53 protein-coding genes (1 of these 53 running past the window's edge) are annotated in these 56543 nt (G+C 70.9%); 32 read left to right on the top strand and 21 right to left on the bottom strand.

All coding sequences use genetic code 11. The annotated features are described in order from the left end of the window. The 3 genes in view from mshA to FHR82_RS39655 are tightly spaced (at most 51 nt apart) and all read right to left on the bottom strand, a layout consistent with a single transcriptional unit that may run on beyond the window. Window positions 1–1257 carry the 5' portion of a D-inositol-3-phosphate glycosyltransferase gene (mshA, locus tag FHR82_RS39665; protein ID WP_184816118.1) on the bottom strand. The gene continues 24 nt to the left of window position 1, outside the view, so only the first 1257 of its 1281 coding nucleotides appear in the window; the start codon lies at window positions 1255–1257; the stop codon falls past the left edge of the window. A gap of 51 nt (window positions 1258–1308) precedes the next feature. Beyond that, on the bottom strand, window positions 1309–2127 hold the full coding sequence (locus tag FHR82_RS39660; protein WP_184815807.1) for an alpha/beta fold hydrolase: 819 nt from the start codon (window positions 2125–2127) through the stop codon (window positions 1309–1311). Continuing rightward, a complete protein-coding gene (locus tag FHR82_RS39655; protein ID WP_311771496.1) occupies window positions 2128–3300 on the bottom strand; it encodes a L,D-transpeptidase in 1173 nt (390 codons plus the stop codon). Between the two features lie 136 nt (window positions 3301–3436). On the opposite strand from FHR82_RS39655, the gene FHR82_RS39650 reads away from it, so the two are divergent. After that, the gene (locus tag FHR82_RS39650) at window positions 3437–4171 is read left to right on the top strand and encodes an SDR family oxidoreductase (protein ID WP_311771495.1); all 735 of its coding nucleotides are present in this window, start codon (window positions 3437–3439) and stop codon (window positions 4169–4171) included. Window positions 4172–4177: 6 nt separating this feature from the next. Here the strand turns inward: FHR82_RS39650 and FHR82_RS39645 are convergent, their stop codons facing one another. After that, window positions 4178–5245: a UDP-N-acetylmuramate dehydrogenase gene (locus tag FHR82_RS39645; protein ID WP_184815805.1), complete on the bottom strand. Its 1068-nt coding sequence runs from the start codon at window positions 5243–5245 to the stop codon at window positions 4178–4180. On the opposite strand from FHR82_RS39645, the gene FHR82_RS39640 reads away from it, so the two are divergent. Further along, on the top strand, window positions 5244–5759 hold the full coding sequence (locus FHR82_RS39640; protein ID WP_225944000.1) for a DUF2505 domain-containing protein: 516 nt from the start codon (window positions 5244–5246) through the stop codon (window positions 5757–5759). The genes FHR82_RS39645 and FHR82_RS39640 overlap by 2 nt on opposite strands. A gap of 68 nt (window positions 5760–5827) precedes the next feature. Next, window positions 5828–6625, top strand: coding sequence for a class I SAM-dependent methyltransferase (locus FHR82_RS39635; protein ID WP_184815804.1), 798 nt, complete (start codon window positions 5828–5830; stop codon window positions 6623–6625). 135 nt (window positions 6626–6760) lie between these two features. Here FHR82_RS39635 and FHR82_RS39630 read toward each other — a convergent pair whose 3' ends face one another. Then, a complete protein-coding gene (locus FHR82_RS39630; RefSeq protein WP_184815803.1) occupies window positions 6761–7591 on the bottom strand; it encodes an ADP-ribosylglycohydrolase family protein in 831 nt (276 codons plus the stop codon). A 62-nt stretch (window positions 7592–7653) separates the two neighbouring features. Between FHR82_RS39630 and FHR82_RS39625 the strand changes: the two genes are divergently transcribed. Then, complete coding sequence (locus FHR82_RS39625; RefSeq protein ID WP_184815802.1) at window positions 7654–8409, top strand: MerR family transcriptional regulator; 756 nt, start codon at window positions 7654–7656, stop codon at window positions 8407–8409. A gap of 137 nt (window positions 8410–8546) precedes the next feature. Here FHR82_RS39625 and FHR82_RS39620 read toward each other — a convergent pair whose 3' ends face one another. After that, a complete protein-coding gene (locus FHR82_RS39620) occupies window positions 8547–9119 on the bottom strand; it encodes a dihydrofolate reductase family protein (RefSeq protein ID WP_184815801.1) in 573 nt (190 codons plus the stop codon). A 34-nt stretch (window positions 9120–9153) separates the two neighbouring features. Here FHR82_RS39620 and FHR82_RS39615 point away from each other — a divergent pair, with 34 nt between their 5' ends. The 3 genes from FHR82_RS39615 to FHR82_RS39605 are packed head-to-tail and all read left to right on the top strand — an operon-like array spanning window position 9154 to window position 11692. Next, window positions 9154–9870, top strand: coding sequence for a maleylpyruvate isomerase N-terminal domain-containing protein (locus tag FHR82_RS39615; RefSeq protein WP_184815800.1), 717 nt, complete (start codon window positions 9154–9156; stop codon window positions 9868–9870). Between the two features lie 22 nt (window positions 9871–9892). Then, window positions 9893–10744 (top strand): formyltetrahydrofolate deformylase, encoded by an 852-nt coding sequence (gene purU / locus FHR82_RS39610; RefSeq protein ID WP_184815799.1) that lies wholly within the window; start codon window positions 9893–9895, stop codon window positions 10742–10744. Further along, complete coding sequence (locus FHR82_RS39605) at window positions 10745–11692, top strand: isopenicillin N synthase family dioxygenase (protein ID WP_184815798.1); 948 nt, start codon at window positions 10745–10747, stop codon at window positions 11690–11692. It begins immediately after the preceding gene. A 79-nt stretch (window positions 11693–11771) separates the two neighbouring features. Here the strand turns inward: FHR82_RS39605 and FHR82_RS39600 are convergent, their stop codons facing one another. From FHR82_RS39600 to FHR82_RS39580, 5 genes are all read right to left on the bottom strand, one after another. Then, window positions 11772–12626 carry an SCO6745 family protein gene (locus FHR82_RS39600; protein ID WP_184815797.1) on the bottom strand — a complete coding sequence of 285 codons (855 nt, stop codon included), beginning with the start codon at window positions 12624–12626 and terminating at the stop codon, window positions 11772–11774. Window positions 12627–12756: 130 nt separating this feature from the next. Beyond that, window positions 12757–13302 (bottom strand): YbaK/EbsC family protein, encoded by a 546-nt coding sequence (locus tag FHR82_RS39595; protein WP_184815796.1) that lies wholly within the window; start codon window positions 13300–13302, stop codon window positions 12757–12759. Beyond that, a complete protein-coding gene (locus FHR82_RS39590; protein ID WP_184815795.1) occupies window positions 13296–13589 on the bottom strand; it encodes a DUF2516 family protein in 294 nt (97 codons plus the stop codon). The genes FHR82_RS39595 and FHR82_RS39590 overlap by 7 nt, the downstream gene beginning before the upstream one ends. Window positions 13590–13694: 105 nt before the next feature. Next, a complete protein-coding gene (locus tag FHR82_RS39585) occupies window positions 13695–14411 on the bottom strand; it encodes a hypothetical protein (protein ID WP_225944001.1) in 717 nt (238 codons plus the stop codon). A gap of 5 nt (window positions 14412–14416) precedes the next feature. Continuing rightward, window positions 14417–14821 carry a helix-turn-helix domain-containing protein gene (locus FHR82_RS39580; protein ID WP_184815794.1) on the bottom strand — a complete coding sequence of 135 codons (405 nt, stop codon included), beginning with the start codon at window positions 14819–14821 and terminating at the stop codon, window positions 14417–14419. A gap of 134 nt (window positions 14822–14955) precedes the next feature. On the opposite strand from FHR82_RS39580, the gene FHR82_RS39575 reads away from it, so the two are divergent. Then, window positions 14956–15675, top strand: coding sequence for a VOC family protein (locus tag FHR82_RS39575; protein WP_184815793.1), 720 nt, complete (start codon window positions 14956–14958; stop codon window positions 15673–15675). Here FHR82_RS39575 and FHR82_RS39570 read toward each other — a convergent pair. After that, on the bottom strand, window positions 15619–16284 hold the full coding sequence (locus FHR82_RS39570; RefSeq protein WP_221464873.1) for a P-loop nucleotide/nucleoside kinase family protein: 666 nt from the start codon (window positions 16282–16284) through the stop codon (window positions 15619–15621). The genes FHR82_RS39575 and FHR82_RS39570 overlap by 57 nt on opposite strands. A 22-nt stretch (window positions 16285–16306) precedes the next feature. Beyond that, entirely contained in the window at window positions 16307–16672 is a 366-nt protein-coding gene (locus FHR82_RS39565; protein ID WP_225944894.1) for a TFIIB-type zinc ribbon-containing protein, read from the bottom strand. Window positions 16673–16781: 109 nt separating this feature from the next. On the opposite strand from FHR82_RS39565, the gene FHR82_RS39560 reads away from it, so the two are divergent. The 4 genes from FHR82_RS39560 (at window position 16782) to FHR82_RS39545 (ending at window position 21860) form a co-directional block, all read left to right on the top strand. Next, window positions 16782–18161: an MFS transporter gene (locus tag FHR82_RS39560; protein ID WP_184815790.1), complete on the top strand. Its 1380-nt coding sequence runs from the start codon at window positions 16782–16784 to the stop codon at window positions 18159–18161. Next, window positions 18158–20089 (top strand): helix-turn-helix domain-containing protein, encoded by a 1932-nt coding sequence (locus tag FHR82_RS39555; protein ID WP_184815789.1) that lies wholly within the window; start codon window positions 18158–18160, stop codon window positions 20087–20089. Before FHR82_RS39560 ends, FHR82_RS39555 begins: the two co-directional genes overlap by 4 nt. A 42-nt stretch (window positions 20090–20131) precedes the next feature. Further along, window positions 20132–20476, top strand: a complete 345-nt coding sequence (locus FHR82_RS39550; protein ID WP_184815788.1) for a YdeI/OmpD-associated family protein — start codon at window positions 20132–20134, stop codon at window positions 20474–20476. A 220-nt stretch (window positions 20477–20696) separates the two neighbouring features. Continuing rightward, window positions 20697–21860, top strand: a complete 1164-nt coding sequence (locus tag FHR82_RS39545; protein WP_311771493.1) for an MFS transporter — start codon at window positions 20697–20699, stop codon at window positions 21858–21860. On the opposite strand, the gene FHR82_RS39540 is transcribed toward FHR82_RS39545, so the two are convergent. Next, the gene (locus FHR82_RS39540) at window positions 21832–23124 is read right to left on the bottom strand and encodes a 3-hydroxybutyrate oligomer hydrolase family protein (protein WP_184815786.1); all 1293 of its coding nucleotides are present in this window, start codon (window positions 23122–23124) and stop codon (window positions 21832–21834) included. The genes FHR82_RS39545 and FHR82_RS39540 overlap by 29 nt on opposite strands. A 150-nt stretch (window positions 23125–23274) precedes the next feature. Between FHR82_RS39540 and FHR82_RS39535 the strand changes: the two genes are divergently transcribed. Further along, a complete protein-coding gene (locus FHR82_RS39535) occupies window positions 23275–24228 on the top strand; it encodes an extracellular catalytic domain type 1 short-chain-length polyhydroxyalkanoate depolymerase (RefSeq protein ID WP_184815785.1) in 954 nt (317 codons plus the stop codon). Between the two features lie 44 nt (window positions 24229–24272). Here FHR82_RS39535 and FHR82_RS39530 read toward each other — a convergent pair whose 3' ends face one another. The 3 genes from FHR82_RS39530 to FHR82_RS39520 are packed head-to-tail and all read right to left on the bottom strand — an operon-like array spanning window position 24273 to window position 27833. Further along, window positions 24273–26579: an ABC transporter permease gene (locus tag FHR82_RS39530; protein ID WP_184815784.1), complete on the bottom strand. Its 2307-nt coding sequence runs from the start codon at window positions 26577–26579 to the stop codon at window positions 24273–24275. 55 nt (window positions 26580–26634) lie between these two features. Beyond that, entirely contained in the window at window positions 26635–27312 is a 678-nt protein-coding gene (locus FHR82_RS39525) for an ABC transporter ATP-binding protein (protein ID WP_184815783.1), read from the bottom strand. Beyond that, the gene (locus FHR82_RS39520; RefSeq protein WP_184815782.1) at window positions 27309–27833 is read right to left on the bottom strand and encodes a PadR family transcriptional regulator; all 525 of its coding nucleotides are present in this window, start codon (window positions 27831–27833) and stop codon (window positions 27309–27311) included. The genes FHR82_RS39525 and FHR82_RS39520 overlap by 4 nt, the downstream gene beginning before the upstream one ends. 108 nt (window positions 27834–27941) lie before the next feature. Here FHR82_RS39520 and FHR82_RS39515 point away from each other — a divergent pair, with 108 nt between their 5' ends. Then, a complete protein-coding gene (locus FHR82_RS39515) occupies window positions 27942–28403 on the top strand; it encodes a CGNR zinc finger domain-containing protein (RefSeq protein ID WP_376706484.1) in 462 nt (153 codons plus the stop codon). A 152-nt stretch (window positions 28404–28555) separates the two neighbouring features. Next, window positions 28556–29065 (top strand): protein kinase family protein, encoded by a 510-nt coding sequence (locus tag FHR82_RS39510; protein ID WP_184815781.1) that lies wholly within the window; start codon window positions 28556–28558, stop codon window positions 29063–29065. Here FHR82_RS39510 and FHR82_RS39505 read toward each other — a convergent pair. Continuing rightward, entirely contained in the window at window positions 29050–30252 is a 1203-nt protein-coding gene (locus FHR82_RS39505; RefSeq protein WP_184816113.1) for a DUF445 domain-containing protein, read from the bottom strand. The genes FHR82_RS39510 and FHR82_RS39505 overlap by 16 nt on opposite strands. Before the next feature lie 152 nt (window positions 30253–30404). Here FHR82_RS39505 and FHR82_RS39500 point away from each other — a divergent pair, with 152 nt between their 5' ends. After that, the gene (locus FHR82_RS39500; protein ID WP_184815780.1) at window positions 30405–31577 is read left to right on the top strand and encodes a pyridoxal phosphate-dependent aminotransferase; all 1173 of its coding nucleotides are present in this window, start codon (window positions 30405–30407) and stop codon (window positions 31575–31577) included. 257 nt (window positions 31578–31834) lie between these two features. After that, window positions 31835–32602 (top strand): hypothetical protein, encoded by a 768-nt coding sequence (locus FHR82_RS39495; RefSeq protein ID WP_184815779.1) that lies wholly within the window; start codon window positions 31835–31837, stop codon window positions 32600–32602. A 375-nt stretch (window positions 32603–32977) separates the two neighbouring features. Here the strand turns inward: FHR82_RS39495 and yczR are convergent, their stop codons facing one another. Then, the gene (gene yczR, locus FHR82_RS39490; protein ID WP_311771491.1) at window positions 32978–34393 is read right to left on the bottom strand and encodes a MocR-like transcription factor YczR; all 1416 of its coding nucleotides are present in this window, start codon (window positions 34391–34393) and stop codon (window positions 32978–32980) included. 61 nt (window positions 34394–34454) lie between these two features. On the opposite strand from yczR, the gene yczE reads away from it, so the two are divergent. After that, a complete protein-coding gene (yczE, locus tag FHR82_RS39485; RefSeq protein WP_184815778.1) occupies window positions 34455–35087 on the top strand; it encodes a membrane protein YczE in 633 nt (210 codons plus the stop codon). Window positions 35088–35107: 20 nt separating this feature from the next. On the opposite strand, the gene FHR82_RS39480 is transcribed toward yczE, so the two are convergent. After that, window positions 35108–35929: a hypothetical protein gene (locus FHR82_RS39480; protein WP_184816111.1), complete on the bottom strand. Its 822-nt coding sequence runs from the start codon at window positions 35927–35929 to the stop codon at window positions 35108–35110. A gap of 65 nt (window positions 35930–35994) precedes the next feature. Between FHR82_RS39480 and FHR82_RS39475 the strand changes: the two genes are divergently transcribed. Together FHR82_RS39475 and FHR82_RS39470 are read left to right on the top strand one after the other, a co-directional pair. Further along, window positions 35995–36204, top strand: coding sequence for a sigma factor-like helix-turn-helix DNA-binding protein (locus tag FHR82_RS39475; RefSeq protein ID WP_184815777.1), 210 nt, complete (start codon window positions 35995–35997; stop codon window positions 36202–36204). A gap of 1 nt (window position 36205) precedes the next feature. After that, entirely contained in the window at window positions 36206–36718 is a 513-nt protein-coding gene (locus tag FHR82_RS39470) for a Clp protease N-terminal domain-containing protein (RefSeq protein WP_184815776.1), read from the top strand. A gap of 3 nt (window positions 36719–36721) precedes the next feature. Here FHR82_RS39470 and FHR82_RS39465 read toward each other — a convergent pair whose 3' ends face one another. Beyond that, a complete protein-coding gene (locus FHR82_RS39465; protein ID WP_184815775.1) occupies window positions 36722–38026 on the bottom strand; it encodes a UDP-glucose dehydrogenase family protein in 1305 nt (434 codons plus the stop codon). Window positions 38027–38225: 199 nt separating this feature from the next. Between FHR82_RS39465 and FHR82_RS39460 the strand changes: the two genes are divergently transcribed. From FHR82_RS39460 to FHR82_RS39400, 12 genes are all read left to right on the top strand, one after another. Further along, window positions 38226–39545: a nucleotide sugar dehydrogenase gene (locus FHR82_RS39460; protein ID WP_184815774.1), complete on the top strand. Its 1320-nt coding sequence runs from the start codon at window positions 38226–38228 to the stop codon at window positions 39543–39545. Continuing rightward, window positions 39535–40722 carry a glycosyltransferase family 4 protein gene (locus FHR82_RS39455; protein ID WP_184815773.1) on the top strand — a complete coding sequence of 396 codons (1188 nt, stop codon included), beginning with the start codon at window positions 39535–39537 and terminating at the stop codon, window positions 40720–40722. The genes FHR82_RS39460 and FHR82_RS39455 overlap by 11 nt, the downstream gene beginning before the upstream one ends. Window positions 40723–40830: 108 nt before the next feature. Then, on the top strand, window positions 40831–42195 hold the full coding sequence (locus tag FHR82_RS39450) for a Wzz/FepE/Etk N-terminal domain-containing protein (protein WP_376706483.1): 1365 nt from the start codon (window positions 40831–40833) through the stop codon (window positions 42193–42195). Further along, window positions 42192–43736, top strand: a complete 1545-nt coding sequence (locus FHR82_RS39445; protein WP_184815771.1) for a Wzz/FepE/Etk N-terminal domain-containing protein — start codon at window positions 42192–42194, stop codon at window positions 43734–43736. Before FHR82_RS39450 ends, FHR82_RS39445 begins: the two co-directional genes overlap by 4 nt. A gap of 12 nt (window positions 43737–43748) precedes the next feature. Further along, the gene (gene asnB / locus FHR82_RS39440; protein WP_184815770.1) at window positions 43749–45644 is read left to right on the top strand and encodes an asparagine synthase (glutamine-hydrolyzing); all 1896 of its coding nucleotides are present in this window, start codon (window positions 43749–43751) and stop codon (window positions 45642–45644) included. A gap of 12 nt (window positions 45645–45656) precedes the next feature. Next, window positions 45657–48071, top strand: a complete 2415-nt coding sequence (locus tag FHR82_RS46940; protein ID WP_225944002.1) for a bi-domain-containing oxidoreductase — start codon at window positions 45657–45659, stop codon at window positions 48069–48071. Continuing rightward, complete coding sequence (locus FHR82_RS39425) at window positions 48068–50044, top strand: heparinase II/III family protein (RefSeq protein ID WP_184815769.1); 1977 nt, start codon at window positions 48068–48070, stop codon at window positions 50042–50044. Before FHR82_RS46940 ends, FHR82_RS39425 begins: the two co-directional genes overlap by 4 nt. Before the next feature lie 74 nt (window positions 50045–50118). Next, on the top strand, window positions 50119–51567 hold the full coding sequence (locus FHR82_RS39420) for a right-handed parallel beta-helix repeat-containing protein (RefSeq protein ID WP_221464898.1): 1449 nt from the start codon (window positions 50119–50121) through the stop codon (window positions 51565–51567). Between the two features lie 9 nt (window positions 51568–51576). Next, on the top strand, window positions 51577–52434 hold the full coding sequence (locus FHR82_RS39415) for a class I SAM-dependent methyltransferase (protein WP_184815768.1): 858 nt from the start codon (window positions 51577–51579) through the stop codon (window positions 52432–52434). Then, the gene (locus FHR82_RS39410) at window positions 52407–53618 is read left to right on the top strand and encodes an O-antigen ligase domain-containing protein (protein ID WP_376706482.1); all 1212 of its coding nucleotides are present in this window, start codon (window positions 52407–52409) and stop codon (window positions 53616–53618) included. Before FHR82_RS39415 ends, FHR82_RS39410 begins: the two co-directional genes overlap by 28 nt. Before the next feature lie 8 nt (window positions 53619–53626). Further along, entirely contained in the window at window positions 53627–54826 is a 1200-nt protein-coding gene (locus FHR82_RS39405) for a glycosyltransferase (RefSeq protein ID WP_184815767.1), read from the top strand. Continuing rightward, window positions 54804–55919, top strand: a complete 1116-nt coding sequence (locus tag FHR82_RS39400) for a nucleotidyltransferase family protein (protein ID WP_184815766.1) — start codon at window positions 54804–54806, stop codon at window positions 55917–55919. The genes FHR82_RS39405 and FHR82_RS39400 overlap by 23 nt, the downstream gene beginning before the upstream one ends. The last annotated feature ends 624 nt before the right edge of the window (window positions 55920–56543 follow it).

The following is a 56543-nucleotide window of genomic DNA, read 5'->3' as shown; positions in this document are numbered from 1 at the left end:
GAGCGCGCGCCGGAACGCGGTCGCGGCGTCGGCGTACCCCGAGACCAGCGCGTCAGTCGTACGGTCCCACGAGAACCGGGCCGCGTGCTCGACGGCGCCCGCCGACAGCCGGGCCCGCACGTTCGGCCGCAGTGCCACGCGTGCCAGCGCCGACGCCCACGTGCCCGCGCGGTGACCGGGCACGAGCAGCCCCGACACGGAGTTGCGCACCGCGACCGGCAACCCGCCGACCGCGGCCGCGACGACCGGCGTGCCACAGGCCTGCGCCTCCAGCGCGACCAGCCCGAACGACTCGTTGTGGCTCGGCACCGCGACCACGTCGGCGGCCCGGTACACGTCCCGCAGCGCGCCACCCCTGCGTGGTGGCAGGAACCGCACCACGTCCGCGATGCCCAGCGTCGCGGCCAGCTCCTGCAGCGCGGTCGGCGCCTCGAGCCCGGACCCCGACGGCCCGCCCACGACCACGACCACGAGCTTCTCCCGCGCCACCGCGCCACTCGCGAGCAGCTCGGCGGCCGCGCGCAGCAGCACGTCCGGCGCCTTGAGCGGCTGGATGCGGCCGACGAACGCGAGCACCGTGGCGTCCGGCGCGATGCCGAGGGCGGCACGGGCCGCTGCCTGGTCACCCGGCCGGAACAGGTCGAGGTCGACGCCCGGCGCGACCGTGTGCACCTTCGCGGGCGCGGCGTCGTAGAGGTCGGCGAGCTGCGCGGCTTCGACGTCGGTGTTGGCGATCAGCTGGTCCGCCTCGTCGACGACCTGCTGCTCACCGATCTCACGGGTGCGCGGCTCCGGTACGTCGCCGTCGGCGAGCGCGGCGTTCTTGACCTTCGCGAGCGTGTGCGCGGAGTGCACGAGCGGCACGCCCCAGCGGTCCCGCACCAGGTAGCCGACCTGGCCGGACAGCCAGTAGTGCGAGTGCACGAGGTCGTAGTAGCCGGGCTCGTGCCGCGCCTCGGCACGCAGGACACCGGCGGTGAACGAGCACAGCTGAGCAGGCAGCTCGTCCTTGCCGAGGCCCTCGTACGGGCCCGCGGTGACGTGCCTGACCAGCACTCCCGGCGCCAGCTCCGCGACCGGTGGCAGGTCCGAGGACGTGGCGCGGGTGAAGACCTCGACTGCGATGCCGCGTCGCGCCATGTGGGTAGCGGTCTGGGTGATGTAGACGTTCATGCCGCCCGCGTCGCCGGTGCCCGGCTGTTCGAGCGGCGAGGTGTGCAGTGACAGGACCGCCACCCTGCGTGGCAGCCGCCGCATGCGCAGCAGGGACCCCACGGAATCCTGATCGACCGTCACATCCACTCCCGACTAGTGGTTGGCGACCGGCCCCGCGAAATCGACCAGGGCCGCGTTGAACTCCGCACGGCGTTCCACGAACGGCATGTGTCCCACTTCTTCGAACCAACGCACGATGGCGGTTGAAATCTTCCCGGCCGCGTACTCCGCGCTCGCCGGGGCGACGACCGTGTCGGCCGTGCCGTGCGCGATCAGCACGGGCACGTCGATCGCCGCGAGCACCTCCGCGCTGCCGACATCCCGCCGGAACAGCGCTTTCCTGACGCGCGGTGGCACGCGGAGCATGTCCCCGACGTGCCGCTGGAGGTCGGGACCCGGCAGCGGCGCCGCGGTCATCCGCTCGGCGAGCGTGGTCAGCGCCGGGATCGCCTCGCGGGGGTCCTCGGACAGCGCGGGCCGCATGATCCCGTCCCACGCCGAGCCGACCGCGCCGCCGGGCCGGTCGCGGCCCATCTCGGTGAGCGCGCCGACGTACACGACGCCTGCGACCCCGGCCGTACCGCGTTCCCGCAGGTAGTCGGTGACCACGAGGCCGCCGTAGGACCAGCCGACGAGCACCGCCGGCCTGCCGAGATGGTCGAGGACGGCCGCGAGGTCGCCCGCCCACACGGCCGGGTCGTCGTAGCCGTCGGCGGCGATGTCGGACGCGCCGTGCCCGCGCAGGTCGACGGCGACGAGCCGGTGCGCACTGAGAGAATGATCACTCAGCTGCCCGGCCCACGCCGCGCTGGACGCCGCCCAGCCGTGGACGAACACGATGGGCGGCCCCTGTGGATCACCCGCGGTGCGGAAGGCGATGCGGGTGCCGCCCCCGGTGGTGACGCCTGCCATTCAGTTCAGCGCCGACATCGACTGCCACTGCTCCCACGAGAGCAGCCAGTCGAACACGTCGGAGGTGGTCGGGAAGTCGGCCTTCGAGCCGGTGATCTCCACCGGGTCGCCGATCAGCGCGCTGTCGAAGTACGCCTTCGCGTCGGCCTCGAGCAGGTTGACGCAGCCGTGCGAGCTGTTCTTCTTGCCGATGTTGGCGGCGTTGTCGTTGTTCTCGTGGATGAACTCGCCGTGGTTGGAGATGCGGACGGCCCACTTCTTCATCACGTTCGTGTACCCGTAGCGCGGGTTGGAGAAGTCGCCGACCTCCTCCTTCGCCATGACGATGACCGTGCCGTTCGGCGTGTTCAGGTTCGGGTCGTTGTCGTCGCCGTTGCTCGACGGGTAGCTCGCGAACAGCTGTCCGTCGCGGTAGACGTTCATCACGTGGTCCGGCGTGTTGATCTTCACGACCTGGTTGCGGCCGATGGTGAACTGCGTCGACAGGTCGGCCTTGCCGTACGCGCCGCCGCCGTAGGCCACGCCGTACAGCTTCGCGTTCACCGTCACCTGCGTGTTCGCCGGCCAGTACTCCTTGGGGCGCCAGTCGACCTGGCTGTCGCTGATCCACGCCCACGAGCCCTCGACGGGCTGGGAGGTCTCCACGGTCAGCGCCTTCTCGACCGCGGCCTTGTCCTCCGGCGGCCCCTCCGGGAACTTGACGCTGACCGGCATGCCGACGCCGACCGTCGCGTTGTCGCCGGGGTTGATCGTGGCGCGCGGCGTCGCGGCCGGCGCGAGCGTGTTGAAGGTGCCGGTCTTCTCGGTCACCCGGCCGTCGGCATTCTCCGCCTTCACCGTGTACGTGTACGCCTTGGCGTAGCCGAGGACCTCGCCGCTGGTCCAGCTCTTCTTGTCCGGGGCGAGCTGCCCGGTGACCGGTGCGCCCTCCGGGTTGGTGACCGTCGCCTCGGTCAGCTCGCCGTCGGTGACGGTGATCTTGACCGGTGTGGTCGGCGCGACGTCGACGGCACCGATCTCCGGCGCGAACGCGAGCTTGGCGGCGGGTGCCTTCTTCTCTTTCTCGAACGGCCCGCCGCTGCCACCGCCGTCGTCCGACGTGCACGATGCGAGCAATGCGATCGCGGCGACCAGCGTCGCGACCGTGCCGAGAAGCCGCCGTCCGGATCTCACGTCCAAAACCTCCGCCTGGCTCGAGTCCCTCATGTGTATGACGCCCCAGCGCCGTCCTGGTGCGCGGGCGCGAGTGTGACAGTCGTCACGACACCCTCCCGCCAACCGGGTCACCCGCGTGTGCAGGATCGTTCACGTGAACAACCTCGGCACAGCGATTGTTACCGGCGCCAGTTCGGGCATCGGCGCCGCCACCGCCCGTCACCTGGCCGATGCCGGATTTCGGGTGGTTCTCGGTGCCCGGCGGCTCGATCGGTTGACCGAACTGGCGGATTCCATCGGCGGCGTCCCGCTATCCCTCGATGTGACGGATCCCTCGTCTGTCGAATCGTTCGTCGCGGCGGCGGGTCCGTGCCGGGTGCTGGTGAACAACGCCGGTGGTGCGCTCGGCCTGGCCCCGGTCGCCGAGTCGGACGAGGACCACTGGCGGTGGATGTGGGAGACGAACGTCCTCGGCACACTGCGGCTGACCAAGGCTTTCCTGCCCGGCCTGATCGACTCGGGCGACGGCCACATCGTGACCATCACGTCGATCGCGGCGACCGAGGTCTACGACAACGGGGCCGGCTACACGAGTGCCAAGCACGCGCAGTCGGCGCTGCACCGGACGTTGCGCGGGGAGCTGCTCGGGCAGCCGGTGCGGGTCACCGAGGTGCTGCCGGGGATGGTGGAGACGGAGTTCTCGCTGGTCCGGTTCGACGGCGACGCGGCACGGGCATCGTCGGTGTACGAGGGGATCGAGCCGCTGACCGCGGACGACGTGGCGGAGGTGGTCACGTTCGCGGTGACCCGGCCCGCGCACGTGAACCTGGACCAGATCGTCATGAAGCCACGGGCACAGGCGTCGGCGACGCGTGCGTTCCGCGGCTAGGTACGGCTAGAGCGCGCAGTCCACCAGCACCGGTTCCGGGTGGAGCGTCACACCGAAGCGGGCGGCGACGCCGTCGCGGATCTCCCTTGCCAGGGCGACCACGTCGGCGGCCTTCGCCTCGCCCCGGTTGGTCAGGGCCAGGGTGTGTTTGGTCGACAGCGTCACCGGGTTCGACGAGCCCGGGTAGCCCTTCGCGAAGCCCGCGCGTTCGATCAGCCAGGCCGCGGACAGCTTGGACGTGCCGACGCCCGCCGGGTACTGCGGCACCGGGGTGTCCGCGCCGACCGCCGACGCGATGCGGGACAGCACGCCGGGCAGCTCGCCGTCGGCCACCACCGGGTTCGTGAAGAACGAGCCGACGCTCCACGTGTCGTGGTCGTCCTGGTCCAGGACCATGCCCTTGCCTCGGCGGAGTTCCAGCACCGCCGCGCGGGCGTCCGCCGCCGGGACCTGGCGGCCCTGGCGCACGCCGAGGACCCTGGCCAGTTCCGTATAGCGGATGGGGGCGGACAGGCCGCCGTCCGCCAGTTCGAAGCGGACACGCAGCACCACGGCGCGTTCGGTGTTCTTCAGCATGCTCGTGCGGTAGCCGAGGCCCAGCTCGGCGGCGGTCAGGGTGCGGATCTCACCCGAGGCGCGGTCCAGCAGGTCCACCGAGATCAGCAGCTGCGCGATCTCCACGCCGTACGCGCCGACGTTCTGCACCGGCGTCGCACCGACCGAGCCCGGGATGCCGCTCAGGCACTCCAGGCCGCCGAGTCCCGCCTCGACGGTGCGGCACACGACCGCGTCCCAGTCCTCGCCCGCCTCGACCGTGAGCGCCACCCGGCCGTCGCCGAGGGAGTCGATCTTGCTGCCGGTGTTGGCGACCCGGACGACCGTCCCGTCGAAACCGTCGTCGGAGATCACCAGGTTGGAGCCACCGCCCAGGACGAGCAGGCGGTCCTCGGCCGTGCGCACCGCGGCGACCACCTCTTCCGCCGACTCGGCCGACACGAACCGGGTTGCGGGGCCGCCGACGCGCAGCGTCGTGTAGCCCGACAGCGGCACGGCGGCGAGGGGGAGGCTGGTCATGGGCTCCAACGGTAACCTGCCGTTCATGCCCAGCCGCTTCGAGCACCGCGCCACCTTCGCCGCGCCTGCCGACGACGTCTTCTTGACCCTGGTGGACGAGGCCTTCCTCATCGCGCGCCTGCGCGACATCGGTGGCAAGGGCGCCGCGCTGCTCGACCATAGGATCGAGGGCGACAACGCCGCCTACCGCCTCCGCCAGGGCGTCGACGCGAGCAAGCTGCCCGGCGCCGTGAAGTCCATCCTGAACGGCGACCTCGTGGTGGAGCGGGAGGAACGCTGGCACGGGCTCGAGACGGCGGGCAAGGCGACCATCAACGGCGTGCCGGCGCACATCACCTCGCGCGGGCGGCTGACCGGGCGCGGCAGCGGCACGGAGCTGGTGATCAGCGCCGAGGTGAAGGTGGGCATCCCGCTGATCGGCGGCAAGATCGAGAAGGTGGTCGCCGAGCAGGTCACGAAGCTGCTCGCCGCCGAAGCGGAGTACGCCGAGAAGTGGCTGGCCGAGCGCGCCTGACCGTGCCCAAAGCGCGCTCCGCAAGCTCCGCGACCGTGCCCAAAGCGCGCTCCGCAAGCTCCGCGACCGTGCCCACTGTTCGCTCCGCGAAGCCGCTCGGCGCCCCGACCCGCGGTACCACCAACCCCAACCGGCTGCGGCGCACCGACCGCTGGGTGGCGGGCACGCGGTGGGTCCGGGACACGCTGCTGGACGCGGCGGACCCGCTGGTGGTCGACCTCGGGTACGGCGCCACGCCGGTGACGACCGTCGAGCTGGCACGCAGGCTGGCGACCGTCCGCGCGGACGTCCGGGTGCTGGGGCTGGAGATCGACCCCGAGCGGGTCGCGGCCGCCACGCCCGCCGCCGACCCGCCACGACTGGAGTTCCGGCGGGGCGGGTTCGAGCTGGCAGGCACGCGGCCGGTGCTGGTGCGGGCCTTCAACGTGCTGCGGCAGTACGAGGAGGCCGAGGTCGCGGCCGCCTGGTCCGCCATGTGCGAGCGGCTCGCACCCGGTGGGCTGGTCGTCGAGGGCACGTGTGACGAGCTGGGACGCCGCTGCTGCTGGATCACGCTCGACGCCGACGGCCCGCGCACGCTGACGCTGGCCTGCCTGCCGGGTGACCTGGAGCAGCCGTCCGACCTGGCGGAGCGGCTGCCGAAGGCGTTGATCCACCGCAACGTGCCCGGTGAACGGGTGCACGCGTTGTTCGTCGCGCTGGACCACTGCTGGGCGCGGGCGGCGCCGTTCGCGAACTTCGGTCCCCGGGCGCGGTGGACGGAGGCGGTGGCGTTGCTGGCGCGGGAGTGGCCCGTGCGCGACCGCCGCAAGCGCTGGCGCCTCGGCGAAGTGACGGTGGACTGGGCCGCGGTGACCCCCACCTAGTGTTTTGCCGTGAAAGGCGCGTTGAGGTCGCCCAGTGCCCTGAAAGCGCCTTTCACGGCACGCCCGTCCGGCGAGGACGACCCAACCCAGCCAACGAAAGTGGACAGCACTAGGCGGTCAGACCCAGCAGGACGGTCAGACCCAGCCGGGTAGCGGCTCCACGGACTGCCGCCACAGCGCCGGGATGCCCTCCTGCCCGACCCGGGCCGCGATGACGCCGCCGACGATCGCGCACAGGGTGTCGACATCCTCGGCCAGTGCGGCGACCTCCCACACGGCCTCCTCGTAGTCGTCCGGGTGGCGGGCGATCACCCACAGCGCGAGCGGCACCGTGTCCGGGGCGCTCACCCGGCCGCCCGTGCCCAGCTCGCGCGCGGCCTCCTCGGGAGTGGCCCGGAGCGCGGCGGCCTTCTCGATCCCGGACCGCACCTCGCCCGGCGCCGTGTGCCGCAGGACCTCGGCGAACATGTGCTCGGCGGGTGCCGCCGCGGCGACCGCGATCGCCACCGCGCCCGCGATGCCCTCCGGGTGCGTGTGCGTGACCGCCGCGGCCACCGCCGCCTCCGCCGCCGCGCGGGCCGGGTCGCCCGCGAACCACGCGCCGAGCGGGGCGACGCGCATGGCCGCGCCGTTGCCCCACGAACCGGTGCCGCCGAAGGTGCGGGTCGCCAGCGCGCGCAGGTCCCCGCCGCGCTGGACGTCGCGCATCATCACGTCGATGCCGGTGCCGTAGCCGCGGTCGACGTCGTAGTGCGCGACGAAGCTCGTCGCCAGCGCGTCCGGGTCGACGTGGCCGTGCCCGCGGAGCACGTGGAGCACCGAGCAGGCCATCTCCGTGTCGTCCGTCCAGCGCCACGGGGCGGTGGGCAGCCGGCGGTTGATCGCGTTGTCCCGGAGGTAGAGGCCATCGCCGAGGGCGTCGCCGACGGCGGTGCCCACCAGGCTGGCGTAAGCGTTGTCGCGCACGGCGTGCTTCTACCACATGCGCGCTTGACTTTGACGTTGCGTCAACTTCTATCGTCGTTCCCATGGCGTGGTCGATCGCGCAGGTCGCGAAGATGTCGAAGGTGACGTCCCGGACGCTGCGGCACTACGACGAGATCGGGTTGCTGCCGCCGGCGTGGGTCGGCGGCAACGGCTACCGCTACTACGAGAAGGAACAACTGCTGCGGCTGCAGCAGATTCTCGTGATGCGGGAGCTGGGCGTCGGGCTGGACGCGATCAAGGAGATCGTCCAGCAGGGACGCGACCCGGTCGAGGTGCTGAAGATGCACCGGGGGTGGCTGCAGGCCGAGCGGGACCGCTACGCGCGGCTCGCGCGGACGGTCACGCGGACGATCGAGGAGCTGGAAGGAGGTGAGAACGTGACATCGATGGATCACTGGTTCGAGGGGTTCGACTCCGCGAAGCAGGAGGAACTGCAGGAGGAGGCGCGGCAGCGGTGGGGCGCCGAGCAGGTGGACGCCGCGAACGCGCACGTCAAGGGCAAGTCGGCGGAGTGGTGGAAGTCCGAAGGCAAGAAGTGGGCCGCGCAGCTCGACGCGCTGATCGCCCTGATCGACGCGGGCCACGAGCCGGGTGACGCCGAGGTGCTGGACATGCTCGACGGCCACTACCGCTGGCTGTCGTCCGGCCACTGGACGCCGAACCGCGAGTCCTACACCGGTCTCGGCGACGTGTACGCCGACGACCCGAGGTTCCGCGCGAACTTCGACAAGACGGACCCGAGGCTGGCGGAGTTCCTGCGCACGGCCATGGCCGTGTACGCGCAGGCGCGGCTGTAGCAGGCACGGCACGATCACGGTGGGCTGCACCGCGGGCAGCTCACCATGAAGCCGGCCGGCGTCTCGAAAGAAGCTGTCAGGACGCTCAACACCCCGAAAGCGTCTTTCAGGGCATCACCGGCGACACCGCCTCCGGGTCACTCCGCGCGGTCGTAGGTCAGGAACAGGGCGCCCGACTCGAGCACGTGGTGGTGTGTCAGCTGCCACAGCCGCAGTCCGAAGTCGGCCTTGGTGAACGGGATTCCCGCGCCCATGGTGAGCGGGCCCAGCTTCACGACCATCCGGTCGATCTCCCCGTACAGGGCGCCCGCGAGCGTGGCGCCGCCGATCAGCCAGATGTCCTTGCCCGGCTCCGCTTTCATGGCCCGGACCGTGTCCACCGGGTCCGTCGCGACGACCTCGACGTGCTCGTTCTCACCCAGCGTGCGGGAGAACACGAGGTGCCGCAGGTGCGGGAAGGCGTCCGCGACCCCGGCCTTGACGCCGATCTCGTAGCTGTTGCGGCCCTCGAGCACCGTGTCGAACGTCGTGCCTTCCGCCGTGACTCCCAGGGCCTCGCGGGCCGGTCCAGGCAACGTCTCCGGGTAGTTCTCGCTCAGGTACCGGATGTAGTCCTGCGACATCGGCCAGAAGCCGCTGGGGTCCGCGCCGTCGGGGCCCGCTACGAAGCCGTCGATGGTGGACGCGACGAAATACACGAGTTTGCGCACGACGGGACACTGTACCGAGCACTAGGGTTTCCCCGTGGAGTTCGCCGAATACCTCGAAGAAACACGGAAGCAGGCGGCCGCGCTGCGTGCGGCGGCGGTGACCGCCGGTCCCGGCGCCGAGGTGCCGACGTGTCCCGGGTGGACTGTGCACCGGCTGGTGCGGCACATCGCACGCGTGCAGGCCCAGGTCGTGCTGTCGTTCGACGCCGACCCGGCCGGTGACGCGCCGAGAACCGAGCGGCCGCCCGAGGACTGGGACGAGCTGCTCGCGTTCTGGGACACCACGGTCGACACGATGCTCGCCGGGCTCGCTCTGCGCGGGCCGGGGCAGAGCGCGTGGGCGTTCGCGCACTTCTCCGGCACCAGCTTCTGGGCGCGGCGGCAGGCCCACGAGACCGCGGTGCACCGGCTCGACGCCGAGCACGCCGCGTACGGCGACGACGTGCCGCACCTCGTGTTCGACCCCGGGTTCGCCGCGGACGGCGCCGACGAGGTACTCACCGTCATGGTCGCCCGCTTCCCCACCGACGTCACGGGCACCGTCCTCGTGCACGCCGCGGACGCAGGCCGCGCGTGGCTCGTGACCCTCACCAAGGGGGTCAAGCCACGGATCGGCAAGGCCACGGACATCGACACCGACGCGTCGCTGGTCGGCACCGCGGACGCGGTCTACCGTGCGCTCTGGAAGCGGCCGAGCACCGCTCTGGTCAACGGGGACCCGGCTCTCGTCGCAGCACTGCGCACACCGTGACGCAACCGCAGAGAGGACGGCCATGGCCCGCCGTTACGTGATCACTTTCGGCTGCCCGGACCAGATCGGCATCGTCGCGACGATCGCGTCGTTCCTCGCCGACGCGGGCGGCACGATCGTCGAGGCCTCCTACCACACCGACCCCGACACCGGCTGGTTCTTCACCCGCCAGGAGGTCGCCGCCGACTCGCTGTCGTTCCACGCGGACGAGCTGCGTGCCCGGTTCGGCGAGACGGTCGCGTCGCTGGGCGGCGAGTGGCAGATCCTCGACACCGGGGAGCGGCGCCGTGTGGTGATCCTCGTGTCGAAGGAAGGCCACTGCCTGTACGACATCCTTGGCCGGGTCGCGGCCGGGGAGCTGGACGTGGACGTGTCGGCGGTGATCGGCAACCACACCGACCTCGCGACGATCACCGAGGCGCACGGCATCCCGTTCCACCACGTGGTGTTTCCGCGTGACGACAAGGAAACAGCGTTCGCGAAGGTCTCCGAGCTGGTCGACGCCGCGGACCCGCACGCGATCGTGCTGGCGCGGTTCATGCAGATCCTGCCCGCCGACCTGTGTGCCAGGTGGACGGGCCGGGCGCTGAACATCCACCACAGCTTCCTGCCGTCGTTCGTCGGCGCGAAGCCCTACCACCAGGCGCACCGGCGCGGCGTCAAACTGATCGGCGCGACCTGCCACTACGTCACCGCGGAGCTGGACGCGGGCCCGATCGTCGAGCAGGACGTGATCCGCGTCGACCACGGCGACTCGGTGCCGGACATGGTGCGCAAGGGCCGCGACATCGAGAAGGTCGTCCTGTCCCGCGGCCTGCGGTGGCACCTCGAGAACCGGATCCTGGTGCACGGCAACAAAACGGTGGTGCTGTAGGTGCTGCCCGTCATCGACCTGTCCGAACCGGGCCTGCCGGCGAAGATCGAGGCGGCGTGCCGTGACACCGGGTTCTTCTACGTCGCCGGGCACGGTGTCCCCCGGGAGCTGAGGGAGTCGCTCGACAGCGCGGCGCGCGCGTTCTTCTCCTTGCCGGACAAGGAGAAGAACGACATCGAGATGGCACGCGGCGGGCGGGCGTGGCGGGGCTGGTTCCCCGTCGGCGCCGAGCTGACCGCCGGCGAGCAGGACCGCAAGGAGGGCCTGTACTTCGGGACGGAACTGCCAGCCGGGCACCCGCTTCCCCTGCACGGCCCCAATCTCTTCCCCGCACAGGTGCCGACGCTGCGGCCGCTGGTGCTGTCGTACCTGGACGAGCTGACCCGGGTGGCGCAGGACGTGCTGCGGGGCGTGGCGGCCAGCCTCGGGCTGGCGGAGGACTACTTCGCCGCCGGCTACACGGCGAACCCCACCGTGCTGTTCCGGATCTTCCACTACCCGCCCGCGCAGGCGGGCGACCCCGGCTGGGGCGTCGGCGAGCACACCGACTACGGGCTGCTGACGTTGCTGCTCCAGGACGACAACGGTGGCCTGCAGGTGCACACGCCGGACGGGTGGACCGACGCGCCGCCGCTGCCGGACACGTTCGTGTGCAACATCGGCGACATGCTCGAACGGCTCACCGGCGGCTGGTACCGGTCCACACCACACCGCGTGCGGAACACGTCCGGCCGCGACCGCCTGTCGTTCCCGTTCTTCTTCGACCCGGACTTCGGCACGTCGGTGCCACCACTGCCCGACCGCGCCGCGGTCGCCCCGGACGGGCGACGCAGGTGGGACGGTGCGTCACCACTCGCGTTCGAGGGCACCTACGGTGACTACCTGACGGCGAAGGTCGCGAAGGTGTTCCCGCGGCTGCGATCCGAACTGGACACGCAACCTTTCTGAGCCCCGGGGCGTCTTATGTCTTGGGGGTATTGAGCAACTCATCCAGGGCGGGGAGTCCACAGGGCTCCCCGCCCGTCCATTACCTGCTCAGACCGAGCGTGCTCCGCATCGGCAGCAAACCTGTCCGCACGGCCGCCATGGTGACCGGCATGACGAGTTGCGCGAGCCTGCCGACCTGTTCCGCGCCCAGCGCCCGGTAGGCGGGCGCGGCCAGTTCGTCGGTCATCCGCTCGACCTCGTCCCGGCCCGCGTGCCCTTCCTCCGTGGCGGTGCCGTCCTCGTTCAGCCAGCCCCGCTCGACGAGGCGCCGGGTGGCGGCGGTCCAGTCGTCGTCCCGCCAGCCGCGGCTGGCGAAGACCTCCTTCGGTGCGGCGCCGACCGCCGCGAACGACACCAGTGACTCGACCGGGTCGAGGCCCGCGGTGAGGAGGGCGGCCACGTGGCCGTCGCCTCGGGCCTCGCGCATGATCGTGGTCGCGTGCCACAGCGCCAGGTGCGGCTCGGCGGGCCAGGGGAGGTCGGCGTTGGCGGCGCCGAGCGGGCGGGCCTCGGTGTTGACGCCGTCCGTCAGCCGCCGCGCCAGGTCGGCGGCTTCGCGCAGGTCCAGGTCGGCGGTGAGGGCGCCGAGTGCCTCGTCGACGCCGTCCTGGCGGGCGGCCAGGAGGTCGCCGGGGGTGGCGAGCTGCCAGGCCGCCGGGATGTGGTCGCGGACCATGGCGGGGTTGAAGCTGTAGAACGTGGCGGCCACCAGTTCGGGGCCCGCCGCGCCCAGTGGGGCCGCGCGGAGGGGGAAGTAACCGGGCCAGCGCGTCTCGACGTCGAAGCCGAGCTTCGCCACCCGGGCGGAGACTTCGGGCGCGTAGTACACGAGCGCGTGGACGGGCTCCATGAGCTGCCACATCTGCCGGACCAGCGCGAGGTCGACGTTCGTCATTGGACCCTCCAGTCTTGTCACTGACAAGATAGCCGGAGATGTTGCCACTGGCAAGATGACTTCCGGAGTCGTGCGTCCCACCGGCGGTATCGCGTTGTTCCTACCGTGACGGCGCTGTGGTCGCGCCTGGTCAGCGACCCAGGCCCGCGATGACGTCCGCGTTCGGGAGGGCGGCCAGCGTGGCGCCCGTGATCAGGAGCTTGCTGCCGCGGACACCGCTGCCGATCACCAGTTCCGGCGCCGCGGCCACGGCCGCGTCCACCAGTACGGGCCACTCCGGCGGCAGGCCCAGCGGCGTGATGCCGCCGTACGCCATGCCCGTCAGCTCCACCGCGGTGTCCATCGGGGCGAAGGACGCCTTGCGGACGTCCAGGCGCTTGCGGACCACGCCGTTCACGTCCGCGCGGGTCGTGGCCAGCACCAGGCACGCGGCGAAGCGTTCCTCGCCCGCGCGCTTGCCCGCGACGACGACGCAGTTCGCCGACGCGGTCAGCGGGGAGCCGTACGCCTCGCAGAACGCGGCCGTGTCGGCCAGGTCCGGGTCGATGGCCGCCACGCCCACGTCCGCGGGGTCAGGGAGTGCGGCCAGGGCCTTCGCGACGGGGTCGGCCAGTAGTTCGGGGTGGTCGGCGGCCTGGGAAACAGCCAGGGAGCCCGCGATGGTCCACCTCACCATCGGTTCCCGCGCTGCACCTCGATGAGCCTCGGCCGGACGTCGACGATGTAGACGAGCACCGCGACGAGGCCCGCGATCCAGAACATCAGGCCGATGCCGGCGGCGTCGAAGAGGATCAGTGCGACAGCACCGCCCGCGGTGATGCCCAGCCAGGCCGATTTCGTCATTCTGTCGATCGCGGTATAGGCGTCCGGACGCTGCATCAATGCGTGGATGAACGCGTAGACCCCGACGGGGACCGCGAGCCACTTGATGATCCAGAGGATCCACAACGCTTCTGCCGGCACGTCCCCAGACTACGTGCGCCCGTCGCGATGTGACCAGCCGGCCACTTCGCCGACATGGCGAACCCCCGGCGCCGAAACCGGCGCCGGGGGTGTTGACCAGCGGTCCTACTTGGTGGTCTTCGTCGAGCCGTTGGTCTTGCGGGTCGTCGCTGCCTGCGTGGCCTGCGTGGTGGTCCGGGTGGCGGCGGGCTTGCGCGGCGCCGTCCGGTTCGCGGCCTTGCGGGAGGCGGAGCGCACGTCGCTCGCGACCTCGCCACCGACCTCCTCCACCGCCAGGGCGGCGTCCTCGGTGACGCGCTCGACCTTGACCGCGGCCTTCTCGCCGACCGAGCGGGTCCGGCGGGTCATCTTCGCGAAGACCTCGTCGGCGATCTCGCGGGCGTCACCGGCCACGTCGCCGACGCGCTCCTGCAGCGTCGCGATGGCCTCCTCCAGCTGGTCGATCGCCTTGCCGACGCGCGGGTCGGACTTCAGCTTCGTGAGGGCGTCCTCGCCCTGGTCGGCCAGCTTCTGGTACAGCTTCTGCGCGGCCTCGGTGTACTCGTCGACGAGCTTGCGCAGCTCGACCGGGTCGACCCGGTCGCGCAGGCCCGCCAGGTCCCTGGGCAGCGTGTCGACGGTCTCCTTGGCCGACGTGGTGCCCTCGTTGACCTTCGTGCGCGCCTTGTTGACGGCGTCGATGACGGCCTGGGTCGCCAGGTCACCGGCTCCGAGCGCGGCGAGCAGCGGCGTGCGGACGCTGTCGGCGGCGGTGTTGAGCACCGCGACGGCCTGCTCGCGCGCCTTGCGGACGTCTTCCGTGGTGGGCAGCAATGCGGCCATGTCTCTCACTCCTTGTTCTCAGGTTCAGTCGCTGTGGTGGTGGTGGCGTTCTCGCGGCGGAAGGACTCGTACACGTCGAGCAGCACCTGCTTCTGACGTTCGGTGAGCGTCATGTCCGCGCGCACCGCGTCCACCACCGGTCCACCCTGCGGCAGGTCGAGAATTCCGGCCTGTACGTAGAGCGCCTCGGCCGAGATCCGCAGACCCTTGGCGATCTGCTGCAGGATTTCCGCGCTGGGCTTGCGCAGTCCCCGCTCGATCTGGCTGAGGTACGGGTTGGACACCCCCGCGAGCTTCGACAGCTGGCGCAACGAGATCTTCGCGTTGCTGCGCTGCTGCTTGATGTACTCGCCGATGTCCCGTCCGAGGTCGGCGACCTTGTCGATCGGGTTCTCGTTCATCCTGCTCATCCGCCCGGCCACCTCCTCGTGACAACTTCGACCGTACGCCGGAGTGCTAGCAGTTGCAAGCACACTGCTTGCAGTCGTGGCGCACGTCGCAACTAGGACCTGTCCTGACCTACATGGCCCGTAGCGTGCCCGCCATGAGCGAAGTGAACGAGAACCAGCCGCTGGGCACGCCCACGTGGCTGGACCTGCGGGTGCCGGACGTGGCGGCGGCGAAGGACTACTACGGCGGCGTGTTCGGGTGGTCCTTCGAGGACGGCGAGCTGGGCACCATGTGCTTGCTGCGGGGCGTGCCGGTGGCCGGGGTCCGGGAAGGCACGGGCGGCTGGACGGTGCACCTCGCCACCGACGACTGCGACGCCACCGCCAAGGCGATCACGGCGGCAGGTGGCACCGTCACCGAGGAGCCGCACGACGTCGGCGACCTCGGCCGGGCCGCACTCGCGACCGACCCGGCGGGAGCGGTGTTCGGGCTGTGGCAGGGCCGCACGTTCCCCGGCTGCCGGCTCGTGAACGAGCCGGACACGCTGGTGCGCAACGACCTCGTGACCGGGCAGCCCGGTCCGGCCCGCGAGTTCTACCCGGCGGTGTTCGGCTTCGATCTCGACGGCAACCCGGACCTGCCGGAGTTCGACTTCACGTTCCTGCGCCGCCCGGACGGGCACGAGGTCGGCGGGATCATGGGCGTGCCGGGCGCGACACCAGCCTGGGGCACGTGCTTCGAGGTCGCCGACACCGACGCGACGCTGGCGAAGGCAGGCGGCGGCGACATCAAGCCCGACGACACGCCCTACGGCAGGTCAGCCGTGTTCCGCGACCCGTTCGGGGTGGAGCTGTCGATCATCGCCCGGCCCTAGCCGGGCGCGCACCCACTTCTCGATCGCGTCGGCGGTCTCGGCGACGGGCGTGGTCGTGGTGTCCAGCCGCGTCATCGGCGGCTCGGTCTCCTCGGTGCGCACCCACTCCGCGAAGTCGAGCATCTCGTCGATGCGGGCCTCGTCCCAGCCGCGCCAGGCGGGGCGGGCCCGCAGCCGGGCGCGGAGCACGTCCACGTCGCACACCAGTGCCAGGTAGTGGATGTCGCTGAACAGCGCGCGTTCCGGCCTGCCCTCGAACTGCGGCGGCACGACCGTGCCGCACAACACCACGGGACGGCCCGACTGCTGCAGGCTCGCCGCGAGCCGCAGCCACGTCTGGCGGAACGCCTCCGAGTCCCCGGTCGGGTCGCGCAACGCGCCCACCCACAACAGGTCCTGCTCGACGATCACGCACTCGTCGGCGAGCCGGTCGACCAGCACGCGGCCGACCGTCGACTTGCCCGTGCCGCTGGGGCCGGTGACCGCGAACAGCGGCAGGCGCCGGTACGGCTCTCGGTGTCCACACTCGACACACACGAGAACCGTGCCGGCGCCGGCGATCTCGACCCGCGGTTCGTCGGTCCAGTGACCGCAACCCGCGCAGATCATGGGGTGCACGGACAGGGATGCCTCAGTCGAACAGCTGCTCCATGAAGCTCTTGCGACGCCGGTGGCCGTGACCACCGTGGTGGCCACGTGGCGAGTCGGCATACCCGCCGCGGTAGCCGCGGGGGGAGTCCGAGTAGCCGCGCGGCGAGTCGGAGTACCGGCCCGGCGGTGGACCGCCCTGGTAGGGCTGCGGCGGACCGCCCTGGTACGGCGGCGGCGCGGCCTGTGCCGAGTACTGGCGCTCGGCGTTCAGGATGGCCTCCAGCTCACCGCGGTCGAGGAAGATCCCGCGGCAGCTGTCGCACTGGTCGATGTGGATGCCTTGGCGGTCCACGGTGCGCATCGCGTTCTGACACTTCGGGCAAATCACGCTTCCAACATTAGCCAGGTCGCATACTCGACGGCCACCTGTGGCCCGCGTCACCACTCGATCGTCACGTGATATGTCCGGTTGACACATGGTTCACGAGCCGTCGTGAAACCTAACGTTTTCACTCATGACCAGTGGCCCTGCTCACACACCCCGCTCTGAGCCGACTGATCGCTCGCGAGCTCGCTCACTCGCCAGGATCGTGTCTGCGAGCCTCGTCGGCACGACCGTCGAGTGGTACGACTTCTTCCTCTACTCATCGGCCGCCGCGCTGGTGTTCAACAAGCTGTTCTTCCCCACCTCCGACCCGCTGACCGGCACGCTGCTCGCGTTCACCACCTACGCGATCGGCTTCCTCGCCCGGCCCATCGGCGGGCTGATCTTCGGCCACTACGGCGACAAGATCGGCCGCAAGAAGCTGCTCGTGATCAGCCTCCTGATGATGGGCGGCGCCACGTTCGCGATGGGCCTGCTGCCCACGTACGCGACGATCGGCGTGGCGGCGCCGGTCCTGCTCACCCTGCTGCGCCTCGTCCAGGGCTTCGCGCTCGGCGGCGAGTGGGGTGGCGCGGTGCTCATCGTGTCCGAGCACGGCGGCGCGGCACGCCGCGGCTTCTGGGCGTCGTGGCCGCAGTGCGGCGCGCCAGGCGGCAACCTGCTCGCCACCGCCGTGCTCGCGATCCTCGCCGCGGTGCAGACCGACGAGGCGTTCCTGTCGTGGGGCTGGCGGATCCCGTTCCTGCTGTCCGCGGTGCTCGTGGTGATCGGCCTGTGGATCCGGCTCGCGGTCGCCGAGTCGCCGGTGTTCCTCGCCGCACAACGGAAAGCCGAGGAGCGCGGCGCCGAGGAGAAGGCGCCGATCGTGCAGGTGTTCAAGCACAACTGGCGGCAGGTGCTGATCGCGATGGGCGCGCGGATGGGCGAGAACGTCTCGTACTACGTGATCACCGCGTTCATCCTCGTGTACATCACCGAGTCGCTGGACCTCGCGAAGTCGGTCGGCCTCAACGCGGTGCTGATCGGCTCGGCCATCCACTTCGTCACGATCCCCTTGTGGGGCCTGCTGTCCGACCGGATCGGGCGGCGTGCGGTGTACCTGTTCGGCGCGGTCGCGATGGGCGCGTGGGGCTTCGTGTTCTTCGCGCTGCTCGACACGAGGTCGTTCGGCGTGATCGCGTTCGCCACCACGGTCGGCCTCGTGCTGCACGGCGCCATGTACGGCCCGCAGGCGGCGTTCTTCTCCGAGCTGTTCGGCACGCGGGTGCGCTACTCGGGCGCGTCGGTCGGCTACCAGCTCGCGTCGATCCTGGCCGGTGCGGTCGCGCCGCTGATCGCGGTCGCGCTGCTCGACGCGTGGGACTCGACGCTGCCGGTGTCGCTGTACCTGGTCGCGATGTGCCTGATCACCGTGGTCGCGGTGCTGGTGGCGCGGGAGACCAAGGGCGCGTCGCTCGAACCCGAGGAGGTCCGCTCCGCTGACGACAGCGCACCACTAGTGACACGATGACCAGCGTGGACCGAGGCGTCGGCACAGCCGTCAACGATGCCGTGCGCCGGCTGCTCGACCTGCTCGCCAGTGACGCGAGCGGCGAGCAGCTGGCGCACGTGCCGGTGGCCGCGCGCTCGGCCGGGCTGTCCGACGAGGAGCACACGGCGCTCGCGCGGGCGACCGAGGTGGCGCTGCGGATCCGGCACACGCTGACCGAGCACCGGCGCCGCGAGACCGAGCTGCGGGCGCTGTTCGACACGGCGAGCGACCTGTCGAAGCTGCGGGACCTCGACGCGGTGCTGCGCTCAATCGTGCACCGCGCGCGGATGCTGCTGCGCGTGGACCTGTCGTACCTGTCGCTCAACGACGAGGCCGCCGGGACCACGTACATGCGGGTCACCGACGGTTCGGTGTCGTCGCTGCTGCCGAGCCTGCGGATCGGGCACGGCGAGGGCCTCGGCGGTCTGGTCGCGCAGACCGCCCACCCGTACGCGAGCGCCGACTACCTGTCCGACCCCCGGTTCGCGCACAAGTCGTCGATCGACGACGCGGTGGCGGCCGAACGCATGGTCGGCATCCTCGGTGTGCCGCTCATGCTGGGCAGCAAGGTGATCGGCGTGCTGTTCGCCGCCGACCGGCAGCGCCGCGAGTTCACCGCGGAGGAGGTCGCGCTGCTGGCGTCGCTGGCCGACCACGCCGCGATCGCCATCGACAACGCGCAGCTGCTGGACGAGACCCGGCGCGCGAACGAGACGATCAGCGCGGGCAACGACTCGATGCGCCGGGCGGAGGACGCCCACGACCGGCTGATGGAGCTGGTGCTCCGCGGCGGTGACGTGGCGGAGGTGGCCGCCGAGGTGGCCGCGGTCCTCGACGGCGGCATTGTGTTCTTCGACGCGTCCGGCGCCGAGCTGGCCCGCGTTCCCGTGGCCACCCCGCCGGTGGTCGGCACCGGCAACGCACCGACCCGGTCGGGGTTCGCGGGCGCGGTGGCGGCGGCAGTCATCTGGCCGGAGGAGGCGGTCGCGGCGTCGCGGGCGGCCGGCCGGGCGGTGCGGGTCGGTGACCAGTGGGTGTGCGCCGTGCTGGCCGGCCCGGAACTGCTCGGCAGTCTCGTGCTGACCGGCCGCGCGGCACTCGACGAGGCGGACCGGCGGCTGTTCGAGCGGGCGTGCGTGGTCGCGGCGCTGCTGTTGCTGCTGCGCCGGTCGGTGGCGAAGGCGGAGGACGAGGTCCGCGGTGAGCTGCTGACCGATCTGCTGACCGCCCCGGACCGCAACCCGGCCGCGCTGCTGGCGCGCGGCCGCCGGCTGGGCATCGACCTGGCCGCGCCGCACGCGGTGCTGATCGCGCACGTCGACGGTGTACCGCGGCGGCGGCTGGCGATGGCGTGCGGGCGGTTCGCGACGCTGGTCGGGTTGCATGCCGAGCAGGTGGTGCTGCTGGTGGCCGACGGGGACCCGTCGGAGCTGGCGGGCCGGCTGGCGACCTCGCTTTCGGCGTCGGTGGAGGCCCCCGTGACCGTGGGCGCGTCCGGCCCCGCCGCTGGGCCCGCCGCGTTGGCCGCGGCCGCGGACGAGGCACGGCGGTGTGTCCGGTCGCTGCTCGCGCTGGGCCGGGTCGGGCACGGGGCCGCGCTGGCCGATCTCGGGTTCGTGGGTCAGCTGATCGGCGACCGCACGGACCTGGCGGGGTACGTGCGGGCGACGCTCGGACCGGTGCTGGACTACGACCAGCGGCGCGGGACCGACCTCGTGGCGACGCTGCAGGCGTACTTCGAGTGCGGTACGAACCTGACGCGCGCGAAGGACGTGCTGCACGTGCACGTCAACACGGTCGTGCAGCGGCTGGACCGCATCGCGTCCCTGCTCGGCGACGACTGGCAGACGCCCGCGCGGGCACTCGAGATCCAGATCGCGCTGCGGTTGCACCAACTGCACGGGTAAAGCGCTCAGTCGGTGAGCACTTTGGCCGGGAGCATGGTGTGCATGGACATCATCGAGGTGCGCACCGCAGGCGAATGGCGGACGTGGCTGGCGGCCCACTGTGCTTCGGCTTCCGAGGTGTGGCTGGTGATCCCGCACAAGGGGCTGCCCGGCGTGCCGTACCAGGAGGCGGTCGAGCAGGCGTTGTGTTTCGGGTGGATCGACGGGCTGCACCGCAAGCACGACGCCGGGCACTCGCGGCTGCGGTTCACGCCACGGCGGTCGCGCAGCTCGTGGAGCGCGTCGAACCGCGAGCGCGCGGCCAGGTTGATCGAGCAGGGGCTGATGACACCCCACGGACAAACAGCCATCGACACGGCGAAGGCGAACGGGCGCTGGTCGCCGTGATGGTCGCCGACGATTTCTGGAAGACGTCGTTCTGGGCGTTGGGCCTGTGTTTCTCGATTGCTGGTTGGGGTCCTTCATCACGTTGAGCGCAACGAAGGGGTCCTTCATCACGCCGGGTGTTACGAAGGGGCCCTTCGTGGCATTGCTGCTGTCTCGGCAGCGTCTTCGAGATGTCGGGGCGGGGCTTGGCTGTAAGCCACCCGCTGGCACAGTGGGTCCGGTGCTCGCACTGTTGATCGCGCTGGGGGTCGACAACTTCGGGTCCGGGCTGTTCCTGCCGCTCACCCTGGTCTACGCGACCCGCGAGATCGGGCTGCCGCTCGCCGTCGCCGGGGTGACCGTCACCGCCGGGACCGTGGTCGGGTTGCTCGTGCCGCCGATCGCGGGGCGGTTCGTCGACCGGGTCGGGCCGCGGCCGGTCGTGATCGCCTCACAGGTCGTGCAGGCCCTGGGCGCCCTCGGTTTCCTCGTCGCGGACGGGATCGCCACCGTCGCCGTCGCCGTCTGCCTGCTCGCCGCCGGACAGCAGCTGTTCTACAGTTCGTTGTTCGCGCTCATCGCCGACGTCGTCGGGGACCGGCCCAAGGACCACCCCTTCGCCGTCGTCGGCATGGTGCGGGCGGCGTGCTTCGGGCTCGGGGCGCTGGCCGCCGGCGGGCTGCTCGCGTTCGGGTCGCTGCGGGTCGCCGCGGCCGTGAACGCCGTCAGTTTCGTTGCCTGCGCGCTGATGCTCGCGTCGCGGGTGCGCGCGCCGCACACACCCGCCGTCCGCGTGACCGGGCACCGGATCTCCCGGCGGTTCCTCGGGATCGTCGTCGTCACCGGGCTCGTGGCGCTCGGGTTGGACTTCTTCCTCGTCGGTCTGCCCGTGTACGTGCTCGACCTCGGGTCGCCCGCGTGGCTGCCCGGTGTCATCCTCGCGCTCCACACCGCCGTGACCAGCACGTGCGGCACGCTCGCCGTCCGGCTCACCCGGAACCTGCCGCGCACCACCACACTCGCGCACGCCGCCGTGCTCATGGCCGTCTGGTGCGCCCTGTGTCTGGTCGCCGTGGCCCTGCCCGCCGGGTGGCGGCCCGCGTGGCTGCTGGCCACCTCGCTGGTGCTCGCCGTCAGTGGTGTCCTCTTCGGAGCACGGGCCAACGCCCTCGCCGTCGCGATGGCGCCCGCCGAGTCCCGAGGGCGGCACCTCGCCGCGTTCCAGTACGCGTTCACCGTGCCCGTGGTGCTGGCACCCGCCGTCGTCGCGCTGTTCGCGGCCGGGGTGTGGGTGCCGTGGCTGGTGGTCGCTGCCGCCGCCACCGCCGGCGCGGGCGCGTTCCGGTGGCTCGGTGCCCGCCTACCCGCCGACGCGCTCAGCGCAGCCAGTTCTCCATCTCGGTGACCGCCTTCCGGAACTCCGGGGCCAGCGGGACGAGCTTGTCCGGGTACGTGTCCACCAGCCCGTCGGTGTGGTTGCCGCCCTCGACGCGGTGGTAGCGGTGCAGGTGGTCGCGGCCCTTGTCGTGGATCATCCGCGCGTACACGTCGCTGCTCCGGCTGATCGGGAGCAGCGTGTCGAGCGTGCCGTGCAACGTGATCATCGGTTTGCCGATGCGGCCCGTCAGCGCGACCTTCGCGACCGCCGCGTGGACCGACCTCGGGCGGGACGCGTAGTCGTAGTCCGCGTCGCAGTGCGGGGTGCCGCTCGCGCAGTACGGGACGCCGGCGTCCAGGTCACCGTCGAACGACGGGTCGAACTCCTCGCGGTACGTGCGTTGTGTGAGGTCCCAGTAGACCTGGTTGTGGAACGGCCACAGGAACTCCGAGCCCGGTGCGTAGCCCGCGGCCAGCATCGCGTCGTGTGCCGCCGGTGACCCCGCCGCGTAGCCCGGGTAGTTCCTCATCGCGCCGGGCAGGAACGTGAACAGGTTCGGGCCCTTCGTGGTCCAGAGCGTGCCCTCCCAGTCGATGCCGCCGTCGTACAGCCACGGCACGTTCTCCAGCTGCCAGCGCACCAGGTAGCCACCGTTGGAGATGCCCGCCATCAGCGTGCGGGCGGGGAGCCGTCCATACCGTTGCGCCACAACGGCTTTCGCCGCGATCGTCAGCTGGGTGACGCGGGTGTTCCACTCGGCGAGCGCGTCGCCGGGCCTGCGGCCGTCGTGGTAGAAGGTGACGCCGGTGTTGCCCTTGTCGGTCGCGGCGAACGCGTATCCCTTGGACAGCACGAAGTCCGCGATCGCGCGGTCGTTCGCGTACTGGCGGCGCGAGCCAGGAGAGCCCGTCACGACCAGGCCGCCGTTCCACTCGTCCGGCAGCCGCAGCACGAACTGCGCGTCGTGGTGCCAGCCGTTGTTGGCGTTGGTCGTGGACGTGTCGGAGAAGTAGCCGTCGACCTGGATGCCCGGCACACCACTGGGTTGCGGCAGCGACGCCTGCGTGAGACCGGCCCAGTCGGCGGCGACCGTGTGCCCGGACGCGGCGGTGCCCGCGGTCGTCAGCTCGTCGAGACAGGACACCACCTGGCGTTCCGCCATGGGCACGTGGACCCGGGCACAGCCGGCGGGTGCCCCAGAGGCAACACCAGAGGCGACCGCGGGGGTGGACAGGGCGACCGTGGCGCAGACAACGGCACCAACGGCACTGGCGACCAGGGCAGCACGCATACCGGAAACGTAGAAGCCTTCCGCGCGCGCGGAAATGAGTGCGGACACCACAAACCGGGCCCCGAATGTGGTGGCCGCCACTCTGAACACAGAGCTGTCGCACGCCTACCGTCAGTGAGGTACGCCGAAACACAACGAGGTGGTGACGGCATGTTCCGACCAGCGTCCGTGGCCGTGGTGGCCACGCTCCTGCTGACGCTCATCGGCGCGACCCCGGCAGCGGCCGCGATCGAACCGGTGCCGAGCTTCGGCAGCAATCCCGGCAACCTGAAGATGTTCCGTTACGTGCCAACGGGTCTGCCGGCGGGAAGACCGGTGGTCGTCGCACTGCACGGCTGCACGCAGAACGCGTCCGGGTACGGTTCCGGCGCCGGCTGGACCCAGCTGGCGGACCGGCTGAAGTTCAGCGTGGTGCTGCCGGAACAGCAGAGCGGCAACAACTTCAACAAGTGCTTCAACTGGTTCGAGCGCGGCGACACCACGCGCGGCCAGGGCGAGGCGGAGTCGATCGCGCAGATGGTGCGCAGGACGATCGCCGACACGGGCGCGGACCCGGCGCGGGTGCACGTGACCGGCCTGTCGGCGGGCGGCGCGATGACGGCGGTCATGCTGGCCACCTACCCGGAGATGTTCGCGGGCGGCGGCGTGGTCGCGGGCATCGCGTACCGGTGCGCGGCGAGCATGGTCGACGCGTTCTCGTGCATGAACCCCGGCAAGAACCGCACGCCCTCTGCGCTGGGTGACGCGGTCCGGGCGGCCTCACCGCACACCGGCCCGTGGCCGACGGTCAGCATCTGGCAGGGCAGCGCCGACTACACGGTGGCCCCGGCGAACGCGACCGAACTGGTCGAACAGTGGACGAACGTGCACGGCATCCCCGCCACACCGACGAGTACCGACACGGTCGCGGGCTACCCGCACGAGGTGTACGCCGCCGGCGGCCGGGCGGTGGTCGAGAAGTACACGATCACCGGCATGGGCCACGGGCAGCCACTGGATCCCGGGACCGGGTCCACGCAGTGCGGGACGGCGGGCGCGTACCTGCTGGACGTGAACATCTGCGCCGCGTGGCACATGGGTTCCGCCTGGCGCCTCGCCGCGTGACCTGGCCGGGGAGAGGCGGGCGGCCTCTCCCCGGCACCCCCGGCTCATTCGGTCCGCAACGCCGACAGGCGGGTCGCGTTGCGGAGGAACGGCATGGTCATCGCGCTGACCAGCAGGCTCAGCGCGATCGCGCCCGCGCACAGCAGCGCGACGCCCGCCCAGTCGACGACCATCGGGTCCTCCGTCAGGCGCATCACCAGCGCGGCCAGACCGATGCCCGTCAGCAGCGCGACCACCACGCCCAGCACGATCGGCAGCGCCACCTGCCACAGCAGCGACCGTCCCAGCACCCCGCGCGGCACCCCGCTCGCCGTCAGCATCGCCAGCGTGCGGCGGCGTTCGCGGATGTGTTCCAGTGCCAGCACGAGCAGGCTGATGCCCGCCAGCAGCAGCGTGAAGATCGAGCCCGCGTACAGGCCGGTGCGGATCGCCACGTAGGTCTGCTGGTTGTCGTCCAGGTCCGGGCCCGTGTTGAACGAGTACACGTGGGCCCCGACGCGGTGGGCGGCGACCGAGTTGCGGATGCCTTCCAGCTGGTCGCTCGTCAGGTCGTGGGAGACCATGGCGTACACCGTCGCCGACTCGTCCTGCGGCAGTGCCGCGGCGGCGATCGCGCCCGGCGTCACCACGATCGTCGCGTAGACGCTGCTGTTGTCCGGCCGGTCGAAGTACTTCGCGTCCGCAGGCACCGACCACGTGCCGGTGACCACGAGGTCCGCGTTCGACGTGCCCTGGTAGTCGCGCTGCTCGAGTGCCGTCCCCGGCTCCGGCGGCATCTGGTACTCGTCGCGCATCAGGTACACGTCGCCGTCCGTGCAGTCGCGGACGCGCACCAGGTCGCGCACGGCCGCGCAGTCCACCACGACCGCACCCCACGCGTTGTCCGTCGTGCTCGCCTCGTAGAAGGACGTGTACCGCAGCGTGTGCACGGCGTCCACACCGTCGGCGGCCGCCACCTCCGCCGACACCGCGGACGCCAGCTCCTGGCTGGTCGAGACCTCGACCGCGCCGGGGGGCGCGTCCTCACCGCCCGGCAGACCGACCACGCCCTCGACCGACATCAGCACGGTCTGCAGCGTGATCGCACCGGCCAGCACGACCGCGACCCCGCCGACGACCCGCGCCGACGTGCCGCTGTCCAGCTGCAGCCTGCGGACCGCGAGCAGCCACGACGTCGGGCCGCCCGACACCTGCCCCGCGACCCGCTCGACCAGCCACGGCAGCAGCACGGGCACCCCGATCAGCAGCAGCGCGGCGCCACCGCTCACGGCCCACGCCCACGTGTCGCTGTTGTCCGCCGCGCCGAGCTGCGTGGTCAGCAGCACCACACCCAGCATGATCAGCGCGAGCCGCCACCACAGGCGCCTGCGCACCGGCTTGCTCTGCCGCACCACGCCGAGCGGCTCGATGATCGTGCGCCGCAGCGCGAACAGGGCGGTGAGCACCGACAGCGCCGGGATCAGCAGCACGATCAACGCCGTCAGCACCGGGTCGGGCACCACGTCGGAGACGTACGCCCGCTCACCGAACAGGTCGATGCGGTCGGTGAACTGGCGCGCCACCACGAACACCACCGCGCCGAGCACCAGCCCGACGAACGCACCCGCGAGCGACTCGGCGGCCGCGATCCTGCGCACCTGCCGGGAACCGGACCCGACGAGCCGCAGCGCGGAGAGTCTGCGGTCCCGCTCCGCGCCCGCGATCCGGCTCGCGGACGTCACGAAGATGAACACCGGCAGCAGCAGCACGACCGCACCCACCAGCAGCAACGCGAGCAGCCCCGGGTCGAGGGACGCCGCCTCGGGATCGGAGCCGAACCCGTACGCCGGGACCGCGTCGATGTCCGCCAGCGTCTTCTCGTCGACGCCGATCCACGCCACCAGGTCGCCCGGCAGCTCCACCATGCCCTGGGGGAGCGTGCCTGCCACCTTCTCGGGCACGCGCGGCAGCAGCAGCTCGCCCTCCGGCGACGCCAGCAGCTCGGCCAGTGCCGGCGACGCGTACATCTCACCCGCGGCGGGCAGTTCGGGCAGCCCCGCCGGCTTCGGCGAGGACGGCCCGGTGGCCGCGACGTAGGTGAGGGCGACGTGGTCGCCGCGGAACTCGGTGTAGTTGCGGTCGGTCAGCGTGGGGTCCACGCCCTCGACCGGCGCGTCCTGCACGAAGTCGGCGTACTGCCGCACCTCGCGCTCCTGGTGCATGGTGCCCGCGGACGCGGCCACCAGCAGCACGGCCGTCGCGATCGCGATCCCCACCGCGCTGAGTGCGAGCCTCGCCCACGAGGTCCGGCCGCCCCCGACGGCCAGCCGGACCCCGAGGACGAGGTCGCTCATCCACCCCCGGACGTTCACGCCCGTCCCTCCCCCGCTTCGAGGACGCACGGCGTGCGCCCGGAGTTGCCCGCCATCACGCGAACTCCACCTGCCTCGTGTGCCCGTCACGCACGATGACCTCGCGGTCGGAGTACGCGGCGACGCGGGGCTCGTGGGTCACGAGGATGACGGCCGCGCCGGTGTCCTTCGCGGCCTCGGTGAGCAGGCGCATCACGTGCTCGCCGTTGAGCGAGTCCAGTGCGCCGGTCGGCTCGTCCGCGAAGATCACCCGTGGACCGGTGACGAGCGCGCGGGCCACCGCGACCCGCTGGCCCTGACCGCCGGACACCTCGCCGGGCCGCTTGGCAGCGACCTCGCCGACCTCGAGGCGGTCCAGCCACGTGCGGGCCTTGGCCTCGGCGTCGCGCCGCTTCATGCCGCCGAGGCGCATCGGCAGCGCCACGTTCTCGATGCACGAGAGCTCCGGCACGAGCTGCCCGAACTGGAACACGAAGCCGAACTCGGTGCGCCGCAGCGTGCTGCGTGGCTGGTCCGGCATGGCGGACAGCTCCTTGCCGTCGTACATCACCGTCCCCGCGTCGGGCTGGATGATGCCCGCGAGGCAGTGCAGCATCGTCGACTTGCCGGACCCGGACGGGCCCATGACGGCCACGACCTCACCGGCGCGGACGGACATGTTCGCGCCGTCGAGCGCCTTGGTCGGGCCGAAGGACTTGACGACGCCGGTCGCCGCCAGCAGTGGCTGTGTCATGAGGTCACCTGATTCCGTAGTTCGTCGATGCGGGCCGCGGTCAGCTCGAGCCAGCGCAGGTCGGCCTCGAGGTGGAAGAGCGCGTGGTCGCAGATCAGCTGGTCCGCGAGGTCACCGCCGCGCTTGCGGGCGGTGAGCTCACGCATGGCGCGCAGGTGCGCGTGCCGCTGGGTGTCGAGCACGTCCTGGGCGTCGCGCTCGGACATGAGCGCGATGACGACCTTCGTGTAGAGCGTGCTCTGCATGTACAGCTCGGGCTTCTCCGGCGTGCCGAGCCACGTGTCGACGTCGGTGACGCCCTCGGCCGTGACCGCGTAGCGCTTGCGGTCCGGGCCGCCGCCCTGCTCGACGCCGCTCTCCTCGATGAGGCCGTTCTTCAACAGCCGCGAGAGCGTCGCGTAGACCTGCCCGTAGTGCAGCGGCCGACCGTGCCCGAAGTGCTCGTCGTACGCCCGCTTGAGGTCGTAGCCGTGTCTCGGCCCGCCTTCGAGCAGTCCTAACAGAGTGTGTCCGATCGACATGCCTGAGAACTGTACACGCGGTGTATAGCTGGGTCTATACACCCTGCGAATAGCCGCCTGACCAGGTCTTTTATCGCGACAACCGGTGTCTGGCCTACAGTGGTTGTCGTGACCGACGTGGACCTGGTGGTCGACTTCCTGAACACCGTCGACCATGACGCGCACACGGATGTGCTGTCCGATCCGGACGCCTGGCGGCGGTGGCTCGCCGACCGAGGACTGGCCGACGGCGCGGCCGACGCCGGTGCCGTGCGGACCGCGCTGCGGGCCGCGGTCGGCGACCCCGTCGACGCGTCCGCCGAGCCCGAGGACGCCGCCGTCCCGGTGACCGTCGAGCTGTCCGCGGGCGGCGCGCCACGGCTCGCGGCGGCCGACGTGGCTGGCGCGGTGCTCGCGGCCGCCAGCAGGCTGGCCGTGCTCGGGCAGTGGGCGCGGGTGAAGATCTGCCCCGCCGACGACTGCCGGTGGGCGTTCTACGACCGCTCGCGCAACCACTCCCGCACGTGGTGCTCCATGCAGGTGTGCGGCAACCGCGAGAAGGCCCGCACGTGGCGCTCGGCGCGGCGGTGACTAGTCCGCCTCCCCGGATTTGAAAGTGTTGGTCCCGACCCGGCGACGCTCCCCGACCGCAGGCGGTCAGTGGTTGCCCGCCATCACGTTCCCCTGAGGTATCTGCTGCTCAGGCCCAGACTCTCCACAAAGATCCAAAAGACACCCCCCTGATGGCGGCCGCGACGCACAGCCTCGTGCTGGTCAGCGAGTACGTCCCGCACTCGCTGTACGACTGGCTGCGCGACGAGCCGGCGAGCAAGGCAGAGCTGATGGAACAGCAGCTCACGCACATCGTGGCGTTCCTGCGCGACCACGAACTGCTGCACAAGGACGGGCACTTCGGCAACCTCCGTACCGACGGCGCGCGGCTGTGCCTCACCGACTTCGGGCTGGTCACGTCGCCGCGCTTCGACCTGTCGGTGGCCGAGCGGGCCTTCGTGCGGCGCAACGCCACGCACGACGCCGACTACGCGGCCATGCGCCTGGTCAACTGGCTGGCGACCGAGGTGTGCGGGGTGAGCAGCGTCCCCGCCGCCCGCAACGAGTTCGTCGCGTGGTGCGCCACCGGCGGCGTACCGCCCGGCGCGCCCGCGCACGTGGCCGCGATCCTCGCCCGCCACGCACCGGCGGCCGCCCGCGCGAACAGCCTGTACTGGCAGCTGTTTCAGAGGGTGAGCTGAGCGATCGTGTAGATCAGCAGGCCGGCCAGCGCGCCGACGACCGTGCCGTTGATCCGGATGAACTGGAGGTCGCGGCCGACCTGCAGCTCGATCTTGCGGGACGTCTCCTCGGCGTCCCAGCGCTGCACGGTGTCGGTGATCAGCGTGGTGATCTCGTCGCGGTAGTTGACCACCACGTACGCGGCCGCGCCCTCGACCCAGCTGTCGACCTTGTCGCGCAGCGCGTCGTCGTCGGTGAGCTTGCGGCCGAGTGAGATCAGGCCCTCGCGCACGCGTTTGCGCAGCTCGCTGGACGGGTCCTCGGCCGCGTCGAGCAGCATCCGCTTGGCCGTCGACCAGGCCGAGCCGATCACGTTCTGGACCTCGCGGTGCGCCAGCACCTGCTGCTTGACGGCCTCGGCGCGTTCCATGGTGGCCGGGTCGGTCTGCAGGTCGGACGCGAACTCGGCGAGGAACTTGTCGACCGCGAGCCGCATCGGGTGGTTCGGGTCGGTCTTGACCAGCCACGCGAACGACAGCACCTCGCCGTACACCTTGTCGGCGACCATCGAGTCGACGAACTTCGGCGACCAGCTCGGCGACCGGTCCGACACCACCCGCATGACCTGCGAGTGGTTGTTCTTGACCCACTCGTAGGCGCGGTCGCACATCAGGTCGACGAGCTTGTGGTGCGAGCCGTCCGCGAACACCCCGGCCAGCAGCTTGCCCAGCGGCGGCCCCCACGGCACCGCGACCACGCGCTTGACCACGGCCTGCTCCATGACCTCCTGCACGTCCTCGTCCCGCAGCACGGCGACCACGCCGCGCACCACGGTCGCCAGCTCGGCGGTCACGCGCTCGGAGTTGTCCGGTTCGGCCACCCAGGCGCCGAGCCGCGACGCCACCCCGACCCGGCGCAGCCGTTCCCGCACGACCTGCTCGGACAGGAAGTTCGAGCCCACGAACTCGCCGAGGCTGTTGCCGATCGCGTCCTTGCGGGTCGGGATGATCGCCGTGTGCGGGATCCTGATCCCCATCGGGTGCCGGAACAGCGCCGTGACCGCGAACCAGTCGGCGAGCGCGCCGACCATGCCCGCCTCGGCGGCCGCCTTCACGTAGCCCGTCCACGCGGGCTCACCCGGCCACAGCGACATGACCACGAAGATCACGGCGGCGCCGACCAGGAACGACAGCGCGACGAGCTTCATCTTCCGCAGCGCGCGCTTCTTCTCGGCCTCGTCCGGGATCGGGGCCGCGATGTTCTTGCCGGCGATGTTCCTGGTCGCGATGTTCTCGGTCGCGATGTTCTTCGTCTCGGTCAGTTGCCGCACACCTCCATTGTCCGTGAGGATGGCTGACCGTGCGTCGTCCTGCTCTCGTGTCCCGCCTGACCCCCTTCACGTCGACGATCTTCGCGGAGATGACCGCGCTCGCGACCAGGACCGGGGCGGTGAACCTCGGGCAGGGCTTCCCCGACACGGACGGCCCCGCCGGCATGCTCGAGGAGGCCCAGCGGGCCATCGCGTCCGGGGTGAACCAGTACCCGCCCGGGCCCGGCCGCCCGGAGCTGCGGGCCGCGATCGCCGCCCAGCGCGCCGGTTACGGGATCGAGTTCGACCCGGACACCGAGGTCCTGGTGACCGTCGGCGCCACGGAGGCCATCGCGTCGGCGCTGCTGGCGCTGACCGAACCCGGTGACGAGGTCATCCTGTTCGAGCCGTACTACGACTCCTACGCGGCTTCTGTGGCCCTCGCGGGCGCGACCCGCAAGGTCGTGTCCCTGGTCGACGGTGAGCGGTTCTCGGTCGACCTGGACGCCGTGCGCGCCGCGATCACGCCGAAGACGCGGGCGATCCTCGTGAACTCGCCGCACAACCCGACCGGCACCGTGTTCACCCACGAGGAACTGGCCGGGATCGCGGCGCTCTGCGTCGAGCACGACCTGATCGCGATCACCGACGAGGTGTACGAGTCGCTGACCTACGACCTCGGCTGTGGCGGTGTGCCCCACCTGCCGCTGTGCACGTTCCCCGGCATGGCGGAGCGGACCGTGACCATCTCGTCGGCCGGGAAGATGTTCAACTGCACGGGCTGGAAGATCGGCTGGGTGTGCGCGCCGGAGGAGCTCACGTCGGCGGTCCGCGCGGCCAAGCAGTTCCTGACCTTCGTCGGCGGCGCGCCGTTCCAGCCCGCCGTGGCCTACGCGCTGGAGCACGAGTCCGCGTGGGTGACGGCGCTGCGGGACGACCTCGCGGCGAAGCGGACCCGGCTGTCGGAAGGGCTGGCGGCGGCCGGTTTCGGCGTGCGGCCCAGCGCGGGCACCTACTTCGTGTGCGCGGACGTCCGGCCGCTCGGCTTCTCCGACGGCGCGGAGCTGTGCCTGCGACTGCCGGAACGCGTCGGCGTGGCCGCCGTGCCCGTGCAGGTCTTCACCGACACACCGGACGCGTGGAAGCACATCGTCCGCTTCGCGTTCTGCAAGAAGGACGAGGTGCTCGACGAAGCGATCGTGCGTTTGCACAAGCTGGCGTGACCGTCCCGATGACTCAACGCGTTCACCCGAGACCCCGAACCTGACCGGAACGGGTGGGACCGGCGGTGAGCGTGACAGAGGATCACCTCACGTGATCAACATTGCCCCATCCGGCCGATACCGTGCGCTTTTGCCGTCTTTCCGGGTGGATCTCGCGCGGCTAGGGTGCACATTGTCGGTGTGGTGCTAGATAGTGTGCACTGTCGGCACGGGTACCCCTGCCGGCTGACAAGCGTTGACGGACGGTGGTGGTCGCAGTGGAGTTTTCGCGCCTGCTGCGCCGCGGGCTGCTCGTCGCCGCGATCGCTGTGGCCGGGTGGTTGCTCAGTGCCGTCTTCGCCGGTTCGGCGAGTGCGGACGAGCTGCCGGGCGACCAGCCGCAGACGCGAGAGCAGTCGGCGGGAGGTCTTCTCGGTGGACTGCTCGGCGGGATCACGCACTCGGTCACCGGGCTGACCGACACGGTCGTCGACATCACCGGATCGGTGATCGACACGACCTCGACGCTGCTGACGCCGGTCACCCAGCCCCCACAGGAGCCGATCGCCGACGTGCCGGAGCTGCTGCCGATCGACGAGTGGACCGGTTCGAACGGGACCGACCGCGTCGAGCGGGCACCCGTTCCCGCGCCGGCACCGGCACCGGCGCCGCTGCCCGTCGCACCCGCACCCAGGCCCGTCGTCGCCACGCCCGTCGAGGACGTGGCCCCCGCACCCGTTCCCGCGGCGGCACCCGCTCCCCAGCAGGCCGCCGCCCAGGAAAAGACCACCACCCCCACCGCCACCGGCCACGAGGCAGGTACGGGCTCCACACCGGAGCCGGTGAAGACGCCTGCCGGCCCGTCCGGGCCCGGTTCGACGGTGTCCGCCGCACACCACGACTCGGGTGGCGCCCGCGGCACGCACGGCGTGCTCGTCTCGCAGGCCACCCTCTCCCACCCGGCCGACGCCGGGTTCACCACCCGCAGCCGCGCGGTGAACGCCGCGGGTCGCGACGCCGGTTTACCGGTCTCCACGCCCGACTGAATGGGCCATCGGCACCGGACACCTGTGTCCCGAATCGCCAACAACGACCTTTGACGTGGGCCAACCGGCCCAACCGACCGGTCCGAACGAACTCTCCCGGCGTCCCCCCCGAACACCTTCACAAGCTACCCGACCTGCCGACCGCGCCCGGTCAGGTCGGGACCTGGCCCCGGCGCCGCGATGCCCCCGCGGCGCCGGGGCTGCCCCTCTGGCAACTCGTCCGGGCGGCACAACGAGGGGCTGTGCCGCTCGGTCCCTGCCGAGCACCCAGAGGCGAGCAGTGCGCTGGATGGTGTACTCCCGGCCGATCGGCCGACAGTGGACTAGGCCATCCAGCGCACTGCTTTCTACCCTGTATACAGTCCTCCGGTCCAGTCATGTGACCGGAATGAACCCGTTCTCCGCTATCGGAGCACGAGATTCGGCCACTGAGGCGGCGGCCGCGGCCAGCCCCAGCACCGCGTCCCCCAGCACGTCGACCGGTTGGGTGTACGGCACCCGCAGGTAGTGCTCGAGTCCCCCGTGCGGGGTGAAGAACGAGCCGGGCGCGACCCGCACCCCGAAGTTCTGCGCGACGGCCGCGAGCCGGGTGCTGACCGGCGCGGGCAGCCGGCACCACAGGCTCAGCCCGCCGTCCGGCACGGTGAACGTCCAGTCCGGGCAGTGCGTGCGGAGCAGGCCGGCGAGTGCGTCGCGTCGTTCGACCAGCAGGCGGCGGCGGTCGAGCATCGGTTCCGGCGGGCCGTCGAGCAGTTCGCACAGCACCAGTTGTTCGAACACCGGCGTCCCGAGGTCGAAGCCGCGGCGGGCGGCGGTGAGCCGGTTGATGATCTCCGTGGACGCGCGGACCCAGCCCAGCCGCAGCCCGCCCCAGTACGACTTGCCCGCCGAGCCCGCGGCCAGCACGAGATCGCCGTTGAAGGGCGGCAGCGGCGCGCCGCTGAAGTCCAGGTCGACGTTGGTCTCGTCGATGACGACCGGGGTGCGGGCGCGGCGGAACGCGGCGGCGAGGTGCGCGCGGCCTGGTTCGTCGAGGCGGTGACCGGTCGGGTTCTGGAAGTCGACGATCAGGTAGGCGAGCCGGGGCGCGGTCTGGCGGAGGGTGGCCTCGATGCCGTCGAGGTCCCAGCCCGCGCCGTCGGCCCCGTCGGTCATCGCGACCGGCACCGGGACGGTGTGCGCGCCGAGGATGGCCTCGATCGCGTTCGGGTAGGTCGGCTGCTCGATCAGCACGCGGTCACCGGGACCGGTGAACAGGCGCAGCGCGGTGGCGAGCCCGCTGTGCGCGCCGTTGGTGACGAGGATCTGGTCGGGCGTGGTGGGCAGACCGCGGGCGCTGTACCGGGCGGCGAGGCGTTCCCGCAGGTCGGGCATGCCCTGCTCGTAGTAGCCGTGCGAGCACAGCTCGGCGGCGAGGCGGGGGGTGGCGGCCGCGGCGGCGGCCGCGATGCCGGCGATGGCGGGTGGCACGGCGCGCGCCATGTCGATGGTCCCGGGGTCCTCGAGCGGTTCGTGCGCGCCACCCACCGCGGGGATGGCGGTCCACGACCCGGCACCGCGACGGCTGACGACGAGACCGTCGGTCTTCAGCTTCTCCCAGGCTGCGGAGATCATCGTGCGGCTGACGTCCAGCGCGGTGGCCAGTTCACGCTCGGGCGGCAGTGCGGTGCCCGCCGGGAGACGGCCGTCGAGGATGAGAAGCCGCAGGCCGGCGGCCAGATCGGTGGCGCCCTGCCGGGAGCCGTGGCGGCGCCAGTTGCCGAGCAGGTGTGCCAGACGTCTCGCATTCACCAGGCCAATTTATGAACATTGGCTATTGAAGACAAGCCAATGTTTTCCAGACCATGGCCACATGTCGCCGATCGATCTCCGCCCGGTCCCTGTCACCTCGTCGCCGGTGCGCCGCCTGCCCCAGTTGTTCGGCGGGCTCGCCCTGTACGGCGTGAGCATGGGCCTGATGATCAGGTCCGGGCTGGGGCTGGACCCGTGGGACGTGCTGCACGAGGCGCTGTCGAAGCGGACGGGCCTCACGTTCGGCACGATCACGGCCATCGTCGGCGCGCTGGTGCTGCTGTGCTGGATCCCGCTGCGCCAGCGACCCGGCGTCGGGACGGTGTCGAACATCCTGGTGATCGCGGTGGCGGTGGACCTGACGCTCGCCGTGGTCGCGCCGCCGTCGTCGCTGGTGCCCCGGATCGCGCTGGTCGTGTCGGGCGTGGTGCTGAACGGCCTCGCGTCGGCGGCCTACATCGGCGTCCGCCTCGGCCCCGGCCCGCGGGACGGGCTGATGACCGGGCTGAACGCGCGGACCGGGTGGTCGATCCGGCTGGTGCGCACGGCGATCGAGCTGACCGTGCTCGCCGGTGGCTGGCTGCTCGGCGGCACCGTCGGCGTGGGCACCGTGGTGTACGCGCTCGCGATCGGGCCGCTCGTGCAGGCGTTCCTGCCGTTCGTCACCTGGCGGGGCGGCAAGACCGCGGGCTGACCTGCGGTTACCGGACCGGCCTACGTGAAGTCCACGATCACCAGCGCCTGGTCGTCGTGGGGTTTCGCGCGGGGCCAGCGGGTGCCGCGAGGGTCGTCGAGTTCCGCGGCGCGGACCCGGTCCAGCACGGCTTCCGGGCCGTCGGCCGCGGCCAGGTCGCGGACGGCGGTCCAGTCGGGGAACACCCGGTAGGTGTCGACGCCGCACGAGACGCCGTCGCTCGCCATCAGGACCTGGGTGAGCGCGGCGCGGGGCCAGGTCGCGCGTTCCGCGTAGTGGGCCGCGTCCGGGTCGGCCTCCGCGACCCAGAAGCCGTCCTCGGTGTTGCGGCGGCGGCTCATGGACGTGGCCGCTTCGCGCAGGGCCACCAGGTGGTCGTCGCCGTAGCCCGCGCCGGACGCGAGGCGGTCGCGGTAGCCCGCGCCTCTCGGCATGGCCGCCAGGCGTGCGTCGACCAGCGGGGACGGGCCGTCCGCGGTGAACGCGACGATCGGGCTGTCGGCCAGGACCAGGCCCTCGACGAGGTGGTCGTTCCAGCGCAGCAGCGCGACCGTGCTCGAAGGGGACTCGCCGGGTATCAGGCCGTTGTCCCTGGCCAGGGCTTTGATCGCGGCTGCCAGCAGGTCCGCGAGGTCGGCGTCGGGGTAGCCGACGAGTCTGCCGGCGAGCTCGCCGGCCAGTCTCGACGCGTACCAGCCGCCGGTGGGCAGGTCGGGGTCCAGCGTGGTCGCGCCGTCGAGCAGCACCACCGCGTTCGGCAGTACCGCGACCACGTCCTCGCTGGGGCGGACCGCGCCGTCGAGACCGACGCCGGGCCGTTCCGCCACCTCGATGCGGGGCATCATGATCAAAATCATAGATGTCAACCAGAGTTGACGTCGAGGGCTTGTCAACCTATGTTGACATCATGACCGAAGCGACACAACTCGCCGCCGCAGCGGGCGACCGGGACCCCAAGGTCGGCCTCCGGGCGGTCGCGGCGCTGCGCAAGCTCCTCGAACGCCTGGAGGCCGTGCAGGTCCGCAACGCGCGGCTGAAGGGTTGGTCGTGGCAGGAGATCGCCGCCGAGCTGGGGGTTTCCCGCCAAGCGGTGCACAAGAAGCACGGGAGGGCCTGACATGTTCAACCGCTTCACCGATGTCGCGAGGCGGGTCGTGACCGAGGCCGCGAAGCAGGCCCGCCGGGAGGTCACCGAGGAGCACCTGCTGCTCGCGCTCCTCGACCAGGAGGGCACGACCTCGGCGCGACTGCTGTCGGAGGCGGGCGTGACCGCGGACAAGGTCGACGCCGCGTTCCGCACCGCGGAACGCAAGGGTGGCCTGTCGGACGCCGAGGCCGCGGCGATGCTGCGTGAGCTGGGCATCGACGTCGACGAGGTCGTGGCAGGCGTCGAGCGCGCGCTGGGAAAGGGCGTGCTCACCCCACCGGCACGGGACCGCCGGTTCGGCGACGCGGCGAAGGACGTCCTGCGCGGCGCACTGGCCCAGGCGAAGTCGCTACGCGACCGCGAACTGGGCGACGAGCACCTGCTGCTGGCCCTCGCCGCCCACGAGGGTGTGGCGGGCCAACTCCTCGCCACGCACGGCCTGTCCTACCTGGACGTGCGGGCGAGGCTGCGCGGCCGCACGTGAGTGCTAGGGGCGGCCGAGGCCGTTCCACTCGAAGCCGGCGCGGCGCAGCACGTCCGGGTCGAGCAGGTTGCGGGTGTCGACCACCACCGGGCGGTTGACCACCCCGGCGAGCTTGGCCCAGTCGAGACCGCGGAACTCGGGCCACTCGGTGAGCACGACCAGCGCGTCGACACCTTCCGCGGCGCGGTACGGGTCGTCGACGACGGTGATGCCGTCCAGGTCGGGTCGGGTGTCACCGGAGCGCAGGGCCGGGTCGTACGCGGTCAGCTTGGCACCGGCCTGGCGGAGCAGCGCGGACACCGCGAGCGCCGGGCTGTCCCGCAGGTCGTCGGTGCCCGCCTTGAACGTGAGCCCGAGAACGCCGAGCCGGACCTTCGACAGCGAACCGCCGCGCTTGCCGGTGACGGCGATGCGCACCTTCTCGACCATGCGCTGCCGCTGCCGGTTGTTGGTGTCGATGGTGGCGCGGATGAGCCGGAACTCGAAGTCGGCGGCGTCGGCGAGCTGCAGCATCGCGGACGTGTCCTTCGGCAGGCACGAGCCGCCCCAGCCGGGGCCGGGGTTGAGGAACGCCTGGCCGATGCGCTTGTCGTAGCCCATGCCCTCGGTGACGTCCGAGATGTCGGCGCCGAGGCGGTCGCACAGCTCGGCGACCGCGTTCACGTAGGACAGCTTCATCGCGAGGAAGCAGTTCGCCGCGTACTTGACCAGCTCGGCGGACGCGGCGTCGGTCAGCACGGTCGGGGCGCCGAGGCGGGCGTAGAGCGCCGCGACCTTCTCGGCGGCGTCCTGCTTGTCGCAGCCGACGACGATGCGGTCGGGGTGCAGGAAGTCGTGGACCGCGGAGCCCTCGCGCAGGAACTCGGGGTTGGAGACGACCGCGACGTCGTCGCGTTCGAGCAGTTCCGCGGTGCGCTGGGCGGTGCCGACCGGCACGGTCGACTTGTTGACCACGACGGCACCGGCGGGCAGCAGCGACGCGACCTCCTCCAGCACCGACTCGACCACCGAGAGGTCCGCCACACCGCCGACGCCCATGGGCGTCGGCACGCACAGGAACACGACCTCGCTGCCCTCGACCGCCGCGGCGGCGCCGAGCACGAACGACAGGCGGCCCGCGGCGAGGCCACCGGCCACCAGGTCGGCCAGGCCGGGCTCGAGGATGTCGACCTCACCGTTGGACAGGCGCTTGACCTTCTCCGCGTCGACGTCGGCGCACACCACGTGGTGTCCGAGCGACGCGAGACACGCGCCGGTCGTCAGCCCGACATACCCGGTTCCCACCACCGCGATCCGCCGTACGAACACGGGCCGGACTCCCCTCGCTGATCCCCAACACGTCAGAACGAACGCTACATGTGTCGTAACGGGAACAGCCTGACGGCCGACTCACTGTCTGAACCAGGTGCGGTTCTCGGGGCCCGCACGTGCGCAAAACATCCCCACCGGAGGAACGCGTGGTAATGGCACGCTTCTTTTGTGCTGCCTCCAGAAAGGCGGGCGGCAGATGAGAGTCAGCGTCTTCGGCCTCGGCTACGTCGGCTCGGTGTCGGCCGCGTGCCTCGCCTCCCGCGGCAACGACGTCGTCGGCGTCGACGTCAACCCCACCAAGGTCGACCTGATCATGGGCGGGCACGCGCCCGTGGTCGAGGAGAAGATCGGTGAGCTGACCGCCGAGGTGGTCGCGACCGGGCTGCTCCGCGCGACCACCGACGTCGCCGACGCGGTCGCGAACAGTGACGTGTCGCTGGTCTGCGTCGGCACGCCGTCCGCGCAGAACGGCAGCCTGTCCACGACGTACCTGGAGCGGGTCGCCGAGCAGATCGGTGAGGCGATAGCCGAGCGCGACACCCGTCACACGGTCGTGTTCCGCAGCACGATGCTGCCGGGCACCTGCCTGAACCTGCTGGTCCCGATCCTGGAGAAGGCGTCGGGCAGGACCGCGGGCGTCGACTTCGGCGTGGCGGTGAACCCGGAGTTCCTGCGGGAGGGCTCGAGCGTCCGCGACTTCTTCGACCCGCCGAAGACCGTGATCGGCGAGCTGGACGCCGACAGCGGTGACGTGGTCGCGGCCCTGTACGAGGGCCTGCCCGGCGCCGTGTTCCGGGTGCCGATCCCGGTCGCCGAGATCACCAAGTACGCGGACAACTCCTTCCACGCGCTCAAGATCGGCTTCGCGAACGAGCTGGGCTCGATCTGCGCGGCGCTGGGCCTGGACTCGCACGCGGTGATGGACGTGTTCGTCGCCGACCGCAAGCTCAACATCAGCCCCGCGTACCTGAAGCCGGGGTTCGCGTTCGGCGGGTCGTGCCTGCCGAAGGACCTGCGCGGCCTGGTGCACGCCGCGCACCGCGTGGACGTGTCGGTGCCGATCCTGTCGCACGTGCTGCCGTCCAACGAGGAGCACCTGAAGCGGTCGTTCGAGCTGGTCGCGCGCACCGGCAAGCGCAAGGTCGGCCTGTTCGGCCTGTCGTTCAAGCCGGGCACCGACGACCTGCGCGAGAGCCCGATGGTGGAGCTGGCGGAGCGCCTGCTGGGCAAGGGTTACGACCTGAGGATCTACGACGGATGCGTGAGCATGTCGCGGCTGCTCGGCGCGAACCGCGAGTACATCGAGCAGCGCCTGCCGCACCTCGGCCAGCTGCTGGCGGCCGACGTCGACGAGGTCCTCGCGCACGCCGAGGTGTACCTGGTCGCGACGACCGACCCGACCGTGCTGGCCGCGCTGCCCTCTGGTGACGACCACCGCACGCTGATCGATCTCGTCCGCCTCCCCGACGCCGAGGCGCGCCGGGCCGACAAGGGGTACGTGGGCCTTGCCTGGTAAGCGAGCACTCATCCTCGTCGAGAACCTCTCGGTGCCGTTCGACCGCCGCGTCTGGCAGGAGTCGCAGACGTTGCGGGACGCGGGCTGGGACGTGCACGTCATCTGTCCACAGGGGACGAAACGGGACCGGGAGCCGTACGTCGAGCTGGACGGGGTGAAGATCCACCGCTACCCGCTGGTGGCGGCGACCGGCGGCCCGCGCGGGTACGTCAAGGAGTACGGCGCCGCGCTGTGGCACACGCTGCGCCTGGCCAGGAAGATCGCGAAGCAGGGCAGGATCGACGTGGTCCACGCGTGCAACCCGCCGGACCTGCTGTACCTGGTGGCGAAGGTGCTGAAGCGCCAGGGCACGAAGTTCGTCTTCGACCAGCACGACCTGTGCCCGGAGCTGTACCTGTCGCGGTTCGCGGGCCGGGGCGAGGACGCGCTGTACCGCGCGGTGTGCCGCCTGGAGCGGGCCACGTACAAGGCCGCGGACGTGGTGATCTCGACCAACGAGAGCTACCGCGAGGCGGCGATCACGCGCGGGAACATGGACCCGGAGAAGGTGTTCGTGGTCCGCAGCGCGCCGGTGATCGAGCGGTTCCAGCAGGTCGAGGCGGAGCCGGAGCTGAAGAAGGGCAAGCCGCACCTGCTGTGCTACCTGGGTGTGATGGGCCCGCAGGACGGCGTGGACTACGCGCTGCGGTCGCTGGCTCTGCTGCGGGAGGAACGCGACGACTGGCACGCCGTGTTCGTCGGCGCGGGCGACACGTTCGACGAGATGGTGGCGCTGGCGGGAAAACTCGGACTCGACGACGTGGTCGAGTTCACCGGCCGCATCCCGGACGAGGACCTGGTGCGGTACCTGTCGACCGCGGACGTGTGCCTGTCGCCGGACCCGCACAACCCCCTGAACAACGTGTCGACGATGAACAAGGTCATGGAGTACATGGCCATGTCCCGGCCGATGGTGTCGTTCGAGCTGCGGGAGGCGCGGGTGTCGGCGGGGGACGCGGCCGTCTACGCGCCTGCCAACGACGAGCGGGAGTTCGCGCGGCTCACGGCGCGGCTCCTCGACGACCCCGAGGAGCGGATGCGGATGGGCAAGCTCGGCAAGGAGCGCGTCGAGGGCCCGCTCGCGTGGAGCAACTCACAGAAAGCACTGCTCGCGGCGTACGCGACCGCAACATCTTGACCAAGAGTAACCGTCGGGGTGTAACTCAAACCGGGTCCGCCGCGACGGGACTCGTGAGGCGCCGGCCCCGCTCAGGTGCCGTAGTTCCTCGAAAGGGGGCCCGACGCGATGATCCATGACGTCTCCGACGCCGCTGACACAGCGCGGCTCGCCATCATCTGGCGAGTACTGCGCCAGAGGTGGCGATTACTCATAGTGATCGCCGTGTTGGGTGCGCTGGTGGGGGCGGGTGCGTCGCTGGTGCTCTCGCCCGGCTACGAGACGTCGGCGAGCGTGCTGCTCCAGGGCCCCCGGGACCCGGACGAGCTGACGACCGAGGCCCAGGTGGCGCACAGCACGGTCGTGCTGGACCGCACCGCCGCCGCGTTGCGGTGGGGCAGGTCGGGAGCGGACCTCGCCGACGACGTGACCGCGACCGTGGCGGACGGCAACATCATCGAGATCACCGGGGTGGCGGACACCCCGGAGCAGGCGCAGCAGCTCGCGGACCGGGTCGCGCAGGAGTACGTGACGTTCTCGACGCAGCTGATGGCGAACACGGCGGACGCGTCGGCGCAGGTGTCGCAGGAGCAGCAGGAGACGCTGCGCCAGCAGATCATCGAAACGAACCAGAAGATCTCCGACCTGCACAACTCCGCGGGTCAGGGCCAGACGATCGACAGCGTCGGCGTGCGCACGGAGCTGGAGTCGCTGCGGACCGCGCTGTCGCAGGCGGTGGCGAAGCTCGACGAGCTGGACACGGTGTCGAGCTCGTCGAAGATCGTGGTGATGGGCCCGGCGGAGCGCCCGCTCGGCCCCGCGACGCCGACGATGACGCACTTCGTCGCGGGTGGCGCGGTGGTGTTCCTGGTGCTCGGCGTGTTCGGGCACCTGTTCGCGGCCCGCGCCGACAAGCGGCTGCGGGACGACGAGCAGATCACGGCCGCGCTGGGCACGGCCGTGATGGGTGGCGTCGACGTGCCCGACGTGCCGGAGGCGGCCGCCGCTCCCGCGCCGAAGTCGTGGTGGCAGAAGGTGGCCGGGCTGGTCGTGGACGACCGGCCGTGGCACCTGCCGGAGCTGCCGTCGGCCGCGGACGAGACCGGACTGGACATCCGCTACCGCCGCGCGCTGTCGCGGCTGCGCGAGCACCTGCCCCCCGGCCCGGGCCGGGTGCTGGTGGTGGTCGCGAAGGACGACCCCGCGGCGCGCCGCGCCGCGGACCGGCTGGGTGCCGTCGCGGCCGAGAGCAGGCTGGCGTTGCAGGTCGTCGAGGTGGACGCGGACCGCCCGGTGGTGCCGGACGAGGCGGTGCCTGGCGTACTGGTGGTCGTCACCACGGGCACGCGGACCGGCTGGCAGCTCGTCGGCATCGCCGAGGCGTGCCGCGACGCCGGGCACGAGGTGCTCGGCGCGGTGGTCACCCGCCGGGCCCGCCCGCTCGAACAGGTTCCCGATCGCCCCGCCGAACCCGCGCTGGCAGGTGCACCGTGACCACCACCTCGCAGAGCCCCCAGCACCTGCTGGACTTCACCCGGCTGTGGACGGCGATCCGCCGAGGGCGCCGCCTGTGGCTGAGCTTCGCGCTGCTCGGGTTCCTCGCAGGCGGGTTGCTGACGGTGCTGATGCCGCCGACCCCGACCGCGGTGACCCGGATCCTCGTGGTGCACGAGCAGGACGGCCCGTCCGACGGCGGCAGCCTGATCCGCACGGACGTGGCGCTGATGAGCACGACCAGGATCGCCGCGGACGCGCTGGAACGGCTGACGGTGGCCGAGCGACCGGAGGAGTTCCTGAAGACGATCACGGTCGTCGGGCTCACCAACAACGTGCTCGAGGTGACGGTCGAGGCGCCGACCGGCGCGGAGGCGGCCCGGCGGGCGAAGGCGCTCGCGGAGGCGTTCATCGCCGACCACGTGGGCCGCATCCAGTCGGCCGCGGCGGCGGAGGCAAAGGCGCTGACCGACCAGCGCACGCAGGTGCAGGCGGAGCTGAACGAGGTCAACGGGCAGATCTCGGGTGCGGAGGCCGCGGCCGTCAACGCGGAGAACAACGACGAAAACGACAACGACCAGAACAACGAGGAGAGCGCGGCGCCGCCCCCGTCGAACGCCGCGACCCTGGACTCGCTGTACGCGCGGCGTGCGGAGCTGACCGACCAGATCAGCCAGCTCACGCAGCAGGCGCAGGAGGCCGGGCTGGGTGCGCCGCGGGTGGCGGCCGGCACGCAGATCGTGGACGCGCCACGCCCGGTGCGGACATCGCTGAAGATCACCGGTGCCACCAACGCCGGCATCGGGCTGGCGTTCGGCCTGGTGGTGGGTGTCGCGCTGGCCGCGGTGACCGGCGTGGTGCGGGACAAGCCGGTCCTGCGCCGCGACATCGCGGCGAACCTGGGTGCGTCGGTGATCGCACAGCTCCCGGGCCGCAAGCGGCGTCTGCTGCCGAACAAGGCGGCCGGCGACGAGCACGCCGGAGTCGCCGAGACGCTGGTCCGGTTGGTGCGGAACGGTTCCGGGCCGGTGTCGGTGCTGGAGCTGGGTGCGCCGAAGGTCGCGGCCGCGCTGGCGGCCGCGGTCGACGCCGCACTGGACGACGGCGAAGCGCGGCTCGGCGTCGGGTCGGTCGCTCCCGGTGCGTCGTGGACGGACCTGCCGCACCTCGGTGCGGAGGCGGTGCTGGTGGTGCGCGTCGGGTACGCGCACACGGCGTGGCTGCACACGGTCGCCCGGCAGCTCGCCGACCTGGGCATCCCGGTCGTCGGCGTCGTGCTCGTCGACCCGGACCCGCGGGACCGGACCGACGGGACGCTGTGGGACGGCCTGCACACCGCGCTGCGCGGACGGGCGAAGCACGCGGAGAAGACCACCAACGGCACCAACGGCACCAACGGCACCAACGGCACGAACGGCGCCGACCTGCCGACGAAGCGGCTGGCGCCGGTGCAGCCGCCGGGGCACGACCTGCCGACGAAGAAGTTCGCACCGGTGCGGCGGGACAGCGACGAGTTGTCCCAGCGCAGGACACAGGGCTGAGGGGGCGGACGCATGTGTGGCATCGCGGGGAGTTACCTGTGGCCCGACGGCGGACCGCTGACGGACCGGCTGACGAAGACGTTGGCCCACCGCGGCCCGGACGGGTCGGGGCGCTGGTCGGGGCGCGCGGGCGACGGTGAGGTCCACCTGGGACATCGCCGCCTGTCGATCATCGACCTGACCGAGACGGGCGCGCAGCCGATGGTGGCCGAGGGCCTCGCCCTGACCTACAACGGCGAGCTGTACAACGCGCCTGCCCTCCGCCGGGAGCTGGAGTCGCTGGGTGACCGGTTCCGCGGCACGTCGGACACGGAGGTGCTGCTGCGGGCGTGGCGGCGCTGGGGGGTGGACTGCCTGCCCCGGCTGCGCGGGATGTTCGCGTTCTCGGTGTTCGACGAGCGGACCGGGGAGATGACGCTGGTCCGCGACCAGCTGGGCATCAAGCCGCTGTTCTACGTGCGCCGCGGCGCGGGCGTGGTGTTCGCGTCGGAGCTGAAGGCGCTCGCGACCGAGCTGGGCGACCTGACCGTGGACGACACGGCGCTGGTCGCGTCGCTGCTGTACTACTGGGTGCCGGACAGCCGGTGCGCGTACCGGGAGGCGTCGAAGCTGCCACCCGGTTCGTGGTTGCGTGTCCGCCCGGACGGCTCGTCCGAGACCGGCACGTACTGGTCGCTGCGGCAGGTGGCCGACGAGGCCCAGCACGTGTCCGAGGTGGACCTGGCGGCGGTGGTCGAGGAGTCGACGAAGGCGCACCTGCTGTCGGACGTGCCGGTGGCGACCTTCCTGTCCGGTGGCCTCGACTCGAGCTACCTGACCGCGCTCGCGGCCCGCCACCAGCCGGGGATCTCCGCGTACACCATCGGTTTCCGCCCCGAGGACGCGAAGTTCGAGGCGATGCCGGACGACCTGAAGTACGCCCGGATCGTGGCCGCGAAGTTCGGGGTGGACCTGAACGAGATCGAGATCGCGCCGAACGTCCTGGACCTGCTGCCGAAGATGACCTACCACCTGGACGAGCCGATCGGCGACCCGGCGGCGATCAACACGTTCCTCATCTGCACCGCCGCCCGCGAGGCCGGCGTGAAGGTGATGCTGTCGGGGATGGGCGCCGACGAGCTGTTCGCGGGCTACCGCAAGCACCTGGCGAACAAGCTGGCGCTCGGTTACCAGCAGATCCCCGGCGTCGTGCGGCGCCCCGTGCACTCCTTGGTGGACCGGCTGCCGGTGGCGTCGTCCCGGCGCGGCTACCGCTCGGTGCGGTTCGCGAAGCGGTTCCTGTCGTTCGCGGACCTGCCGGAGGAGACGGCGTTCCGCCGCAGCTACACCATGTACGACCGGGACGAGCTGGCCGCGCTGGTGAGCCCGGACCTGTCCGGCGCGGTCGACGACGTGCTGACCGAGCACGCGGACACCTACCACGACAACACCCTGTCCGACTTCGTGAACCGCATGTGCCTCGCCGATTCGCGGATGTTCCTGCCGGGTCTGAACCTCGCGTACACGGACCGGTCGAGCATGGCCGCGTCGACGGAGGTGCGGGTGCCGTTCGTGGACGTCGAGGTGGTGAAGGCGGCGTTCGCGGTCCCCGGCAACCGCAAGATCGTGCGCGGGCAGGGGAAGGTGGCGCTGAAGAAGGCCGCCGAGCAGCTCCTGCCGAGCGAGATCGTGTACCGCCCGAAGGGGTTGTTCTCCGCGCCGCTGCGCGCGTGGATGAGCCGGGACCTGGCGCCGCTGGTGCGGGAGGTCATCGAGGACGGCCTGCTGGTGCGCAACGGTTTCCTCCGTCGCGACGCCCTGCGGCTTTTGGTTGACGAGGACGCGTCCGGCAGGCAGGACCGGTCGAAACACCTCTGGCACGTGCTGACGCTCGAACACTGGTACCGCGCCGCTCTCTCGGCTGAGTAAAGGAAAATGGTCTTGAAGCAGGTAGTGCAGAATTACAAGAGCGGCGAGCTGGCGCTCCTTGACGTGCCGGAGCCGGCGTGCAAGCCGGGCGGGGTGCTGGTGCGGACCCTGTACTCGCTGATCTCCACCGGCACCGAGCTGATGAAGGTCAGCGAGGCGAGCAAGTCGTTGCTGGGCAAGGCGAAGGCCCGGCCCGACCAGGTCGCGAAGGTCATGCAGAGCGTCGCCACCAACGGTCTCGCCGCCACCTACCGCAAGGTGACCAGCAAGCTCGATTCCTACACCCCGCTCGGCTACTCGCTCTGCGGCGTGGTGACCGCCGTCGGCGACGGGATCACCGACGTGTCGGTGGGGTCGCTGGTCGCGTGCGCGGGGAACGAGCACGCGCTGCACGCCGAGCTGAACTGGGTGCCGAAGAACCTGTACGCCCCGGTCCCCACCGCGTTGTCGCCCCAGCACGCCGCGTTCGGCACGGTGGGTTCGATCGCCATGCAGGGTGTGCGGCAGGGTGAGCCGCAGCTGGGTGACGTGGCGCTGGTGATCGGCCTCGGCCTGATCGGCCAGCTGGTGGTGCAGCTGCTGGGCGCGGCGGGCGTGACGGTCATCGGCGTGGACCCGGACCCGACGCGGTGCGCGCTGGCGGAGTCGGTGGGTGCCGCGCTGTGCGCCGCGCCCGGCTCCGACACGGTGGAGATGGCGGTCGCGTCGCTGACCGGCGGGCACGGCGTGGACCAGGTGTACCTGGCGGCGGGCGGCTCGACGAACCAGCCGGTGGAACTGGCGGCCAAGCTGTCGCGGGACCGCGGCACGGTGGTCGACATCGGCAAGTGCAGCCTGAACCTGCCGTGGAACGCGTACTACGAGAAGGAACTGTCCGTCCGGTTCTCCAGGTCGTACGGGCCTGGGCGCTACGACCCGTCGTACGAGCTGGAGGGCCGCGACTACCCGATCGGGTACGTGCGGTGGACCGAGCGCAGGAACCTGGAGTGCTTCCTGGACCTGGCCGCGCGCGACAAGATCGACGTCTCGCCGCTGATCACCCACGTGGCCGGCTTCGACGACGCGGTGGAGACCTACCGCTCCCTGAACGACGGCGAACTGAAAGCCGTGGCGGTGCTGTTCGCCTACCCGCAGGACGAGGCGCCGGAATTGTCGGCACTCGCTGACAACGTGAAAATCGAAGAGCCTTCCGCCGACGAGCGAATGGGACTCTCGAACGGGAACGCAGCCGACAAGACTTCGGAAAACGGCACCACAAACGGTAAAGTGGAAATCGGGGGGCTCCCTGGCGAGCGAATGGGACTCTCGCACGGAGACACCGCCGTCGACGCTTCCGAAAACGCGGCGGCCGACGGTAGTGTGGAAATCGGGGGGCCCCCTGCCGCGCCAATGGGACTCTCGCACGGAGTGGGGAATGCGGCCGGGTTGACAAGGCAGCGGTCCGCTGTTCGCAAGTCGACGGTGCGGATCGGGTTCATCGGGGCCGGGAACTACGCCTCCTCCATGCTTCTGCCGCACCTGGCCGAGAACGAACGAGCCGACCTCCATCGTGTGGTCACCACCTCCGCGCTTTCCGGGGCCAACGCCAAGCGCAAGTTCGGGTTCCGGCACGCCTCCACCGAGATCGACGACCTCCTCGGCGACGACTCCGTCGACGCCGTCTTCGTCGTCACGCGGCACAGTTCGCACGCCGCCCTCACCAACCGCGCACTGCGGGCGGGCAAGGCCGTGTTCGTCGAGAAGCCGCTCGCCCTGTCCGACGCGGAGTTCGACAGCGTCCGCGCCACCATCGACGAGACCGGGAACGACCGGCTCCAGGTCGGCTTCAACCGGCGGTTCGCGCCGCTGCTCAACGAAAGCCGACGGCAGTTCGGGCGGCGGGTCGGGCCGGCTTCGGTTCGGTACCTCGTCAACGCCGGGTCGCTCGACGGCGGCAGCTGGTACACCCACGGCGCCGAAGGCAGCCGGTTCGCCGGTGAAGGTGGGCACTTCATCGACACCGTGTCGTGGATGCTCGCCGACGACCCCGTCACCGTCTACGCCACCGCCACCCCCGGCCACACCGACCTGCAGGTCGTCCTGACCTACCCCGACGGGTCCACCGCCGCGGTCACCTACACCACCACCGGGTCCTCGCAGTTCCAGAAGGAGACCATCGACTTCACCGCCGACGGCAAGGTGCTGCGGTTCGACGACTTCGCCCGCGCCGCCGTGTACGGGCGGAAGAAGTGGGTCAGCTCGCGGCTGCCCAAGGCCCGGGACAAGGGGCAGGCCGCCGAGCTGCGTGAGTTCGTCGACGCCGTCGCGTCCGGTGCGCCCATGCCCGTCCCGTTCGACTCGCTCGCCGCCACCACCCTGGCGACCCTTGCCGTCGAGACCAGCCTCGGCACCGGCGTGCCCGTGCACATCCGCGAGCTGACGCCATGAGACCCACCTGGTATCTCCGCCGCCTGTCCCGCATGGGGCCACGTGAAGTCGCCGCGCGTGCCGTGGTCGCCGCCCGGGTCCACCGGTGGCGGCGGGTCCTCGACGACGCCGCGGCGATGAACGCGGTCTGGCTGCCCAACCGTCGGTTCGTGCCCGTACTGCCGGATCAGGCGCTGGCCGCGGTCACCCCGACCGCCAAGGCGCAGCTCGTTGCCGCCGCCGACGAGCTGATGGCCGGGCGTGCCTCGTACTTCGGGATCGCCCGCGAGGACATGGTCGCGCCCGACTGGTCGTGGGACCCCAAGACCGGCAGGCGTGCGCCCACCGACCGGTACGCCTTCGACATCCCCTACCGCGACGAACTCGCCGTCGGGGACATCAAGCAGCTGTGGGAACCGTCCCGGCACCAGCACCTCACGGTGCTCGCCGCCGCCTACGCCCTCACCGGTGAGGAGCAGTACGCGGACCGCGTGGCCGAGCACCTGCGGTCGTGGTGGGCCGACAACCCGCCCCTGCGCGGGGTGCACTGGGTGAGCGGCATCGAGCTGGGGATTCGCCTCATCTCCTGGGTGTGGGTGCGCAGGCTGCTCGACCGCTGGTCCGGAGCGGCCGCGTTGTTCGAGGACAACGCGGATGCCCTGACCCAGATCTGGCACCACCAGCGGTGGCTCGCCGCGCTCGGCAGTCACGGGTCGTCCGCCAACAACCACGTCATCGCCGAGACCGCGGGCCAGCTCGTCGCGGCCTGCGCGTTCGACTGGTTTCCGGAGTCTCCCTCCTGGCGGTCCGCGGCGCTTCGGCAGTTCGACGAGCACCTGCACCGGAACACGTTCGCGTCCGGCCTCAACCGGGAGCTCGCCACCGAGTACCACGGGCTCGTGCTCGAACTGGGGCTCGCCGCGGTGATCGAGGCCGACGCCGCCGGGGTCCGGGTGCCGGACACGACGTGGCTCGTGCTGATGCGCATGTGCGACACGCTCGCCGCGATCGTCGACGTCCGGCTCAACCCGCCCCGCCAGGGCGACGCCGACGACGGGTACGGACTCGTCGTCGACGGCGCGGACGCGCACCGGTGGGCCAGCCTCCTGCACACCGGCGACGCGCTGTTCGGCAGGCAGGGCTGGTGGCCGGTCGTGCCCGTCGACGACGTGCGCACGCCGCTCGTCGCCGCGCTCACCAACGGTGCGCGCAACGACGCGGTCCGCCCGAGCAGCAAGCCGGACCACCTCGCCGACGCCGGGATGACGATCCTGCGCACCAACGACGACACCCGGCCCGAGATCTGGTGCCGTTGCGACGGTGGCCCGCACGGGTTCCTGTCCATCGCCGCGCACGCGCACGCCGACGCACTGTCCGTCGAGGTGCGGCACGACGGCGTCGAGATCCTCGCCGACCCCGGCACGTACTGCTACCACGGGCAGCCCGAGTGGCGTGCCTACTTCCGGTCCACGCTCGCGCACAACACGCTCGAGGTGAGTGGGCGGAACCAGTCGCAGTCCGGTGGACCGTTCATGTGGACCCGGCACGCCCGCACCACCGTGCTCACCTCCGACCCGGGCCGGGGCGGTGTCGCGACGTGGACCGCCGAGCACGACGGGTACACCCGTGGCCGCGAACCGGCCGAGCACCGCAGGACCGTGCGGCTCGACCGCAGGATCGGCGAGCTCGAGATCCACGACGAGGTCCGCTCGCCGATAGCGCACGACTGCCGTCTCGCGTTCCACCTGGGGCCGAGGGTGACGGCTGTGCTGGACGGCGACACCGCGCTGCTGTCGTGGGACGACCGGACCGCTGTACTCGAGTTGCCGCGGGACCTCGCGTGGGCCGTCCACCACGGCCAGGAGGAACCGCCGCTCGGCTGGTACTCCGAGAGTTTCGGCCAGCGTCAACCCGCCACCACGCTCATCGGCACCGGCCGTGCCGGTGGCGGTGTGTCCGCCCCGCTCGTGACCCTGCTCCGCTTCCCCTGTTGACCTTCGGAGGTTCTCCCGTGCGCACTCCACAGTGGACCCGCAGGGCACTGCTGTGCGCGCTGCTGCCGATGCTCATGTCGTGCACGGGCACCGCGGCGCCCCAGCCGGACGACCGGTCGACGGAGCCGTCCGGGCGGATCGCGGCCGTGTGCGGGAACACGAAACCCGGGCCGGCCGCGGCGCCGGACGGTGCGGTGACCGTGGACGCCGGTGTCGCGGGCGACCTGAGCGCCAAGACCGACGCGAACCCGCCGGGCTCCACGTTCTGGCTGGCACCGGGCACCCACACGCTCGCCGCCGACGAGTACGGCTCGGTCGAACCGAAGGACGGCAACACCTACCTCGGCGCACCCGGCGCGGTGCTCGACGGCAGGCGCGTGAACAAGTATGGGTTCGTGTTCCACGCGAGCGACGTCACGATCCGTGGCCTCACGATCCGCGGGTTCGTCCCGCCGCCCAACGAGGGTGTGGTCAACCACGACTCCGGTGACGGCTGGGTCATCGAGGACAACACGATCGAGAAGAACGGCGGCGCCGCGCTCATGGCAGGCGCGCGGCAGGTGGTGCGTGGGAACTGCCTGCGGGACAACGGGCAGTACGGCATCAACGCCTACAAGGACGGCGAGCTGACCGACCTCGTGGTCGAGGGCAACGAGATCACCGGCAACAACACCGACGACTGGGAGTCGAAACTCGAGGGCTGCGGCTGCACCGGCGGCGTCAAGTTCTGGGCGGTGGACGGCGCCGACATCCGCGGCAACTGGGTGCACGACAACCGCGGCGCCGGGCTGTGGGCGGACACGAACAACAACGACTTCCTCATCGAGCAGAACGTCATCGAGGACAACGACGGGCCCGCGATCTTCTACGAGATCAGCTACAACGCGGTGATCCGGGACAACACGATCCGCCGCAACAACATCGTCGAGGGTCGCAAGTTCGCCAACAGCGGCGACAGCTTCCCCTCCGCGGCGATCTACCTGTCCGAGGCCGGCGGCGACAAGCGGGTGCCCGCCCGCACCGACAAGATAGACATCTACGACAACGTGCTGGTGGACAACTGGTCCGGCGTCACCCTGTGGGAGAACGCCGACCGGTTCTGCAACAGCGCCGCGAACACCTCCGGCGGCTGCACCCGGCTGGTGCGGGACATCGACAGGTGCAAGCCGCCCGCGATCTCGAAGGACCCGCTGTACGACGACTGCCGCTGGAAGACGCAGCGGGTGGACATCCACGGCAACCGGTTCTCCGTGGATCCCAGCAAGATCGGCTGCAACGCCCTGTGCGCGCGGATGGCGATCATCTCCAACTACGGCACCTACCCGGACTGGTCGCCCTACCGGGCGGACACCGTGCAGCAGGCGATCACGTTCGGGCAGCACAACTCGTGGCACGACAACCACTACACGGGCCCGTGGACCTTCATGGCGAAGGACACCGGCCGCGTCATCCACCCGGGGCAGTGGCAGTCGGCGCCCTACTCGCAGGACAAGAACAGCACGTTCGTCCAGTCGGGCGGCTGAGGGAGCAGCATGAACGAGACCCAGGTACAGGACTTCTGGAACGCGCACCCGTGCGGCGACCACATCGTCGGCGGGCTGCGGCAGGAGTTCGCGGACGACTACGAGCGGTTCTTCGCCGCCTACGACCGCTGGCGCTACGACCAGGAAGGTCACATCCCGGCCTGCCTCGACCGCTTCGACTGGCGGGACAAGAAGGTCCTGGAGATCGGCCTCGGCCAGGGTGCGGAGTCCGAGCAGCTGATCCGCCGCGGCGCGCGCTGGTCCGGGCTGGACCTGACCGCCGAGTCGGTGGCCAGGGTCGGCGCCCGGCTCGCGCTGCGCGACCTGCCGCACGACGACCTCAAGCAGGGTTCCGCGCTCGCCATCCCGTACCCGGACAACAGCTTCGACCACGTGTTCAGTCACGGCGTGCTGCACCACATCCCCGACATCGCGACGGCGCAGGCCGAGATCCACCGCGTGCTCAAGCCGGGCGGCACGCTCGTCGCGATGCTGTACGCGCGGCGGTCGCTGAACTTCCAGGTCAGCATCCGGTTCGTCCGCCGCGCGGTGCTGGCGGCCGCATACCCCGTCCGGGGGTTCGTCGGCGGTGACGGCATGCTCCGGCAGCACCTCGACAACGCGTCGGCGGTCGGGCTGCGGAACTACCTGTCGCTGGACGCGTTCACGCACCGCAACACCGACGGGCCGCGGAACCCGTTCGCTCGCGTGTACTCGCTCTCCGACGTGGCACGTGACTTCTCCTCCTTCGAGATCGTGGACTCCTTCCAGCGGTACATGCACGCACCGCCGCTGCCGGTGCACCACCTCCCGTTCGGTGACCGCCTCGGCTGGCACCTGTGGGTCACCCTGCAGGCACGGCCGTGAACCTGGCCCCCGCGCAGACCTTCCTGCCCGAGCGGACGTCTCCACGTCTGCTCGGCGCGGTGTGGGCGCTGCTCGTGATCAACACCCTGGGCTCCCAGGGTGCGGACACGATCATCCCCATCCCGCGGCCGGTGGCGCAGATGGTCACGATGGGGGCCGTCGTCGGCGCGTTCGTGCTGGCGCTGCTGCTGAACCCTCGTGTTCAGCTGCGGCCCAGCGCGTACCTGCTGCTGCTCACGTTGCTGCTGGCGGTCAGCATCGCGTCGAGCGCCCGGCTCGAGTCCGGGTACGGCGCGTTGTTCCGCTGCTTCCGGTTCGCCATGTTCGTCGGCACGCTGTGGCTGGTCAGCCGCTGGTGGGACGACTGGCTCTCACTGCTGCGCCACCACGTCCGGGCGTTCGCCGCCGTGTTGTTCACCGTGGCGCTCGGCTTGGTGGTCGCGCCCGGCATGGCGCGGCCGGACGTGTACGGGGGCCGGATCGTGGGCGCCGTCTGGCCGCTGACGCCGCCGCAGATCGGTCTGTACTCGGCCACCATGACCGGACTCGTGATCCTCCTCTGGTTGGGCCACAAGACCACCCGGTCGAGCCTGTTGTGGCTCGCTGTGCCGGGGATCGCGTTGCTGTTGATGAGCCACACCAGGACGGCGTTGCTCGGGTTGGTCGGTGGGCTCGTGGTCGCGTTGCTGGCGCTCGCGTCGACGTCGTCGCGCGCCAGGAAGGTGTTCGGGCGTGCCGTGCTGATCACCGGGGTCAGTGCGGTGGTCGTCGGGCCTGCCGTGCAGACGTGGTTCCGTCGCGGTCAGGACGACCTGGGTTCACTCACCGGTCGCGAGAAGGTGTGGGACGCGCTGTTGTCAGCGCCTCGTTCGCTTGACGAGCAGCTCCTCGGGGTCGGGCTGACCAACAAGTCGTTCGACGGGTTGCCCATCGACTCCAGCTGGCTCGCCGTCTATCAGGAGCAGGGGTATCTCGGGCTTGTCATCGTGGCTGCCTTCCTGGTGACTTTGCTGGCTGTGGCCTGCCTGCGGCCGCCGTCCTTGCCGAGGGCCATCGCGTTGTTCTTGATCTTCTACTGCGTCATCGCGTCCTACACGGAGGCCGGGCTCGGCGACGCTTCGCCGTACCTGCTGAACCTGGCGCTCGCGGCGGCGCTGCTGACGAGGACGAAGGAGACCACGTGAGCGATCTCTTGCGCGTGCTCGTCGTGCACAACCGCTACCGCACTGAGCAGCCCAGCGGGGAGGACAACGTCGTCGACCAGGAGGTCGCGTTGTTGCGGGCGGCCGGGCACGACGTGGACCGGTTCGAGCGCCGCAGTGACGACATCGCCGGGATGTCGTTGCCACGCAAGGCACTCGTGCCGCTTGGTGTGCCATGGAACCCGCGTGCCCGATCCGCGCTGGCCGAGCGGTTGCGGACCGAGCGGCCGGACGTCGTGCACGTTCACAACACCTTTCCTCTCCTTTCGGCTTCGGTTCTGGACGCCTGCCGCGATGCCGGCGTGCCCGTCGTGGCGACCCTGCACAACTACACGCAGGTCTGTCCTTCCGGGACGTTGTACCGGGACGGGGCGACCTGCACCGCGTGCGTGGGGAAGCTGCCTCTGCCGGCGTTGCGGCACGGGTGCTACCGCGGATCGACCGTTGCCACCGTGCCGCTGGCGGTGAACCTCCTTGTCAATCAGCGGCGGTGGTGGTCGGGGGTCTCGCGGTTCCTGTGCATCTCCGACGCGCAGCGGCGGACGCTTGTCGCCAACGGGATGCCTGCCGAACTGTTGACCGTCAAGTACAACTTCGTCGAGGACACTGACGTTCGCCGGGCTGGGACCGGTGAGCATCTCCTTTATCTCGGCCGGCTTACCGAGGAGAAAGGGGTCCGGCTGCTCATGGCGGCCTGGGAACGGGTCTCGCGGGCCGGTGGGCTGGGGGTGCCGCTCGTGATCGCGGGGGCCGGACCCCTGGCCGACGAGGTGGCCGCGTGGGCTCGGGCGCGTGCGGACGTGACCTTTGCCGGGTTGCAGGACAAGGCTTCCAGTCGTGCATTGATCGCTCGTTCCATTGCGGTGGTGGTGCCGTCCCGGTGGCTGGAGACGTTCGGGCTTGTCGTGGTGGAGGCCATGGCTGCCGGGGTTCCTTCCGTGGTGGCCGGGCACAGTTCGCTTGCCGAGCTGGTGGACGACGGGGTCACCGGGCTTACCCACACTCCCGGTGACGCCGCTTCGCTCGCATCCGCGCTCGGGCAGATCGTGCGGGCGCCGTCGTCGCTCGGACGTGCTGCTCGGGCTCGGTACGAGCACGGGTTCACGCCCTCGGTGGGGTTGGCGAACCTTGTCGCGCAGTACGAACGGGTTGTCCGGGAGAGCCGCCGTGGCACGTCGACTGTGCGGTGAGGACAACTACCTGGCCGCCCTGCTCGCTGTCGCCGGGCACGGCCTGCCCGACGTCACCCGGGCGTTTCCCGTAGCGCCACTGTCCGATGCGTCATGGGTAGCGCTCCTTGCGGCGGCCAAGGCTCATCGGGTGCTCGGGCAGTTGCGTACCGCGGTGGACGCCGGGGTGCTGCCGGTGACCGACGGGCAACGACAGCAGGCCCGGGGTGCGCATCGCGCTGTGCTGCTTCGGGTGTTGTCGTTGGAGCAGCACCTCGTGGCGTTGCACGACCTCCTTGGTGAGGTCGAGTGCCGGGTGTTGAAGGGCAGCTCCTACGCGCATCTCGACTATCCCGAGCCTGCTCTGCGGTCCTTCATCGACCTCGACCTGTTGTTCCGGCCCACAGACGTCGGCCGTGCGGTGGAGGTGCTCTCCGCAGCCGGGTTCACGCGCATCCTCGCCGAGCCCCGACCCGGGTTCGACGAGCGGTTCGACAAGGGAACCACGTTGCGGGGCAACGGGTTCGAGATCGACCTGCACCGGACGTTCGTGCTGGGACCGTGGGGAGTGCGGGTCAACATCGACGAGTTGTGGGACGCCGGTGAGGAGTTCACCGTCGGGGGCCGCACCCTCGTCGCGTTGTCGGCCACCAACCGGTTCCTGCACGCGTGTTACCACGCCGCGCTGGGTGACTGGCCGCTGCGGCTGGGGTCGTTGCGGGATGTCGCTCAGCTGTTGCCGCACTCCTCGGACGTGCTGGACCGGGCCCAGGCCTGGGGTGTGCAAGCCGTTGTCGCGGCCGCTGTGGCCGACGCGACCCGGTTGCTCGGGTTGCCCACCACCAGCCCGTTGCAGGGCTGGGCGGCGTCTTATGCGCCGACCCGGCGCGAGGAGCACTGGCTCGGGCTCCACACGCAGGCCACCAAAACCTTTGCCGCACAGGCGATCGCCACGTTGCCCGTGTTGCCCGGGTTCCGGGACAGGGCCGCCTACCTGCGGGCGTTGATCCTGCCCGACTCGCGGTACACCGCCGGACGGCACGCGTCGGCGTTGGCGCGTTTTCGTTTCGGGGTAAGGGAAGCGTTGCGGGGCCGAGGAAAGAGCGCTGACTGAATCGAACATATGAACAGCTTACGCCGAATGGCCCAGCGGTCCACCACGCCGGAATAGTTCACTCGTTCGGGTATGGGCCCTGTGCAGGGCGAAGTACGTGTCAGTGCGCGGACGTTGCCCGCCGGTGCTCACCGTGGTGAAGGGCTCCTTCGTTGCGCTCGGTGCGATGAAGGACCCCTTCGTTGCGTTCAACGTGATGAAGGGCTCCTTCATGACATCGGGTTACGTGCCGAAGCGTCTTTCAGGGCATCGGCAACGTTGGTGGCCGCTAGGGCTGCGTCCACTTAGGTTGGCCGGGGTGGGTTCGTGGTTTGTCCTCGCCGGACGGGGTTTGCCTCCGGTGGCTCCTCGCCGGAGGGGCAGGTCTCCGGGATGGCCTTGCGGGATGGCATCTTCGGTTCTTTGGCATGGGTCGGTCTGCCTGCGTGTGGTGTGGGGCTCGCGCCCCCTTCGCGCCTGCGCGCCTTCACGGTGTCCGTTGTGCTGTGAAAGGCGCTTTCACGGCGTTGGCCATGCCGTGAAAGGCGCGTTCAGGGCGCTCACCGTCCTCAACGCGCCTTTCACAGCGTCGGCGATGTCCTGAACGCGCCTAATCAGTGGTGGGAGTGGGTTATCCGGCACACT

This window comes from Actinophytocola algeriensis, from assembly GCF_014203735.1.
Classification (GTDB): domain Bacteria; phylum Actinomycetota; class Actinomycetes; order Mycobacteriales; family Pseudonocardiaceae; genus Actinophytocola; species Actinophytocola algeriensis.
The sequence above is the reverse complement of the archived record's forward strand: the minus strand, read 5'-3'. Positions and strand labels throughout refer to the sequence as shown.

Bases quoted from the DNA above. Each gene is read 5' to 3' on its own strand.
- FHR82_RS39510 (WP_184815781.1), top strand. From the start codon at position 28,556: ATGGCGGCCGCGACGCACAGCCTCGTGCTGGTCAGCGAGTACGTCCCG.
- FHR82_RS39570 (WP_221464873.1), bottom strand. From the start codon at position 16,284: ATGATCTGCGCGGGTTGCGGTCACTGGACCGACGAACCGCGGGTCGAG.
- FHR82_RS39595 (WP_184815796.1), bottom strand. From the start codon at position 13,302: ATGGTGAGGTGGACCATCGCGGGCTCCCTGGCTGTTTCCCAGGCCGCC.
- FHR82_RS39555 (WP_184815789.1), top strand. From the start codon at position 18,158: ATGACCAGCGTGGACCGAGGCGTCGGCACAGCCGTCAACGATGCCGTG.
- FHR82_RS39580 (WP_184815794.1), bottom strand. From the start codon at position 14,821: ATGAGCAGGATGAACGAGAACCCGATCGACAAGGTCGCCGACCTCGGA.
- FHR82_RS39525 (WP_184815783.1), bottom strand. From the start codon at position 27,312: ATGACACAGCCACTGCTGGCGGCGACCGGCGTCGTCAAGTCCTTCGGC.
- FHR82_RS39540 (WP_184815786.1), bottom strand. From the start codon at position 23,124: ATGCGTGCTGCCCTGGTCGCCAGTGCCGTTGGTGCCGTTGTCTGCGCC.
- FHR82_RS39470 (WP_184815776.1), top strand. From the start codon at position 36,206: ATGTTCAACCGCTTCACCGATGTCGCGAGGCGGGTCGTGACCGAGGCC.
- FHR82_RS39475 (WP_184815777.1), top strand. From the start codon at position 35,995: ATGACCGAAGCGACACAACTCGCCGCCGCAGCGGGCGACCGGGACCCC.
- FHR82_RS39585 (WP_225944001.1), bottom strand. From the start codon at position 14,411: ATGGCCGCATTGCTGCCCACCACGGAAGACGTCCGCAAGGCGCGCGAG.
- FHR82_RS39415 (WP_184815768.1), top strand. From the start codon at position 51,577: ATGAACGAGACCCAGGTACAGGACTTCTGGAACGCGCACCCGTGCGGC.
- purU (WP_184815799.1), top strand. From the start codon at position 9,893: ATGGCCCGCCGTTACGTGATCACTTTCGGCTGCCCGGACCAGATCGGC.
- FHR82_RS39420 (WP_221464898.1), top strand. From the start codon at position 50,119: ATGTCGTGCACGGGCACCGCGGCGCCCCAGCCGGACGACCGGTCGACG.
- FHR82_RS39560 (WP_184815790.1), top strand. From the start codon at position 16,782: ATGACCAGTGGCCCTGCTCACACACCCCGCTCTGAGCCGACTGATCGC.
- FHR82_RS39520 (WP_184815782.1), bottom strand. From the start codon at position 27,833: ATGTCGATCGGACACACTCTGTTAGGACTGCTCGAAGGCGGGCCGAGA.
- FHR82_RS39600 (WP_184815797.1), bottom strand. From the start codon at position 12,626: ATGACGAACGTCGACCTCGCGCTGGTCCGGCAGATGTGGCAGCTCATG.
- FHR82_RS39535 (WP_184815785.1), top strand. From the start codon at position 23,275: ATGTTCCGACCAGCGTCCGTGGCCGTGGTGGCCACGCTCCTGCTGACG.
- FHR82_RS39625 (WP_184815802.1), top strand. From the start codon at position 7,654: ATGGCGTGGTCGATCGCGCAGGTCGCGAAGATGTCGAAGGTGACGTCC.
- FHR82_RS39575 (WP_184815793.1), top strand. From the start codon at position 14,956: ATGAGCGAAGTGAACGAGAACCAGCCGCTGGGCACGCCCACGTGGCTG.
- FHR82_RS39460 (WP_184815774.1), top strand. From the start codon at position 38,226: ATGAGAGTCAGCGTCTTCGGCCTCGGCTACGTCGGCTCGGTGTCGGCC.
- FHR82_RS39645 (WP_184815805.1), bottom strand. From the start codon at position 5,245: ATGACCAGCCTCCCCCTCGCCGCCGTGCCGCTGTCGGGCTACACGACG.
- FHR82_RS39480 (WP_184816111.1), bottom strand. From the start codon at position 35,929: ATGCCCCGCATCGAGGTGGCGGAACGGCCCGGCGTCGGTCTCGACGGC.
- FHR82_RS39505 (WP_184816113.1), bottom strand. From the start codon at position 30,252: ATGAAGCTCGTCGCGCTGTCGTTCCTGGTCGGCGCCGCCGTGATCTTC.
- FHR82_RS39450 (WP_376706483.1), top strand. From the start codon at position 40,831: ATGATCCATGACGTCTCCGACGCCGCTGACACAGCGCGGCTCGCCATC.
- FHR82_RS39550 (WP_184815788.1), top strand. From the start codon at position 20,132: ATGGACATCATCGAGGTGCGCACCGCAGGCGAATGGCGGACGTGGCTG.
- asnB (WP_184815770.1), top strand. From the start codon at position 43,749: ATGTGTGGCATCGCGGGGAGTTACCTGTGGCCCGACGGCGGACCGCTG.
- FHR82_RS39660 (WP_184815807.1), bottom strand. From the start codon at position 2,127: ATGGCAGGCGTCACCACCGGGGGCGGCACCCGCATCGCCTTCCGCACC.
- FHR82_RS39425 (WP_184815769.1), top strand. From the start codon at position 48,068: ATGAGACCCACCTGGTATCTCCGCCGCCTGTCCCGCATGGGGCCACGT.
- FHR82_RS39640 (WP_225944000.1), top strand. From the start codon at position 5,244: ATGGGCTCCAACGGTAACCTGCCGTTCATGCCCAGCCGCTTCGAGCAC.
- yczE (WP_184815778.1), top strand. From the start codon at position 34,455: ATGTCGCCGATCGATCTCCGCCCGGTCCCTGTCACCTCGTCGCCGGTG.